Source organism: Salinisphaera japonica YTM-1, from assembly GCF_003788585.1.
GTDB classification, from domain to species: domain Bacteria; phylum Pseudomonadota; class Gammaproteobacteria; order Nevskiales; family Salinisphaeraceae; genus Salinisphaera; species Salinisphaera japonica.
Window position 1 is genome coordinate 57,672 of record NZ_AYKG01000056.1, and the last position, 56,406, is coordinate 114,077.

The 56,406-nt window shown below is 62.9% G+C and carries 58 protein-coding genes and 1 pseudogene (2 of these 59 running past the window's edge); 37 read left to right on the plus strand and 22 right to left on the minus strand.

All coding sequences use genetic code 11. The features are described from left to right. On the minus strand, positions 1-167 hold the beginning of the coding sequence (locus SAJA_RS13300; RefSeq protein WP_221180248.1) for a hypothetical protein. Its footprint begins 355 nt before the window's first position; only the first 167 of its 522 coding nucleotides appear in the window; its start codon is at positions 165-167; its stop codon lies beyond the left edge, outside the window. 122 nt (positions 168-289) lie between these two features. Here SAJA_RS13300 and SAJA_RS13305 point away from each other — a divergent pair, with 122 nt between their 5' ends. Both SAJA_RS13305 and SAJA_RS13310 read left to right on the plus strand, forming a co-directional pair. Then, a complete protein-coding gene (locus SAJA_RS13305) occupies positions 290-703 on the plus strand; it encodes a CoA-binding protein (RefSeq protein WP_184999892.1) in 414 nt (137 codons plus the stop codon). A gap of 110 nt (positions 704-813) precedes the next feature. Further along, positions 814-1,263 (plus strand): Z-ring associated ZapG family protein, encoded by a 450-nt coding sequence (locus SAJA_RS13310; protein ID WP_123659156.1) that lies wholly within the window; start codon positions 814-816, stop codon positions 1,261-1,263. A gap of 443 nt (positions 1,264-1,706) precedes the next feature. Here SAJA_RS13310 and SAJA_RS13315 read toward each other — a convergent pair whose 3' ends face one another. Beyond that, complete coding sequence (locus SAJA_RS13315; protein ID WP_123659157.1) at positions 1,707-2,132, minus strand: SufE family protein; 426 nt, start codon at positions 2,130-2,132, stop codon at positions 1,707-1,709. Between the two features lie 152 nt (positions 2,133-2,284). Here SAJA_RS13315 and yidD point away from each other — a divergent pair, with 152 nt between their 5' ends. The 4 genes and pseudogenes from yidD to SAJA_RS13340 all read left to right on the plus strand — a co-directional run. Beyond that, on the plus strand, positions 2,285-2,536 hold the full coding sequence (gene yidD / locus SAJA_RS13320) for a membrane protein insertion efficiency factor YidD (protein ID WP_221180249.1): 252 nt from the start codon (positions 2,285-2,287) through the stop codon (positions 2,534-2,536). Between the two features lie 96 nt (positions 2,537-2,632). Next, a complete protein-coding gene (gene ileS / locus SAJA_RS13325) occupies positions 2,633-5,818 on the plus strand; it encodes an isoleucine--tRNA ligase (RefSeq protein ID WP_123659158.1) in 3,186 nt (1,061 codons plus the stop codon). A gap of 72 nt (positions 5,819-5,890) precedes the next feature. Next, positions 5,891-6,151, plus strand: coding sequence for a type B 50S ribosomal protein L31 (locus tag SAJA_RS13330; protein WP_123659159.1), 261 nt, complete (start codon positions 5,891-5,893; stop codon positions 6,149-6,151). A gap of 188 nt (positions 6,152-6,339) precedes the next feature. Further along, a pseudogene (locus tag SAJA_RS13340) lies at positions 6,340-7,472 on the plus strand (5-methyltetrahydropteroyltriglutamate--homocysteine S-methyltransferase); the annotation flags it as partial. Positions 7,473-7,478: 6 nt separating this feature from the next. Here SAJA_RS13340 and SAJA_RS13345 read toward each other — a convergent pair. Beyond that, positions 7,479-8,210, minus strand: a complete 732-nt coding sequence (locus SAJA_RS13345) for a siderophore-interacting protein (protein WP_123659162.1) — start codon at positions 8,208-8,210, stop codon at positions 7,479-7,481. Positions 8,211-8,952: 742 nt separating this feature from the next. Between SAJA_RS13345 and SAJA_RS13350 the strand changes: the two genes are divergently transcribed. The 7 genes from SAJA_RS13350 (at position 8,953) to SAJA_RS13380 (ending at position 16,384) form a co-directional block, all read left to right on the plus strand. Then, the gene (locus tag SAJA_RS13350; RefSeq protein ID WP_184999893.1) at positions 8,953-9,429 is read left to right on the plus strand and encodes a Csu type fimbrial protein; all 477 of its coding nucleotides are present in this window, start codon (positions 8,953-8,955) and stop codon (positions 9,427-9,429) included. Between the two features lie 34 nt (positions 9,430-9,463). Next, positions 9,464-10,207, plus strand: a complete 744-nt coding sequence (locus SAJA_RS13355) for a fimbrial biogenesis chaperone (protein WP_221180250.1) — start codon at positions 9,464-9,466, stop codon at positions 10,205-10,207. Between the two features lie 200 nt (positions 10,208-10,407). Beyond that, entirely contained in the window at positions 10,408-12,771 is a 2,364-nt protein-coding gene (locus SAJA_RS13360; RefSeq protein WP_123659165.1) for a fimbria/pilus outer membrane usher protein, read from the plus strand. Positions 12,772-12,953: 182 nt separating this feature from the next. After that, positions 12,954-13,445 carry a Csu type fimbrial protein gene (locus SAJA_RS13365; RefSeq protein ID WP_184999895.1) on the plus strand — a complete coding sequence of 164 codons (492 nt, stop codon included), beginning with the start codon at positions 12,954-12,956 and terminating at the stop codon, positions 13,443-13,445. A 104-nt stretch (positions 13,446-13,549) separates the two neighbouring features. Further along, complete coding sequence (gene gltX, locus SAJA_RS13370) at positions 13,550-14,971, plus strand: glutamate--tRNA ligase (RefSeq protein WP_123659167.1); 1,422 nt, start codon at positions 13,550-13,552, stop codon at positions 14,969-14,971. Positions 14,972-15,077: 106 nt separating this feature from the next. Further along, entirely contained in the window at positions 15,078-15,398 is a 321-nt protein-coding gene (locus SAJA_RS13375; protein WP_123659168.1) for an ArsR/SmtB family transcription factor, read from the plus strand. Next, the gene (locus tag SAJA_RS13380; protein WP_123659169.1) at positions 15,395-16,384 is read left to right on the plus strand and encodes a cation diffusion facilitator family transporter; all 990 of its coding nucleotides are present in this window, start codon (positions 15,395-15,397) and stop codon (positions 16,382-16,384) included. Before SAJA_RS13375 ends, SAJA_RS13380 begins: the two co-directional genes overlap by 4 nt. Before the next feature lie 6 nt (positions 16,385-16,390). Here SAJA_RS13380 and SAJA_RS13385 read toward each other — a convergent pair whose 3' ends face one another. The 10 genes from SAJA_RS13385 to SAJA_RS13430 form a co-directional block, all read right to left on the minus strand. Next, positions 16,391-16,885, minus strand: coding sequence for an HPP family protein (locus SAJA_RS13385; protein WP_184999896.1), 495 nt, complete (start codon positions 16,883-16,885; stop codon positions 16,391-16,393). Between the two features lie 48 nt (positions 16,886-16,933). Further along, positions 16,934-17,137: a hypothetical protein gene (locus tag SAJA_RS13390; RefSeq protein WP_123659171.1), complete on the minus strand. Its 204-nt coding sequence runs from the start codon at positions 17,135-17,137 to the stop codon at positions 16,934-16,936. Continuing rightward, positions 17,124-17,396: a BrnT family toxin gene (locus SAJA_RS13395; RefSeq protein ID WP_123659172.1), complete on the minus strand. Its 273-nt coding sequence runs from the start codon at positions 17,394-17,396 to the stop codon at positions 17,124-17,126. The genes SAJA_RS13390 and SAJA_RS13395 overlap by 14 nt, the downstream gene beginning before the upstream one ends. Before the next feature lie 109 nt (positions 17,397-17,505). After that, the gene (gene sat, locus SAJA_RS13400) at positions 17,506-18,690 is read right to left on the minus strand and encodes a sulfate adenylyltransferase (protein ID WP_123659173.1); all 1,185 of its coding nucleotides are present in this window, start codon (positions 18,688-18,690) and stop codon (positions 17,506-17,508) included. Positions 18,691-18,819: 129 nt separating this feature from the next. After that, on the minus strand, positions 18,820-19,260 hold the full coding sequence (gene fur / locus SAJA_RS13405; protein ID WP_123659174.1) for a ferric iron uptake transcriptional regulator: 441 nt from the start codon (positions 19,258-19,260) through the stop codon (positions 18,820-18,822). Between the two features lie 104 nt (positions 19,261-19,364). Beyond that, on the minus strand, positions 19,365-20,699 hold the full coding sequence (locus SAJA_RS13410) for a dihydroorotase (protein ID WP_123659175.1): 1,335 nt from the start codon (positions 20,697-20,699) through the stop codon (positions 19,365-19,367). Between the two features lie 77 nt (positions 20,700-20,776). After that, positions 20,777-21,637: a 6-pyruvoyl trahydropterin synthase family protein gene (locus SAJA_RS13415; protein ID WP_123659176.1), complete on the minus strand. Its 861-nt coding sequence runs from the start codon at positions 21,635-21,637 to the stop codon at positions 20,777-20,779. Further along, positions 21,634-21,888, minus strand: coding sequence for a Trm112 family protein (locus tag SAJA_RS13420; protein WP_123659177.1), 255 nt, complete (start codon positions 21,886-21,888; stop codon positions 21,634-21,636). The genes SAJA_RS13415 and SAJA_RS13420 overlap by 4 nt, the downstream gene beginning before the upstream one ends. Positions 21,889-21,928: 40 nt before the next feature. After that, on the minus strand, positions 21,929-22,243 hold the full coding sequence (locus tag SAJA_RS13425) for a DMT family transporter (protein WP_123659178.1): 315 nt from the start codon (positions 22,241-22,243) through the stop codon (positions 21,929-21,931). A gap of 1 nt (position 22,244) precedes the next feature. After that, positions 22,245-22,562 (minus strand): DMT family transporter, encoded by a 318-nt coding sequence (locus tag SAJA_RS13430; RefSeq protein WP_123659179.1) that lies wholly within the window; start codon positions 22,560-22,562, stop codon positions 22,245-22,247. Between the two features lie 92 nt (positions 22,563-22,654). Between SAJA_RS13430 and SAJA_RS13435 the strand changes: the two genes are divergently transcribed. The 4 genes from SAJA_RS13435 to SAJA_RS13450 all read left to right on the plus strand — a co-directional run bounded on the left by SAJA_RS13435 (position 22,655) and on the right by SAJA_RS13450 (position 28,130). After that, on the plus strand, positions 22,655-23,251 hold the full coding sequence (locus SAJA_RS13435; RefSeq protein WP_123659180.1) for a TetR/AcrR family transcriptional regulator: 597 nt from the start codon (positions 22,655-22,657) through the stop codon (positions 23,249-23,251). A gap of 203 nt (positions 23,252-23,454) precedes the next feature. Next, a complete protein-coding gene (locus SAJA_RS13440) occupies positions 23,455-25,569 on the plus strand; it encodes a TonB-dependent receptor (protein WP_245963334.1) in 2,115 nt (704 codons plus the stop codon). 65 nt (positions 25,570-25,634) lie between these two features. After that, complete coding sequence (locus SAJA_RS13445) at positions 25,635-27,005, plus strand: N-acetylmuramoyl-L-alanine amidase (RefSeq protein WP_184999897.1); 1,371 nt, start codon at positions 25,635-25,637, stop codon at positions 27,003-27,005. A gap of 57 nt (positions 27,006-27,062) precedes the next feature. Then, positions 27,063-28,130: a methyltransferase domain-containing protein gene (locus tag SAJA_RS13450; RefSeq protein WP_123659183.1), complete on the plus strand. Its 1,068-nt coding sequence runs from the start codon at positions 27,063-27,065 to the stop codon at positions 28,128-28,130. A gap of 683 nt (positions 28,131-28,813) precedes the next feature. Here SAJA_RS13450 and SAJA_RS13455 read toward each other — a convergent pair. The 3 genes from SAJA_RS13455 to SAJA_RS13465 all read right to left on the minus strand — a co-directional run bounded on the left by SAJA_RS13455 (position 28,814) and on the right by SAJA_RS13465 (position 31,164). Further along, positions 28,814-30,025 carry a GTP-binding protein gene (locus tag SAJA_RS13455; protein WP_123659184.1) on the minus strand — a complete coding sequence of 404 codons (1,212 nt, stop codon included), beginning with the start codon at positions 30,023-30,025 and terminating at the stop codon, positions 28,814-28,816. A 115-nt stretch (positions 30,026-30,140) separates the two neighbouring features. Beyond that, positions 30,141-30,641: a Fur family transcriptional regulator gene (locus SAJA_RS13460; protein WP_123659185.1), complete on the minus strand. Its 501-nt coding sequence runs from the start codon at positions 30,639-30,641 to the stop codon at positions 30,141-30,143. Positions 30,642-30,675: 34 nt separating this feature from the next. Further along, entirely contained in the window at positions 30,676-31,164 is a 489-nt protein-coding gene (locus SAJA_RS13465) for a MerC domain-containing protein (RefSeq protein WP_184999898.1), read from the minus strand. A gap of 60 nt (positions 31,165-31,224) precedes the next feature. Here SAJA_RS13465 and SAJA_RS13470 point away from each other — a divergent pair, with 60 nt between their 5' ends. The 13 genes from SAJA_RS13470 (at position 31,225) to SAJA_RS13530 (ending at position 42,455) form a co-directional block, all read left to right on the plus strand. Beyond that, on the plus strand, positions 31,225-31,824 hold the full coding sequence (locus tag SAJA_RS13470) for a copper chaperone PCu(A)C (protein WP_123659187.1): 600 nt from the start codon (positions 31,225-31,227) through the stop codon (positions 31,822-31,824). 4 nt (positions 31,825-31,828) lie between these two features. Further along, positions 31,829-32,668 carry a diaminopimelate epimerase gene (gene dapF / locus SAJA_RS13475; protein WP_123659188.1) on the plus strand — a complete coding sequence of 280 codons (840 nt, stop codon included), beginning with the start codon at positions 31,829-31,831 and terminating at the stop codon, positions 32,666-32,668. A 69-nt stretch (positions 32,669-32,737) separates the two neighbouring features. After that, positions 32,738-33,457: a DUF484 family protein gene (locus tag SAJA_RS13480; RefSeq protein ID WP_123659189.1), complete on the plus strand. Its 720-nt coding sequence runs from the start codon at positions 32,738-32,740 to the stop codon at positions 33,455-33,457. A 3-nt stretch (positions 33,458-33,460) separates the two neighbouring features. Next, entirely contained in the window at positions 33,461-34,408 is a 948-nt protein-coding gene (gene xerC / locus SAJA_RS13485) for a tyrosine recombinase XerC (protein WP_221180251.1), read from the plus strand. 109 nt (positions 34,409-34,517) lie between these two features. Then, entirely contained in the window at positions 34,518-35,060 is a 543-nt protein-coding gene (gene hslV, locus SAJA_RS13490) for an ATP-dependent protease subunit HslV (RefSeq protein ID WP_123659190.1), read from the plus strand. Next, on the plus strand, positions 35,053-36,453 hold the full coding sequence (gene hslU, locus SAJA_RS13495) for an ATP-dependent protease ATPase subunit HslU (RefSeq protein ID WP_245963335.1): 1,401 nt from the start codon (positions 35,053-35,055) through the stop codon (positions 36,451-36,453). The genes hslV and hslU overlap by 8 nt, the downstream gene beginning before the upstream one ends. A 130-nt stretch (positions 36,454-36,583) precedes the next feature. After that, the gene (locus SAJA_RS13500; protein ID WP_123659191.1) at positions 36,584-36,946 is read left to right on the plus strand and encodes a gamma-butyrobetaine hydroxylase family protein; all 363 of its coding nucleotides are present in this window, start codon (positions 36,584-36,586) and stop codon (positions 36,944-36,946) included. An 82-nt stretch (positions 36,947-37,028) separates the two neighbouring features. Next, a complete protein-coding gene (locus SAJA_RS13505; protein ID WP_123659192.1) occupies positions 37,029-37,301 on the plus strand; it encodes a YlcI/YnfO family protein in 273 nt (90 codons plus the stop codon). Beyond that, positions 37,298-37,600, plus strand: coding sequence for a type II toxin-antitoxin system RelE/ParE family toxin (locus SAJA_RS13510; protein WP_123659193.1), 303 nt, complete (start codon positions 37,298-37,300; stop codon positions 37,598-37,600). The genes SAJA_RS13505 and SAJA_RS13510 overlap by 4 nt, the downstream gene beginning before the upstream one ends. Positions 37,601-38,016: 416 nt before the next feature. Further along, entirely contained in the window at positions 38,017-38,682 is a 666-nt protein-coding gene (locus tag SAJA_RS13515; RefSeq protein WP_123659194.1) for a hypothetical protein, read from the plus strand. A gap of 12 nt (positions 38,683-38,694) precedes the next feature. Beyond that, complete coding sequence (locus SAJA_RS13520; RefSeq protein WP_123659195.1) at positions 38,695-39,810, plus strand: helix-turn-helix domain-containing protein; 1,116 nt, start codon at positions 38,695-38,697, stop codon at positions 39,808-39,810. Positions 39,811-40,179: 369 nt separating this feature from the next. Continuing rightward, entirely contained in the window at positions 40,180-41,478 is a 1,299-nt protein-coding gene (locus SAJA_RS13525) for an NTP/NDP exchange transporter (protein WP_123659196.1), read from the plus strand. After that, positions 41,475-42,455 (plus strand): aldo/keto reductase, encoded by a 981-nt coding sequence (locus SAJA_RS13530; protein WP_123659197.1) that lies wholly within the window; start codon positions 41,475-41,477, stop codon positions 42,453-42,455. Before SAJA_RS13525 ends, SAJA_RS13530 begins: the two co-directional genes overlap by 4 nt. Before the next feature lie 48 nt (positions 42,456-42,503). Here SAJA_RS13530 and SAJA_RS13535 read toward each other — a convergent pair whose 3' ends face one another. Next, positions 42,504-43,874, minus strand: coding sequence for a GntP family permease (locus SAJA_RS13535; RefSeq protein ID WP_123659198.1), 1,371 nt, complete (start codon positions 43,872-43,874; stop codon positions 42,504-42,506). A gap of 301 nt (positions 43,875-44,175) precedes the next feature. Here SAJA_RS13535 and SAJA_RS13540 point away from each other — a divergent pair, with 301 nt between their 5' ends. Both SAJA_RS13540 and SAJA_RS13545 read left to right on the plus strand, forming a co-directional pair. Then, positions 44,176-44,658: a DUF3015 domain-containing protein gene (locus tag SAJA_RS13540; RefSeq protein WP_123659199.1), complete on the plus strand. Its 483-nt coding sequence runs from the start codon at positions 44,176-44,178 to the stop codon at positions 44,656-44,658. Positions 44,659-44,731: 73 nt separating this feature from the next. Further along, on the plus strand, positions 44,732-46,609 hold the full coding sequence (locus tag SAJA_RS13545) for an Lnb N-terminal periplasmic domain-containing protein (RefSeq protein WP_123659200.1): 1,878 nt from the start codon (positions 44,732-44,734) through the stop codon (positions 46,607-46,609). On the opposite strand, the gene SAJA_RS13550 is transcribed toward SAJA_RS13545, so the two are convergent. Then, on the minus strand, positions 46,606-47,754 hold the full coding sequence (locus tag SAJA_RS13550; protein ID WP_123659201.1) for a porin: 1,149 nt from the start codon (positions 47,752-47,754) through the stop codon (positions 46,606-46,608). The two genes, SAJA_RS13545 and SAJA_RS13550, sit on opposite strands and share 4 nt — an antisense overlap. Then, positions 47,751-48,062: an EF-hand domain-containing protein gene (locus SAJA_RS13555; protein WP_123659202.1), complete on the minus strand. Its 312-nt coding sequence runs from the start codon at positions 48,060-48,062 to the stop codon at positions 47,751-47,753. Before SAJA_RS13555 ends, SAJA_RS13550 begins: the two co-directional genes overlap by 4 nt. A 184-nt stretch (positions 48,063-48,246) precedes the next feature. On the opposite strand from SAJA_RS13555, the gene SAJA_RS13560 reads away from it, so the two are divergent. The 4 genes from SAJA_RS13560 (at position 48,247) to SAJA_RS13575 (ending at position 52,028) form a co-directional block, all read left to right on the plus strand. Then, entirely contained in the window at positions 48,247-48,474 is a 228-nt protein-coding gene (locus SAJA_RS13560; RefSeq protein WP_123659203.1) for a hypothetical protein, read from the plus strand. After that, positions 48,471-49,916 carry an MFS transporter gene (locus SAJA_RS13565; RefSeq protein WP_123659204.1) on the plus strand — a complete coding sequence of 482 codons (1,446 nt, stop codon included), beginning with the start codon at positions 48,471-48,473 and terminating at the stop codon, positions 49,914-49,916. Before SAJA_RS13560 ends, SAJA_RS13565 begins: the two co-directional genes overlap by 4 nt. 106 nt (positions 49,917-50,022) lie before the next feature. Further along, the gene (locus SAJA_RS13570) at positions 50,023-50,361 is read left to right on the plus strand and encodes a hypothetical protein (RefSeq protein WP_123659205.1); all 339 of its coding nucleotides are present in this window, start codon (positions 50,023-50,025) and stop codon (positions 50,359-50,361) included. A gap of 146 nt (positions 50,362-50,507) precedes the next feature. Continuing rightward, the gene (locus SAJA_RS13575; protein WP_281272411.1) at positions 50,508-52,028 is read left to right on the plus strand and encodes an alkaline phosphatase D family protein; all 1,521 of its coding nucleotides are present in this window, start codon (positions 50,508-50,510) and stop codon (positions 52,026-52,028) included. 176 nt (positions 52,029-52,204) lie between these two features. On the opposite strand, the gene SAJA_RS13580 is transcribed toward SAJA_RS13575, so the two are convergent. From SAJA_RS13580 to SAJA_RS13590, 3 genes are read right to left on the minus strand one after another with little or no spacing between them, the layout of a single operon-like run. Next, positions 52,205-52,606 carry an ectoine synthase gene (locus tag SAJA_RS13580; protein WP_123659207.1) on the minus strand — a complete coding sequence of 134 codons (402 nt, stop codon included), beginning with the start codon at positions 52,604-52,606 and terminating at the stop codon, positions 52,205-52,207. A gap of 58 nt (positions 52,607-52,664) precedes the next feature. Continuing rightward, positions 52,665-53,861, minus strand: a complete 1,197-nt coding sequence (locus SAJA_RS13585) for a phosphatidylserine decarboxylase (RefSeq protein ID WP_221180252.1) — start codon at positions 53,859-53,861, stop codon at positions 52,665-52,667. 34 nt (positions 53,862-53,895) lie between these two features. Further along, on the minus strand, positions 53,896-55,311 hold the full coding sequence (locus SAJA_RS13590; RefSeq protein ID WP_123659208.1) for an amidase: 1,416 nt from the start codon (positions 55,309-55,311) through the stop codon (positions 53,896-53,898). 177 nt (positions 55,312-55,488) lie between these two features. Here SAJA_RS13590 and SAJA_RS13595 point away from each other — a divergent pair, with 177 nt between their 5' ends. Beyond that, on the plus strand, positions 55,489-56,406 hold the 5' portion of the coding sequence (locus SAJA_RS13595) for a dicarboxylate/amino acid:cation symporter (RefSeq protein ID WP_123659209.1). 357 nt of this gene lie beyond the right edge of the window; 918 of the gene's 1,275 nt are visible here — the first part of the coding sequence; the start codon lies at positions 55,489-55,491; the stop codon falls past the right edge of the window.

Sequence of the window (56,406 nt, forward strand, 5' to 3'; positions counted from 1 at the left end):
AGCCCGGCCTCGGCGTCGCCCCAGAAACTGCCGGGAATCGGCTGATCCAGGCCGATCGGCTCGACCCGTAGCGAAAACTCGGCCAGCAGTGCCTGCAGGCGATCGATACCGACGGCCGAGACCGACGTTACATCTTCGATACGGGGCTCGGCAGTGGTTTCGCTCATGATGTCGGGTGCCGGGTGATCACACATGGCGCGCAGCATAGCTAAGCCCGGGTAGCGTTCAAAGCCCGGGCGATAAGAGGCTGCATGTTAAACTCAGTGCATTCTGCAGACTTGGAATTGTTATGACGCTTGTTGATGATGACGCAACCATTCGCGATATTCTGGCGCAGGTTCGGCGGATCGCCGTGATCGGCCTGTCGCCTGACCCGGAGCGGCCATCGCACGGCGTTGCCAAGGGCATGATCGAGGCCGGTTACGACATCATTCCGGTGAACCCGTTCGAGAGCAAGATTCTTGGGCGCAAGACGTTTGCCGACCTGAAATACGTCAGCGATGCCGTCAATATGGTGGCCGTGTTTCGTGAGCCCAAGCACGTTCCGGAAATCGTCGAGATGTGTATCGAGAAGAAAGTGCGCAACCTGTGGCTTCAGGAGGGCGTCATTCATAACGAAGCTGCCAAATATGCTGCTGAGCACGGTATGCATGTGGTCATGGATCGTTGCATGTTCAAGGAATACAGCCGACTGCTGGGGTGATTACTGCGATATGCCGGTGTTCTTGGGCTTGTTCCGCGGATTGGGTAGACTCGGTGCCCAGCCGAAACACACAGCGGCGCATCTATCGCCGGTCTGCCTAGGAGAATGATATGACCCCGGTCATTTGGATCATCATCGCTGCCGTGAGCGCGGTCATCGCGCTACTGGCCGGTTATTTCATCGGCAACAAGACGGGTGGCGGCGTCGATCGCTCCGATGAAATCGCCAAGCAGAAACAAGAAAACGACGACTTCCGCGGCGATGTGCGCGAGCATTTCCAACAGACAGCCGCTATCATGTCGCGCATGGCTGAAGACTATCGCGACATGCACCAGCACATGTCACAAGGTGCAGAGCGCCTGGCCGACATGGATCGTGAAAAGCTGGCCGCCCCGTCCAACCCGCAGAGCTTGGGCAACACCGACGAGTCGAAAAAAGAACAAACCAGCCCGAGCCAGCTGGGTAGCGCCATGGATGCCAAGGTCAACGGCGGCAAGCCCAGCGAAACCCCGAGCCAGCAGCCCTCGGACGCCGCGGTAAAAAGCCAGCCGAAGAAATAACGCGCATCAAACCGCGTGAATCGAAAAAGCCGGGCATGTCCCGGCTTTTTTGTGCCTGTGTTCTTTCAAGGCTATCCACAGATTGCCTGGCTGGGCCGTTAGGCGCCGAGCCCAATTCTTTTTTTTTCCGCAGATTAATGCAGATGAACGTAGATGAAATAGAACGAAACGCTGCCAATTCTGGCCTGAGAGGCGTTGAAAACGCTTGACTGATTAGCAACAAGCGCGGCTTAGATACCCGGCAAATCGCCTGAAAGAACGAAGCCGGAAAACACATCGCCATGAGAAAACGAGCAGGTCTCGACAGCTCAAAACATCGCATCTCAGAAGGTTAGAGGGTCTGGGAAGCTATTATTTAGCCGTCAAATCGTCTGCCACGCCAAGCCCCCATCTGCGCAATCTGCGTCCATCTGCGGATAGCCTTCAAAGAACGAGGCCCCGAATCAGGAGGATGCGTTCAGGCGAGCCGCGGCGTGGCGCTGGATGGTTTCGACCATCGAATACAGCCCGTTGCGGCGGTTCATGGTGATGTGCTGCTCGAGGTTGAGATCGGCAAATACCTGTTGAATATCGGTATCGGCGATCTGGCGCGGTGTCTTGTCGGAATAGATCATCAACAACACGCCGATCAACCCGCGCACGATATGCGCATCGGAGTCGCCGCGAAAATGCAGCTTGTTGTCGGCATCCTCGTCGTCAGCCACGAGCCAGACCTGGCTCATACAACCGCGTACCAGGGTGGCCTCGTTGCGCTCGGCGTCATCCAGCGGCTCGAGTTTGCGGCCCAAGTCGATGATATAGCGATAGCGCTCTTCCCAGTCGGGCAGCAGTTCGAAGGTGGTCTTGAGCTTGTCGATGTTTTGATCCATGACCGGCCTGCACTCGGATTTATGACTGAAGAAGTTGGGTCGATACGGCGCTGAGTCAAGCCGGTGAAGCGCTGGGCACGCAGCCGTTATAGACTGCGGCCATGATGCGATCGAGCATAGGGCAGAGGCTGTACCGGTGGTTCCGTAAGGGCATGATCGCTGTGTTGCGCGCGCCGATCCTGTTCTATCGGCGCGTGATTTCACCGTTGCTGGGGCCGCGGTGTCGTTTTTATCCGACCTGCTCGGCGTATGCCCTACAAGCGCTGTCGCGCCATGGCCCGGTCAAGGGTCTGGGCCTGGCTATCTGGCGAATCATGCGTTGCCACCCGCTGAATTCCGGCGGGCATGACCCGGTGCCGCCCAGGCGTTGTGGCCACCACCACGACGACGACTCGTGCGGATGATGCATACGAGCCAGCGCAGGGTTTATAGTGCGCGGCTTGCATGATAGGGCGCCTGCCCGATCATCTTCACGCGATTCACGCCAGCCCAGGGACGCCATGAGCGGTTTTTCCGAGCACAAAGCCTTGAACCTGCCGGCCATCGAGGCCGATGTCCGTGCCTGGTGGGACGAGGCCGGCGTGTTCGAGGCCTCGACCGCCGCCCGGGCCGACGGTCCGAATTTTGCTTTTTATGAAGGCCCGCCCACGGCCAACGGCCGCCCCGGCATTCATCATGTGCTTGGGCGTACGATCAAGGACGCCTTCTGTCGTTACAAGACGATGCAGGGCTATCGCGTGGATCGTAAGGCCGGCTGGGACACCCACGGCCTGCCGGTGGAGATCGAGGTCGAGAAAGAGCTGGGTCTGAAATCGCGCGAAGATATCGAGGCCTATGGCATCGCCGAATACAACGCGGCCTGTCGCGATTCGGTGCTGCGCTACAAGCATCAATGGGATGAGCTCACCCGGCGTATCGGCTATTGGGTGGATCTCGACGCGCCCTATGTGACGTTCTCCAACGAGTACATCGAATCGGTCTGGTGGCTGCTGGCCCAGCTCCATAAGCAGGGCCTGCTCTACAAGGGCCACAAGATCCATTGGTATTCGCCGGGCTCGGGCACCGTGCTGTCCTCGCACGAGGTCAGCCTGGGCTACAAGGAAGTCCAGGATCCGTCGATCACGGTCAAGTTTTTTGTCGAAGACGAGCCGGATGTCGCGATCCTGGCCTGGACCACCACGCCTTGGACGGTGCCCTCCAATGCCGGGCTGGCCGTGGCGCCGGATATTGATTATGTCCGGGCGGTCCATGAAGACACGACTTATATCCTGGCCGCCGACTGTGTCGCGGCGACCCTGGGTGAGGGGGCCGAGATCGTCTCGACCTTCAAGGGCTCGGAATTGATTGGCACGCGCTATCGCCCGCCGTTCGATTTCATGCATGAGCTCGACGGCGCGGCCGATGCCTGGCGCGTCATCGCAGGTGATTTCATCTCCACCGAGGACGGCACGGGCATCGTGCACATGGCCCCGGCATTCGGCGGCGACGATTATCGCGTCTCGGTCGCAGCCGGCCTGCCGGTCTTCAACCCGGTCGAAAACGACGGGCATTTCCGAGCCGATTTTCCGCTCGTGGGCGGCCAGTGGTTCAAGGATGCCGACAAGACACTGGCGCGTGATCTCAAAGAGCGTGGCCAGCTCTTTGCGCAAGACGTGACGGTTCATAACTACCCGCACGACTGGCGCAAGGGCACGCCGCTCATGAATTACCCGGTCGAGTCCTGGTTCGTGGCCACCCAGCAGAACAAGGACCGGCTGGTCGCCTATAACGACCAGATCGACTGGCACCCGCCGCACGTCGGCACCGGGCGTTTTGGCGACTGGCTGGCCAACAACGTGGACTGGGCGCTCTCGCGCCATCGCTACTGGGGCACGCCGCTACCGATCTGGGTCAACGACGCCGACCCGGACGATATCGTGGTCATCGGCTCGATCGCCGAGCTGCGCGAGTACGCCGGCGATCAAGTGGCCGGCGATGACACGCTGGATCTGCACAAGCCCCAGGTCGATGCCATCACCTGGCAGGCCGCCAACGGCGGCACCATGCGACGCGTGCCCGAGATCATCGACGTGTGGTTCGACTCGGGCGCCATGCCGTTTGCCCAGTGGCATTACCCGTTCGAGAACAAGGAACTGTTCGAGGCCAATTTCCCCGCGGATTTCATCTGCGAAGGCGTGGATCAGACCCGCGGCTGGTTCTATTCGCTGCATGCCATCGGCACGCTGATCAAAGACTCGCCGGCCTATAAGAACGTGATCGTCAACGGCCTGCTGCTGGACGCGAACGGCGAGAAGATGTCCAAGTCCAAGGGCAACACCGTCGATCCGTTCGAGGCCCTGGACACCCACGGCGCGGACGTCATCCGCTGGTACATGCTGACCAGCTCCCAGCCCTGGGATAACACCAAGTATGCCGACCGGGCCCTGCGCGAAACCCGCACCAAGGTCTTCGGCACGCTGGAAAACGTCTATTCGTTCTTTGCCACCTACGCTAATATCGACGGCTTCACCGCCGATACGCCGGCACCCGCCGTCAATGAGCGCCCCGAGCTGGATCGCTGGATTCTCTCGCGCCTGCAGTCCACGGCCGCAGAAGCTGCTGCCGCGCTGGATGCTTACAACCCGACGCGGGCCACCCGCGCTGTCGAGCGCTTTATCGACGCGCTGTCCAACTGGTATATCCGGCGCTCGCGGGCACGTTTCTGGGCCGGGGCGCGCGCGGATGCCGGCGGGGATGCGAGCGCGGCCGAGGTCGCCGACAAGCGTGCGGCGTATCACACCACGCTGACCTGCCTGCGTGACGTAGCCGCCATGATGGCGCCCATCGCCCCATTTTTCGCCGACTGGCTCTATGGCCAGGTCGTGGCCTCGAGCGGCGCGCGCGCCTCGGTGCACTTGGCTGACTTTCCGGTGGCCGATGACACGATCACCGACGCCGATCTGGAACGCCGTATGGGCCTTGCCCGGGCGATCGTGGCCAATACGCTGGCTCTTCGTAACGAGGCCGGCATCAATGTGCGCCAGCCTGTGGCACGGATTCTGGTCGTCGAGGAACCGGGCGTGGCGCGGGCCGATGTCGAGGCGGTGGCGCCGATCGTGCGCGACGAAGTCAACGTCGATGCCATCGAGTTCGTGGCCGGCGAGGGCGATCTGGTCAAACGAAGCGTCAAGGCCAACTTCAAGACGCTGGGCAAACGTCTGGGCAAGCAGATGAAGCCGGCCGCCGCCGCGATCGCGGCCTTGGATGATGCCGCGATCGCCACCTTCATGCGCGACGGTGCGCTCACCGTGGACGTCGAGGGCACGCCGATAGCGCTCGACGGAAACGATCTGATCGTTTCGGCCGAAGGCGTCGAGGGGTGGCTCGTTGGTCGCGAGGATAGCGTCACGGTGGCACTTGATAGTACACTTGACGATTCGCTGATCCAGCGCGGGCTGGCACGCGAGGTCATCAACCGTATTCAGAGGCTGCGCAAACAGGCCGAATTTCATGTGGCTGATCGTATCCAGGTGGTTTATGCCGCGGATACGACGCTGGCCCAGGCCATCGACACGCACGCCGAGCTGATTGCGCGAGAGACACTCGCACGCCATGTGTCCGTGAGTGCATCGCCGGCCGGCGATGTCGTGGCCGATTTCACAATCGGTGACGAAGCGCTGTCGCTAGCGCTCACGCGCGAGGCATAAGACAGGCGCCGGGCTCGGATACAGCACGGGTTTTTTTAAAAACGATTCGCATACGCGTAACGGTCTTCGATCATGAAACAGGATATTCATCCCAACTATCGCCCCGTCGTCTTCAAGGACATGGGCAGCGACTTCGCCTTCCTGACGCGCTCGACCATCGAGTCCAAGGAAACGATCGAGTGGGAAGACGGCAACGAATACCCGCTGATCAAGCTGGAAGTGACCAGTGACACGCACCCGTTCTACACGGGCAAGCAGAACATCATGGACACCACCGGCAAGGTCGAGCGCTTCAACCGTCGCTTCGGCATGATGCGCGGCGCCAAGAAATAAGACTGCGGTGTCGGCGGCCGTGGGCATGCCCGCGGCCGTTGGCCATGACCGTTTCGTAAAGCGCGCCGGTGAGCTATCGCCGGCGCGCTTTCGCGTGTCTAAAATTTGGCCTGTGGCTGTGTTTGTGCAAGAGCAACGAAGCCGGCCAGCGGCGGGTGGGTGATGTCGTCGCGGCGACAGCCGAGATGGATCTGCTTGGTAATGCCATGCATGCCCAGGCGACACGTAGCCAGCGCCAGGCGATCGCTGTATTCAAGCGCCAGCCAGCGCGGCAGAGCCGCCACACCTCGTCCAGCGCCGGCTCGCCGGGCTGACGGCCAGCGACTACGCGCGTCGCAGCGCTTATTCCGAGCGCGCCCGCCGGCAGCGTGACAAGCTGGCGTTGCCGTCGTTTCCAACCACCACGATCGGCTCGTTCCCGCAGACACAGGCCGTGCGCCGGGCCCGCGCCGGTTACAAGGCCGGTCGGCTGAGCGCGCCGGATTACGAGACGTTTCTGGCCGGCCAGATCGATGATGCGGTCGCGCTCCAGGCGGATATTGGTCTGGATACGCTCGTGCACGGCGAGTTCGAGCGTAACGATATGGTCGAGTATTTCGGCGAGCAACTGGCCGGCTATGCCTTCACCAAGCTGGGCTGGGTGCAGTCTTACGGCACGCGCCACGTCAAGCCGCCGATTATCTACGGCGATGTCTCACGCCCGGCGCCCACGACCGTCAAATGGTCAAGATATGCCCAGTCGCGCACGAGTCGGCCCATGAAGGGCATGCTCACCGGCTCGGTCACCCTGGTGCAGTGGGTCTTTGTGCGCGACGACCAGCCCCGGGCCGAGACCATGCGCCAAGTGGCGCTCGCGATTCGTGAAGGGTTGCCGCTGCGTCGCAGCGACCGGGCAGATTATCTGGCCGCGGCCACTGCCGCGTTTCGTCTGGCAACCGCGGGTGTGGCGGATACGACCCAGATTCATACCCATATGTGCTACTCGCAGTGCAACGACATCATCGAGGCGATCGCCGCGATGGACGCCGACTGTATTTCAATCGAGACAGCGCGCTCTCAGATGGCACTGCTCGATGCGTTCGCCGTGTTCGATTACCCCAATGAAATCGGGCCCGGGGTCTATGACATTCACAGCCCGCGCGTGCCGGATGCCGCTGACATGGGCGCGCTGCTGAAAAAAGCCACCCAGGTTCTGGCCCCCGAAAAGCTCTGGGTCAACCCGGACTACGGCCTGAAAACCCGCGGCTGGGCCGAGGTCGAGCCGGCCTTGCGGCGTATGGTTGATGCCGCCCGGCAACTGCGCCAGGCGCACGCGCATTAAACAGCGTCAGCCGTCGACCTGCTTGCTCTTGCGATGCCCTGCCTCGTTCTGGCCAAGCTGCCAGTAGCTGGATATATAGAGCCGGGCTCGCTCGACTTCGCGCTCGTCGCGTAAATGCGTGCGCAGCGCCTGCATGGCGCGGAACTCACAGGCCGCCCAGACCGACGGTCTGCCCGGTTGCCAGATCATCTCGCGCACGGCCTCGGCCAGCAGCTCAGCGCGCTCGCCGGGGCTTGGGTTGATCAACCAATCGATGGCAAGCCCGCGCGGGGCCGATAGCGCCTGGCGATCCCGTGTATCGATCACCTCGATGATCGCCCGGCCGCTGGCTCCGGCAGGCAATGCCTCGATGTTGGCCCCGATAGCCGGCAGCGCTGTCATGTCCCCGGTCAAGAGAAACCAATCGGCGTCGTGATCCAGACGTTTGACAGGCCCCGGGCCGCTGGCCTCGATCGTGTCGCCGGGGCTCGTGTCCTCCGCCCAGCGAGCCGCCGGGCCGCCATGCGCATGGCGCACCACATCGACATCGATCGCCTCGGCGTGTTGCTGGCGCACGGTATAGGTGCGGAGCAAGGGGCGGCTGCTGCCCGGCTGGGCAAATCGCAGCTTGATATACGCCGTTTCCTGATCCGGTGGGAAATCGGCCATGCCCGCGCCACCCAGTGTGAGGCGCCACATATTGGGTGTGACCAATCGTTTGGCCAGCACGGTGAATTGCCGTGGTGCCGGCCGGCTCATGGGGCCGCCACGGGCGTGTCGCCACCTGCGCGCGTGGGGCCAGACGTCATTGCAGGCAATAGAAGACGTGTCTGGCCACGCCGGCCGCGTGACTGTTCAATCCGCGCACACGAGTACGGCGAGAAGTGCCCCTAACAATGCTTGGGAGCACTTCGTTGGACCACAGGTTTTGTCGATACGTCGCGGCCAGTGGTTTGTTTGAGACATCAGCGCTTGGTGGCATGCGTGGGTAGAAGTCCGGCATTCAGCCTAGTGAATGATCCGCACGATGCCTGGTGCGGTCAACCAGAGCCGGAGCTCGCTGCGATCTTTAAAGGCTAACGATCGGTTGTAAATGCACGACTGGCAAATCGAGAGCACTAGATCACAAGTTGCCTGGTCGTTTTCTTAAGGCATCGTTCATTTTTAAAGGTTTGAGCGCGTACTTTTTATTGCTTCGATTAAAAAATATTTTGCGATATAGCCGGTAATTAATCCAAAAAGCCTTTAATAAGTAAGCTATTTATTTGTATCGATGACTGATAGTCGCTTTTTTATAAAAAACACTATAAGATAGCGTTAATGACGACGCTCTTGGTCGTCGTCCGCTGGCTGTCTCATATACCGCCCTGCACGCCAGCCGGCGCGCGGGGCGGGTGAGCCGCATGGCGCTCATTCATCGGCATAACAACAGGCAAAGGCCATTCTTATGTACAAGTCACAGCGATCCATTTGTGTTTCTTCGATGGGTGTTGCCCTGCTCATGTTGGCAGCGGCGCCGGCGTTTGCCGCCACGAAGACAAGCTCTTTCCAGGTCAGTGCGACCGTGCTGGCGAACTGCACGATTGACTCGACCAATCTGGCGTTTGGTAACTACGACCCGCTTGCGACCGGCCCGGTCAACCAGACCAGTACCGTCAACGTGCGCTGTACGTTGGCCACGCCGTACACGGTGGGCCTGAACACGGGCGCGAACGCCGGTAGCAGCGGCACGGCGTTCGCTAATCGCAGCATGGTGGGGCCGGCGGGCAATCTGCTGAAGTACCAGCTCTATACCGATGCCGGCCGTACGGCGATCTGGGGTGACGGTACGAACGGCACGCAGACGATCAGCGGCACCGGCACCGGCGTGTTGATCGCCAGCCCGCAGGCCAGAACAGTCTATGGCCAGATTCCGGGTGGCCAGGATGTTCAGCCGGGCGCTTATTCTGACACCGTCGTCGCAACGATCACTTATTGATTGCTGGATACGAATTCCCGGGGCAGGAGAGGCTATGACGGTTGTCGGTCGACTGATGTGTTTGTGTGGCGGTCTGGTATTGCTTGGGCTGTCCGTGAGTGCCACTGCCGCCACGCTCAATGTTGCGCCGGTGCGTGTGGCGCTGGCGCCGGGCGAGACGAGCGCCACCGTTCAGGTGCACAACTCGGGTGATCGCATCGCGATCATGCAGGCCCGGGTGTTCAAGTGGTCTCAGGCGCAGGGCGCGGCCGACCAGTACGACCCGACGCGATCTCTGGTCGTCACGCCGGCCGTATTCTCTATCGGGCCGGGCCAGATGCAGGTGCTGCGGGTGGGGGTTCGCGCTGCGGCCGATGACAACGCCGTGGAACAGGCGTATCGGCTGTTGCTCAAGGAGGTGCCACCCACGAAGCTCGGCGAAGGCTCCGGGCTGCGCGTGGCATTGCAGATCGATATGCCGATATTCGTGTTGCCGGCCTCGGCCCCCACGGTCGATGCCGAATGGCATGCCGAGCGCACCGGATCGAACGCGTTGCAGCTGACGGTTGAAAACCACGGCAATGCCCATCTGCAGATCACTCAGCTCAATCTGTCGGCCGGGGGCGAGGCCCTGGGTCTGACCGATTCGGCACCTTCTTTGATGTATGTATTGCCGGGCCAGAGCCAAACTTGGTCGCTGACCACGCAAAAGCCGTTGCCGGCGACCGGCCAGACGATCGATATCGCTGCCGAAACGGATCGCGGCAGTCGTCAAGAACAGATCATGCTTGGCTCCTGATTCGCGCCGATCACCCCGCGAGACGACGTTGCTATCGCGTTGCAGTCGAGGTGGCGTAAAGCGGTCGTGCGTGCCGTGCCGTGCTCGGCCGGCTATCGTTCATCGCGCTTGGCGCGCCTGGCGCGCTTGCGCGTTGATCCCCGAGACGTCCTGAAAGCGCGGTCGCTGCTGTGAGTATTTTGCGCTTGCCGCGGATCCGCATGAAACGGCAACAGGCCCTAGGAAAGAGCACGCGTCGTACCACCTGCGCGCTGATCCTGGGCGCCTGCCTGGCCAGCGGTAGCGCGTTGGCCAATCTGCCGGGTAACGATCTGTTCGAGCCGTCAGGCAGTCAGGATCGCGTCGAGCTCATGGCGCTGACGCTCAACGGCGTGCCCCGTGACGATGCTTTCTTTCTTGTCGGGCCCGACGAGGGCGTCTATGCCAGCCAGGCGCTGATCGATGAATACGGCCTGGACATCACCGGCGACACACAGAAGATAGCCGATGGCGAGGTGTTTCGACCGTTATCGGCGGTGGCCGGCGCGCACTGGCAGATCGTGGCGAGCGAGTCGCGATTGATACTCGACGTGCCGGCGGCCTCGATCCGCACCGTCAGCGAGATCAATATCGTCTCAAGCCCGTCGGCTGCGCCGCCCTCACGCAGCATGGGAGCGTTTCTGAACTATGATCTGCTGGCGTTCGGCGAGACACCGGGCGATGATTACTCCATGGCCTTCGAAACCGGCACGTTCGGCGCCTGGGGTGTGGCCACCAATGATTTCATCGTGCGCAACGCCTCGTTTGGCGACAACGTGTTGCGCCTGGAATCCACCCTGCAGTACGACAGGCCGGCAAGCGGCAATAGTCTTCGCCTTGGCGATACCATTTCGCGCCCTGATGCCATCGGCAACGCCGTGCGCTTTGCCGGCGTGCAGTACGGCACCAACTTCGCCACTCAGCCGTATTTTCTGACCTTCCCGCAGCCGACGCTTACCGGGCGGACCAGCCTGCCGTCGACGGTCGATGTCTATATCGACAACGTGCTGCGCGGCAGTCAGGACGTGCCGGCCGGCGGGTTTTCGACCCAGGCATTGCCGATTAGCGCCGGACGCGGGCAGGTGCGTCTCCAGGTGCGCGATGCGCTGGGGCGTCAGACGGTGATCACGCGGCCGTTTTTCATCACCAACCAGTTGCTAAAGCCCGGACTGAGCGATTTTTCACTGTCGGCCGGGGTGCTGCGTGAAAACTTTGCCCTGGAAAGCAACAACTACGGCCAGGCGCTGGTCAATGGCCTCTGGCGTCACGGGTTCACGGATCGACTGACGTTTGCCGTGTTCTCATCTGCCCAGCCGCGGGTACAGACCGCGGGCACTTCGGCCACGGTCAAGCTGGCCGAGTCGATTGTGGCCCAGGGCGCCATCGCCGGTAGCTACAGCGATAATGGTGGCGGCGCGAAGGCCCGCCTTGGTATCAACCAGCAACTCGGACGGTTGTCGTACGGGGCGGCCATCGAACAGGGCAGCCAGGCGTATCGCCCGGTGGGGGCAGAGGACGAGCTGTTCTTCGAAGCACGCCAGACCGTCAGTGCCAATCTGGGCCTGTCGCTGGGCGGTTTGGGCAGCCTGACGGGCAACTATATACGCCGGGAGTTTCGCCAGCAGGGCGAGATCACGATTCTCAATGTGAACTTCACCCGCCCGCTTGGTCCGGCTTTTTTATCCGCAGGCGTGTTTCAGACCCGCGCGATCGATGAACGCGGCTATGCCGGCCAGGTCTTGCTTACCCTGCCGCTGGGCGCGCGCACGACCGCCAGCACGGGCGCCGCGCTGGATGATTCGGGTGTCGGTGGGTTTGCCCAGCTGCAACGGGCGTTGCCGATCGGCCCGGGGTATGGTTATCGACTACAGGCCGGTTCCGGTGATACGTCGAACTCGCTGGCCGAAGTGGCGGCCCGCTCGAATTACGGCAGCTACCGGCTTGCCGCGGCGCAATTCGAGGGGCGCACCAGCTATCAGGCAGAGATCAGCGGCGGTATAGCGGCCATCGGCGGCGGGCTGTATGCCTCTCGGCGCCTGGACGACAGCTTCGCGCTGGTGGATGTGCCTGATTTCGACAACGTCCGGATTTATGACCAGAACCAGCTGGTCGGACGGACCAACGGCAAGGGCCGTCTGCTCGTGCCGCGGCTGTTGCCATACCAAGCCAACACGATTCGCGTCGACCCGGCCGATCTGCCGCTGGATGCACGGATTCCTGATCTATCGCGTGAGGCCGTGCCGTATTTTCGTAGTGGCACGGTCACGCGCTTTGATATTCAGCGCGCCAAGGCCGCCACGTTCGTGGCTGTGGATCCCGACGGCGAGCCGCTTATGCCCGGCATCGAACTCGTCGCCGAGGCAGGCGGGGCTCATTATCCGATCGGCTATGAAGGGTTTGCTTATGTCAGCGATCTGCACGTGGGCCGCAATGTATTTCTGACCGACGGGCCGGACGATGTGTGCCGTTTCGTGATCAACTATCCCCAGGATGCCGAGATCCAGCCCGACCTCGGCATCGTTCGCTGTGAGAGGCCGGCGCCATGACGCGCATGCACTGTTGTCGTTTTTCAGAGTCTGTTGAACACGCAGGTGAGCGGCCGCCTCGAGCGCCCGCCACGTGTATGGCAGGGCGTGCGCCAAAGCCCCGGGGCGCGCCACGATCACGACCCGCGATATCGCGGGATTCGACGTGCGGCGGCCCGGCCCACCGTTTGGCCAGCACGCGTATGAAACATCGATCGGCCCGGGGCCGATGGGCCGCCGGGCTGGGCGCAGCCCTTGCACTGACCAGCGCCTCGGCGATGGCTGACTGTACGACGGTGACCAGTCAGTCGATCGCTTTCGGGACTTACAGCGCGCTCAGTGGTACGCCGATCGACAGCACCGGCTCGGTACGTATCACCTGTACGGGCAGTGGACTGCTTGGCGCCGATAACGGGGTTGTAAGCATCAGTGCCGGTAGCAGTACAAGCTTTACCAACCGAACGCTCGTCAACGGCGGCCAGCGGCTGTTCTACAACCTGTACACGGATGCCGCTCGCAGCCGTGTATTCGGCGACGGCACCGGCAATACGGGCACGGTGGGTTTTACGGCTGGCGGTGGTTTGCTCGGCGGCCCGAGCACGGCCACCGTGCCGGTCTATGGTCGTATGCCGGCACGCCAGGATGTCGCGCCGGGCCAGTATATCGACACGCTGATCGTCACCGTCACGTATTGACCGGCCGGCCGTGGCCCTCTTTGCCGGCGACAAGGACGCTAACCGCGGCCAGCATTGTTAAACTGCGTGCCCACAAACGCTTCGTTTATACAGGGTTGGTCTGCATGCCCGTCGTCACTCGTTTTGCCCCCAGCCCGACCGGGTATCTGCATATCGGCGGCGCCCGAACCGCGCTTTATTCCTGGCTGTATGCCCAGAAGACCGGCGGGTCGTTCGTGCTGCGCATCGAAGACACCGATCGGGAACGCTCGACCGACGAAGCCGTGGCCGCGATTGTCGATGCCATGGACTGGCTGGACCTGCCCGCCGAGGGGCCGGCCACCTACCAGACCCAACGCTTTGATCGCTACGGCCAGGTGATCGAGCAGCTCTTGGCCGAGGGCAAGGCCTATCGCTGTTATTCCACGGCCGAAGAGGTCGAGGCGATGCGCGAGGCCGCGCGGGCGGCCGGGGAGAAACCCAAGTACGACGGTACCTGGCGACCCATGCCGGGCAAGACCTTGCCTGAAATACCGGCCGGCCGTGATCCGGTCATCCGGTTTGCCACCCCGCTGGACGGCCACACCGTGATCCCGGATCTGGTCAAGGGCGATATCACCATCGCCAACAGCGAGCTGGACGATCTGATCATCGCCCGCGCCGACGGCACGCCGACCTACAACTTCTGTGTGGTGGTCGATGACATGGACATGGGCATCACCCACGTCATTCGCGGCGATGATCATGTCAACAACACGCCCCGCCAGATCAATATCCTGAAAGCACTGGTGGGCGACGAGGGCGATCTGCCGGTCTATGCCCACGTGCCGATGATTCTGGGCGCTGACGGCAAGCGGCTGTCCAAGCGCCACGGCGCGGTCGGCGTGATGACGTTCCGCGAGCAGGGCTTCTTGCCGAGTGCGCTGCTCAATTACCTGGTGCGGCTCGGCTGGGCCCACGGTGATCAAGAGATCTTCACCCGCGCCGAGATGATCGAGCACTTCGATATCGAGAACGTGCAGGGCGGGGCCTCGACGTTCGACCCGGAAAAACTGACCTGGGTGAACCAGGAACACATCAAGATGGCCGCGCCGGATACGCTGGCCGGGGAGCTGGCCTGGCATCTGGCCCGTCACGATATCCACGACGTGCCGGCCCCGCGCCTGGCGCAGATCGCGGCGGTGCAGCAGGGCCGCTGCAAGCTGATGACTGAAATGGCCGAGGGCAGTCTGTTTCTGTTCGCCGCCCCCGACGAGTACGCGGCCAAGGCGGTGAAGAAACATATCAAGGCCGATACACCGGCCGTGCTGGCCGATGTGCACGATCGTCTGGCCGCGCTGGACACATGGGACGCCGAGACGCTGGGGGACGCGGTTCGCGGCGTGGCCGAGACCAGAGAGATCGGCATGGGCAAAGTCGCCCAGCCGATCCGTATCGCGCTGACCGGCGGGCCGGTCTCCCCCTCGATCGACGACACGCTCGTACTGCTGGGCCGCGAGGCAACGCTGGCCCGGCTGAACACGGCCGTGGACGTGTTCTCGGCCTGATCGGGCACGAGCACCGCTGGCGACTCATTGCCCGCCCGTTGTCGACAGGGCAATACCATAACGCGTGCCTGATCGATACAATATTCGTTCAATTGTAGAGGTCTGCATGCGTCCGACGCTCGACATCACGGCCCTAGAGATCGACCGCGCGACGCGTCTGGCAGAGATGTTTCGTCTGCTGGGCGAGCCGAACCGGCTGTCGTTGGTGGTCTGTTGTCTCGAAGCGCCCCAGAGCGTGGCCACGCTGGCCGAGCAGATCGATATATCCATGTCGCTGGCCAGCCATCATCTACGGCTGTTGCGCGGGGCACGGCTGCTGCGCGCCGAGCGGCGGGGCAAGCAGGTCTTTTATGTCGCCGCCGATGCGCATGTGCAACGCGTGTTGCGCGACATGATCGCCCACGGCGATGAAGAGGATCGACCATGAGTTCGAACCACGCCCATCATCACGCTGACCACGACCACGACCACGACCACGACCACGGTGGGCACTGCGGCCACGATCATGGCGGTCTGGGTGGGCATCATCATCACGGCAGCGGCAAGACGCTGGTGTTCTCGTTGTGCTTCACGCTCGCTTTCGCGGTCGTCGAACTGTTCGGCGGCTGGTTTTCCGGGTCGTTGGCGCTGATATCCGATGCCGGGCATATGTTCACCGACAGCTCGTCACTGGCTATCGGCGCGGTCGCTGCCTGGCTGGCCCAGCGCCCGGCATCGCGGGTCCATTCGTTCGGGCTGCAACGCGCTGAAGTGCTGGGCGCGCTGATCAATGCGGTTCTGATGATCGTGGTGGTCATCGCGATCGCGGCATCGGCGATTCAGCGGTTGTTTAACCCCGCGCCGGTGACGGGCGGCGTGGTGCTCGTCATCGCCGGCCTGGGCCTGCTCGTCAATCTCGTGATCGGCTTCATTCTGCTGCGCGGCGAGCAGACCATGAACGTGCGCGGTGCCCTGCTGCACGTGCTGGGTGATCTGGCCGGCTCGGTCGCGGCCATGGTGGCCGGCATCGTGATCATGATCACCGGCTGGACGCCGATCGACCCGATCCTGTCGTTGTTCGTCAGCGGCCTGATCGCGCTATCGGCCTGGCCGCTGTTGCGTGACGTGCTGCACGTGCTCATGGAAGGTGTGCCGCGCGATGTCAACGCCGGTGAAGTCAGTCGCGCGCTTTCGGCGATCGAGGGCGTGCGCTCGGTGCACGATCTGCATATCTGGACGCTGTCCTCAAGTCAGCGTGCCCTGGCTGCCCACGTCGAGATCGGGCAGCTCGCCGAATGGACCGCGATTCTGCCCAAGCTGGAAGCCGTACTGGCCGAGCGTTTCTCGATCTCGCACACCACGTTGCAGCCGGAAAACCGGGCAACGGCCCGGGCCTGTGTCGCCGACGGCGACTGCGGGGCAACCACGGCCTGACATGTCTCAGCCGGCCCGCCAGAGCGGGGCCGGCTGGCCAAGCGCCCGGTTATAGAGGCTCATGACCAGGGTGGCGACGGCAATGGCCGCCCACATCAGCACCAGATCAAACAACGTGGGCAACAGGCCCAGGCTGACGATCAGCGTGGTCGCCCCGGCCGGCGGATGCGCCGTGCGCAAGCCGCGCGTGGCGGCCACCGTCGCCGCGACCGAGACGGCCGCTGTGGCAACGTGTGCCGGTGTGATGCCCGCCACCAGTACGGACGGAGCGTGTCGCAATCCGAAGAGCCACAGACTCACCCAGCCCGCGACAAGCGCAGCGCCGTGGGCCAGCATGACGGTGCGGGGTGCCGTGCCATGCTGGCCCGGATGCTGGGCCAGCATCATGACCGTGGGGCCCAGGCTGGGAAACAGCATCGGCTGAGCCAGCCACCAGGCGACGGCGCCGGTGATGCCCATGGCCAGGGCACAACCGACAATCACACGCAGCGCCGTTGTCATGGGCTCAGGCATGTTGCGCGGCATCGGGCGCTCAGTCGCGGCGAGCGGTTAGGCGTCGGTTCTTTGAGCCAGCCGCAACAAACCACGAAGTGCTTCGTTCACGGATTGGGAGTTGGGAAACGCCGCCGCGATATCTTCGTCGAGAACGATAACGTTCGAGTGTTCTTGAAAACGCGTCAAATACTTGCCGCGAACGCCTTCACCCAGATCTTCTTGGCGGTACTCAGCTCGCATTTCCTTATGTTTGCTCATAAATAGTCCGCTCGGATGGCGTCATGGCTCTGGCACTGATTATGCGCTCGTTCGTATTTCTAGGAGTGTGCGAAATCACGATGAATTTGCCGTTACCCGATACGCCGAAGGTGAGAAAGCGCTCCTCAGCGCTGGAATGATCGGGATCAACAAACGTCAGGGCCAGCGGATCGCCGAACACCGTCGCCGCTTCGTCGAATGTGACCCTATGTTTTCTGGCGTTTGCTTTCGCCTTTCGGCTATCCCATTCAAACTGCATGCATGAGATTCAAGTGAGAGGACATATCAGGCGTCGATGTCGGCCGAGACTGTCATCGCCTTAGCCAGCACGCGGGCTGCTGCAAACTGATTGCCCTGACCTGCGCGCCTTACTTGCTCTGGTAATAATCCATCAGGATCTCGGCGACTTCCGGGCGCGAGAATTCCGGCGGCGGGGCGATACCGTTACCCAGCATCTCGCGCACCTTGGTGCCGGAGAGGATCACGAAATCGTCCTTGGTGTGATCGGGGGCGTCGGACATCATCACCACGCGGCCGAGCTTTTTGGAAAACGCGGTGTGGTCGGCCTTGAAGATCTCGATCTCCAGGGCATCGGCGGGTACTTTCTCGTCGAAGATGGTCTGGGCTTCGAAAGCGCCGTAGAAATCGCCGACGCCGGCGTGGTCACGGCCGACGATGAGATAGGCACAGCCGGCGTTCTGGCGAAACACGGCGTGCAGCACGGCCTCGCGAGGCCCGGCGTACATCATGTCGAAGCCATAACCGGTGATCATCACCGAGTTTTCGGGGAAGTAGTTGTCCACCATCGTACGGATGGCGTCGTTGCGTACCCGTGCCGGAATATCGCCGGGCTTCAATTTACCCAGCAGCATATGGATGAGGATACCGTCGGCGCCGGTGCCTTCCAACGCCATCTTGCATAGCTCTTCGTGGGCGCGGTGCATGGGGTTGCGTGTCTGGAAGGCCACGACCTTGTCCCAGCCGCGTTCGGCGAACTCGTCACGAATGGATTGTGCCGTGCGAAATGTGCCACGGAAGTCGGTCTCGAAGTACGAGAAATTCAGCACCTGGATGGGCCCGTGCACGAGATATCGCCCCAGGCCCTTGAAGGTCGCCACGCCCGGATGTTCTTCGTCGTCGGTGCCGAAGATATGCGTGACCATGTCGCGCATTTCCTCGTCGCTGATCTCTTCGATGCCTTCGACGTCCTGCACCGCGATGACCGGCTCGCCCTCGACGTTCGGGTCCTTGAGCGCGATACGTGCGGCACCGCGGATCGATTCGGGGTCGGCCACAATGTTGACGACGGGAATCGGCCAGAACAGGCCGGATGCCGTGCGCATGTCGCGCGCTACAGACAACGCATCGGCCTTGGTCATGTAGCCGGTCAACGGGTTGAAGTAACCCGCACCCAGCATCACCGCATTGGCTGCTGCGGCCGAGCTGACGGTGATCGCCGGAAGCTCTGCGGCCTCCTGGACGAGCTGGCCGTGGGCGGCCTCGTCGGCGACATACAACGGGTTCAAGGTATCCGAGCCGTGGGGTTTGATCATGACGTCCGCGCTTTGTATCGATCGGCCGGCGCGATGAGCGCGCCTGTTTTAATGCCGAGAGATTATTAAATTCGCGGAAAGTCTAACCGTGGGGCGTAAGACCGGACAACCCGACAAGCCGGTCTATCGTTATGACGGGTCTTTCTTTGTGTCGGTATCGTTTTCGCAGTTCGCGGTCTGGCAATCGCCGTAGAGCACCAGGGTGTGCTTGGACAGGTCGAAGCCGGATTTCTGCGCCAGGTCACGCTGGCGCTGTTGCATTTCGTTATCGAAGAATTCCTCGATCTTGCCGCACTTCACACAGATCAGATGATCGTGCGGGCCCTGTTCCAGCTCGAACAGGGCATGGCCGTCCTCGAAGTGATGACGGATAACCAAGCCAGCGTCCTCGAACTGGGACAGCACACGATAGATCGTGGCCAGGCCGATGTCTTCTTCGTTGTCCAGCAGCTTGCGATAGACATCCTCTGCCGAGAGATGATCCTGCTTGTTCTGCTGGAGCACTTCCAGAATCTTCAGCCGGGGCAGGGTGGCCTTGAGCCCGGCCTTGCGTAGATCGCTGGTTTGCATACGCGATACCTCAAACACGCTTGCCTGTCGGCAACAACCGCAACTGATGCGAATGATTCACAATCAGGCCATTTCGTCGGATTTCAACGCCGAACAGCCGGTCGTCAGCGGTCGTAGGCCAGCGCTTCGCCAATACAGCCTTGGCTAAGTTTACCGTCATGATACGCCAGTTGGCCAGATACCACCGTGGTCTTCACGCGAGCATTGAAGCTGTGGCCGGCAAATGGCGTCCAGCCACATTTGGCCAGCACGGGCTCGTCGTCGACCACGGTGCGCCCGCGCGGATCCACCAGCACCAGATCCGCCCAGTAGCCCTCGCGCAGATAGCCACGATCGACGATATCAAAACGATCCGCCACGTTATGGGCCATCTTGGTCACGAGCTGCTCGATCGTGAAATACCCGACGCTGACCTGATCGACCAGGCTGGGTACGGCATGCTGAACCAGCGGCAGGCCGGCCGGCGCCGAGAAATAAGGGTTGTCCTTGTCAGCGCGGGCATGCGGGGCATGATCGGTGGCCAGCACGTCGATCACGTCATCGGCCACGGCTTTGAGGATCGCCTGTCGGTCGGCCTCTGTTTTGATCGCCGGGTTGCATTTGATCAGCGCGCCGAGACGATCATAGTCGTCTTCGGAAAAGAACAGGTGATGAATACAGGCCTCGGCCGTGATGTTCTTGTCAGCCATGGGCCCGGCTGCAAACAGCGCCAGTTCTTCGGCGGTGGTGATATGCAGGATATGCAGACGCGCGGCGTGGCGCGTGGCCAGATCCATGGCTTTCTTCGAGGAGGCGATACAGGCCTCGCGCGAGCGGATCACCGGATGCTGGCGTATCGGGACGTCTTCGCCATAGGCCGCGCGCGCCTTGTCTGCGTTGGCCTCGATCATGGGCGTGTCCTCACAGTGGGTGAGGATCGGCAGTGGCGAATGCTCGAAGATGGCCTCAAGGGCGGCGTCGTCATCCACCAGCATCTTGCCGGTGGAAGCGCCCATGAAGATCTTCACGCCGGCCGCGCGCGTGCCGTCCACGCGTTTGATGGCCTCGATGTTGTCGTTGGTAGCGCCCAGATGAAAGCCGTAATTGGCCGCACACCGCCCGCGTGCCATGTCCAGTTTGGCCACCAGCGCTTCGTGGTCGATGGTGGGCGGCTTGACGTTGGGCATGTCCATGAAGCTGGTAATGCCGCCGGCCACCGCGGCGCGTGATTCGCTGGCCATATCGGCCTTGTCGGTCAGCCCCGGCTCACGAAAATGCACCTGGTCATCGATCATGCCCGGCATGAGCCAGCAGCCCGCGCCGTCGATGACGGTCTCGCCGGCCATGGCGGCGATATCGGCGCCGATCTGATCGATACGGCCCGCGCGCACCCGCAGATCGGCCTCGAAGGTGTCGTTATCGTTGACGAGCGTGGCGTTTTTGATCAAAAGGTCGGTCATGGCACGAGAGCGGTCGAAGACACGAGAGGCAGTGTAAGGATTGCGCGGTCATGGCCCAAGCACGGACCCGCCACGCGTTATAGGGCGTGGGTGACGATCGCGCCCTTGCCCACGCCTTCATAAGCCTGGACCGTCACGGCCTGGCCGGCGTGCTCGTCGGCCAGCGCGCGGGCGATGGCGTCGGCGATGTTCTCGACCGTGGCCGGGCCGTCGATCAGCGCACAGCGCTCGCGGGCCAGCTCGATGGCAAAGTGGCCTTGCGGGGCGTCATAGGCAAAGCCAAGACGCGTGGCATCGTCGGGTGTCGTGAGATCAGCCCGGCTGCCGATGAAGATACCCTGCCAGCGCTCGGCCCAGGCGTGGGCGATATCCGGGCGCGGCGTATCGTCCAGCCATACGGCCAGCCGACAACGATGCCCGTGGGCCAGGCGTTGGCAGTTGCCATCGTGGGCTGACAGGCCGTGGGTATAGTCATATACCGGGCCGTCGATGGCCTCGGCGCGCAGGGTCAGCGCTACGTGATCCACGTTATCCGGCATCTGCGCGGCCACGCGCGCGCCAAGCCAGTCGGCCAGAAACTCGGGCGTGATGCGATCACAGTCGAGATAGGCCAGCGCACTTGCCGGGCCGGTATAGACATATCGATCGCCGGATCCGGTGACGAGCTTGATGGTCTCACCGTGCCAAGAGATGCCCTCGGCGGCCGTCGGTACGAGCAGACGATGATCGACCAGCGCATCGATTTCGGCCTTCAACAGCTTCTTGGCCGGGCCGAAATCGAAGAGCATGCCCTGATCGTCGCGGGTGCCGGTGAGCGCGACATCCACCAGCCAGGTTGCACCGCACAGGCCGCGCGCGCTGTCGAGTACGCCGCAGTCGACGTGCGTGACGTGATCGACAAACAGCGTAAGGCTGTCCGAGCGTTGTGCTGGGTTCACGGCGCCGCGGGCAGGGCGATGCCGCGTTCGGGCAGCATGATCGGAATACCGTCGTCGATGCGATAGCCGGTCAAGCCGTCGCGGGTGATCAGAAGCGCCTGAATACGCTGATCGACATGGCTGTCATCGGCATAGGTGGCACGGCCCTGGTCAATCTCGGCGTTCACCGCGGCCAGCGTGCCTGCGTCGGCCATGGACAGGCTGGCCCCGCTGACCGGGCAGACCAGAATATCGAGAAGCTGCTTGTCCATGAGCACATACCGTCGGGGTCGGAAACACCCCGATTTTAACCTAAATAGTGATTTTCAGCCCGATGACGGCCACGATCAGGCCGGCAATCCACGCCAGGCGTGCCGGCCGGGCCGAGTCGCCCCAGAACAGGATGCCGATGGCCGTGCTGCCCAGCGTGCCAAAGGCCGTGAACACGCTGTAGGCCACGGCCATCGGAATCGTGGCCATGGCCGCGTGCAGACACGTCAGGCCGGCGGTGAAGCCGCCGACAGCCAGCACAAGGCCCGACGCACGCTGGCCGTGGCTCGTGCGTGCAAACCCCACCACGCCGATGATTTCACAGATGCCGGCCACGGCCAGCCAGAGCCAGGCCATGTCAGGCGTGCCCGCCGGTGCGCTTCAAGCCGATCACGCACACGATGAGAAATACCATGAAGCCATAAGCCGCAGGCGATAGCGCCGTGTCGAGGAATGCCACCTGCAGCGCCATCGCGCCAAACGCCCCCAGGCCCACGAACAGGGTATAAACCGTGGTCGCCGGCAGATCGCGCGTGGCACCCAGCGCCAGACCGACGCTGGCGGCCGCCGCTATGACGGTCGCGGCCCATTCGATCGCGGTGGTGGAAAACCTAAGGCCGGCGATCCAGCCAACCTCGGCCGCCGCACCGGCCATCAACCAAAGCCATGCACGCATTTTGAACGATCTATTCGCAAACGAACGACTGTTAGTCTAGCAGAGATATATCGAAAATAGCCGAAAAACAAACAAATCGTTATAATTAGCGGATGTCTGATAATAACGCCCCGACCACCGCGCAGCGTATCCATGATTCTGCGCTCACGCTTTTTGCAAGTTACGGCTATGAAGGCACGTCCCTGTCGCAACTGGCTGAGGCCGTGGGAATACGTAAACCTTCGCTGTATAACCATATCGACAGCAAGGAAGGGCTGTTCATGGATCTCGTGGAAGAGGTCGAGCGGGCCTTCTTTGACGAGCTGGATCGCAGCGTGGAAAGCCACGCCGATGCCCCGGTAGAAACGCGCGTCCTGGCGCTGGTGTCAGATCTGTCACGGTTCATGTTGCAGGCCGACAAGGGCACGTTTCACAAGCGATATCTGTTATTCCCGCCGCGCCCACTATTGGCAGAGGTAAGACAAATTACCGCGCGCAGTGAAGCACGTATCGATGTGGCACTGCGCTGTTTCTATGCCCAAGGCATTGAAGAGCAGCTATGGCACACGCTGACCGAGCGCGAGTTCCTTGATGCGTTCTATGTGTTGGTCGATGGTCTGTTTACCGAGCGTTTTCTCTACTCGGTGGATGAATACGATCGTCGCGTGGCCTCGGTGTGGCCGATCTTCTGGGCCGGCCTGCAACGCTAGGCCCTAGATGAGCGCGCGCGGCATCTTGCGCGCCTCGTTGTTACAAGGTAACGTTTTGCTGCTGGCGCGCCGAGCGGCGGCGCATCGTATTTTGTCTAGCCTGCGGGGGAAGCATGGATCCGACCGAGCGGCAGCGCGCTGTCTTGTGTTTCTTGTTTGTTACGTTATCACTTACGTCTTTCGGTTCGGCACAGGCCGCGCCCGTGCCTGCCGCACCGGCACCCGCCGGCGAGAGCGCGGCGCTGCCGGCCAAGCCCGGCCGGACACAGACGCCGGCAGCGCCGCGTCAGCTGGAAACGATCTCGGTCACGGGCGTGGCTATTCCGGGTAGCCCGCTCAGCCAGGCTGCCAACGTCGATGTCGTGGACGCCAATGCCATGCAGGCCGACGGTGTGGCCAATCTGGGTGAGGGGTTGGATCAGCTGGCCGGTGTCAATTCCATCGGCACGGGCAACGTCTCGGGCAAGCCGGTCATCCGCGGGCTGTCCGGGCTGCGGGTCAAGATTCTTTCGGATGATGTCGGTATTGCCAGCCAGGCGTTTGGTGTGCGGCACATGCCGGTGATCGATCCGTTTCTGCTCGACCGGGCCGAGGTCGTGCGCGGGGCTTCGAGCGTGCTTTATGGCTCAAGCGCGTTGGGCGGGGCGGTCAATCTCATCCCCATGGCCATTCAGTATGATCATCTGGCGACCGGTGAAGTGCTGGGGCGCTACAACAGTAACAATCGCCAATGGGACACCGGCGTGAAGGCCACCGGCGGCAACGGGCATTTCGGCTACGCAGCCGGCTTCATTCGGCGCGACGGCGGCGATATCCGCACGCCCGACGAGCCCACTTATTTCCCGGGCCCAGAGGCCGCGGCCAACAGCGATGCCCCGGCCTATACCGGCCGGCTGCCGTATACCGATTTCAACCAGCTCAACGGCAGCTTTGCCGTGGGCATGGACGACGACACCCTGGGGGAATGGCAGCTGCGCTATACCCGCTGGGACGATGAGCATAATTACCTGCTGCCACCGCCGAGCGGGATCAAGCCGCCCGCGGCAGGCGCGGAAGGCGTGGGCCAGTACATCGACGACAATCAGGTCCAGCTGACCGGCCATGTCAACGCCGCCGGTATTCGCTGGAAGCCGAATTTCCTCTGGCAGAACAATCAGCGGCGTTCCAACGCCGGCGGTTTTCCGCTGGTGGCTGGTTTCGATGACACGATCGACCTGGAGTTCAACCAGTACACCGCGCGCTTGACCGGCCAGCACGGCCCGGTGCTGGGCTTGTCCGGGGGCACTTTCGGCGTGGAATATCTCAACAAGCAACAAGAGTCTCGTGGGCGGGTACAGCTCTCTCCCGGTGGCGAGGTCAACAACGCCGCCATCTTCGCCTTCGAGGAAAAAGATATCGGGGCGCTCACGCTCCAGGCCGGGCTGCGCTACGACTATCACGACGTGAAAGCCAGTGCCGCGGATACGGCCAACCCCTCGGCCGCCGTGCGTGATGCCGATAAACAAACCTTCAACGTGGTCACCGGCTCGCTGGGCGGCATTTATGCCCTGACCGATCATCTATCGTTTGCCGCCAACGTCGGCCGTGGGTTTCGCGCGCCGAGCCTGTTCGAGCTGTATGTCGCTGGCCAGCACGGCGGGGTGGCCGCCTTCCAGCGCGGTAACGCCGATCTCGACGATGAAACCTCGCTGGATACGTCGATCTCACTGCGCTGGGCCTCCGAGCGTGTGACCGCGAAAATTTCGGGGTACCGCAACGCGATCGATGACTATATCTATCTGCAGGACACGGGCCAGACCCGTAACGGTTTGCCGATTTTCGATCATGATCAGGCCGATGCCGAATTGTTGGGCGCCGAGGCCAGCATCGAGGCCGAGCTGACGGCCTGGATGTCGGTGCATGCCCAGGGCGAGATCATTCGCGGCGAGCGTACCGAGTCCAATGACGATCTGCCGCTCATTCCGGCCAACAATGTCGGCGTTGGCGCACGTTTCACGCCGCAGGGCCGAAGCTGGCCGCGTGGTGCCTACGGGCTGGTGGATCTGACATATCACGCCAGCCAGAACGCCGCCCCCGGTGAGCCGTTTTCACAGTTCGACAACGCCCCGTTCGGCAGTGCCTCCACCTCGGGGTACGGGCTGGTCGATCTGGGGGCGGGTGTGGCGCCTAAAATCGCCGGCCACGAGGTCCAGCTCGATCTGCGCGTGCACAATCTCTTCGACAAGCCTTATCGCGGGTTTCTCGATACGTATAAAGGCTATGCGCTCTCGCCCGGCCGGGATATTCGTCTGACCACGCGTGTGCCGTTCGATCTGTAGGCAAACAAGACGCGGGCGTGATTTACCCTGTACGGACTCGATCCCCAGCCAGTGACCCGCGTTCCGTGACTCTATCTGCTCGTCTTGTATCCGTGTTGGTTGGTGCCGTGCTTTGTCTGCCCACGGCCAGCGCCTGGGCCGCCCAGCTGGGCGGCGTGTCGGTAACCACCGAGGGCACCACCAGCACGGTACGTTTCGCCCTGGACGCCGCACCCAAGTTTCATTATTTCTCGCTGGATGATCCGGCGCGGGCCGTGATCGATCTGGAAGCCACCCATATCGGCGACGTCGCGCCGGTCGGCCGGCACCCGGGCCTGACCGGCGTGCGCCTGGCTCGCCACGGCGATGGCAGTACGCGCGCGGTGATCGATCTGGCGGGCGGGGCCCATCTTGCGGGGGTGTCGGCGGCCGGCCACGATCTCGTGGCCCGTATCGACACGGGTCAAGCGGCTGCAAAAAACGATGCGCCGTCTCGGCCGAGCGCGCCCACCCCCGCACCTGCCGACGACTCGACCGACACGCCGGTACGCCAGAACAAGGAGCCCGAGGCGCTGTATACCGCGGCCCGCGTGAACGGGCCGGTCGTGGTGGTCATCGACCCTGGCCACGGCGGGCACGACTCGGGCACACGCGGGGCCAACGGGCTGATGGAGAAGACCGTGGCGCTTTCCATCGCCAAGAAGCTCTATGCCAAGTTGAAAACTACGGCCAGTGTGCATCCGGTGCTCACCCGCACCGACGATCGTTTCATCGGCCTGCGCGAGCGCGTGCATATCGCCCAGGAGAATCACGCCAATCTGTTCGTTTCGATTCACCAGAACGCTTATCCCGATGATCATCGCGTGGACGGCGGCACCTGCTACGTGCTTTCTCAGCATGGGGCGTCGGATTCGAAAGCGGCCCAGCTGGCGCAGTTCGAGAACTCGGCCGATCGGCGCGTGGCCGGGGTGGAATTCTCCGATACGGATCCAACACTCAACGCCGTGCTCACCGATCTGTATCAGAATGCCTCGATCGACGACGCCGACAGCCTGGCCCACGACATCATCGGCCAGTTCAGCCGTGTGGGCCCGATCTATCGGCGCACGCCGCCCCGGGCCAACTTCGCCGTGCTGCGTGACCCCATGATTCCGTCGGTGCTGTGTGAAACCGCGTTTCTGTCCAACCCCGCCCAGGCCCGCCGGCTCAAAAGCGATGCCTTTCGCGACCAGCTGGCCACGGCGATGTTCAACGGCATCATGGCCTATTTCAAGGAACACCCGCCCGAGCGCATGGCCCCGACGGGCGGATCGCTATACACGGTAAAGTCTGGCGATACGCTATCCCAGATCGCCGCGCGCCAGAACATCAGCGTCGACACGCTGATGAGCATCAACCACCTGCACGATCGCACGCTGGTTGCCGGGCAGAAACTGGAGTTGCCGCACGGGCGCTGATCGACACACCGGCCGGGTTGATACGATAACGCCATTGCCCGCCCCAAGGCCCTGACCATGCGCGAATCCGTACAGACCTATTACGGCCAGACCCTGCAATCCTCGGCCGATCTGGCCACCAACGCCTGTTGCGACCAGACCCCGCCCGAGCATCTCAAGCCGCTGCTGGGCAATATTCACGACGACGTGCTGGCCCGCTACTACGGCTGTGGCCTGGTCGTGCCCGACGAGCTGGCCGGCGCGCGCGTGCTGGATCTGGGCTGCGGCGCCGGCCGCGATGTCTACCTGCTGGCCCAGCTCGTCGGCGAGACCGGTGAGGTCGTCGGTGTGGACATGACCGACGAGCAGCTGGCCGTGGCGCGCGAGCACACGGAATATCACCGCCAGGCCTTCGGCTACGCGGCCTCGAACGTGCGTTTTGAGAAAGGCTATCTCGAAGCACTCGACACGCTGGACCTGGCGCCGGGCAGTTTCGATGTCGTCATTTCCAACTGCGTGATCAATCTATGCACCGACAAGCCCAAGGTGCTGGCAGATGTGGCACGCCTGTTAAAACCCGGCGGCGAGTTCTATTTCTCTGACGTCTATGCCGATCGCCGGCTGCCCGAAGCCGTGGCCACCGACCCCGTGCTTTACGGCGAATGCCTGGGCGGGGCGCTCTACTGGAACGACTTCGAGCACATGGCGGCTCGTGTGGGCTTTGGCGACCCACGCCTGGTCGAATCTCGTCGGTTGACGGTCGATAACAAAACGCTGGAAGCCAAGCTCGGCAATGCGCGGTTCTATTCCGCCACCTACCGGCTGTTCAATATCGACGCGCTGGAACCGGCCTGTGAAGACTACGGCCAGGCCGTGATCTATCGCGGCACGATCAGCACCGCGCCGCACAGCTTCACGCTCGATGGCCACCATGTGATCGAGGCCGGGCGCGTGTTCCCCGTATGCGGCAACACCTGGCGCATGCTCGCCGAATCGCGATTCGCGCCGCATTTCGATTTCATCGGTGATTTTTCAACGCATTACGGCGTGTTTTCGGGGTGTGGGGTTTCCTTGCCGTTCGATGAGGGGCGTGGTGAGGCCGACCGTGGGGCGGTTTTGGCTCAGGCTTCGGGCGGGTGTTGTTGACGCATCGAGTTGGAAAACTCTAGAGGCGAATTGAGCCCCGGTTTCGCGCCGCAGCGCGAGTCACTTTCGTTTGCTTGTCCAAACGAAAGTAACCAAAGGAAAGGACCCCCTACACATCCGCCCGCTACGCGGGTCCGCGCAGCCGCACAGGTTGCCTGGGACACGGCCAGAACTCGCATCGCTTTGGCGATGCTCAGACAACTGGCCGCGCTGGCGCGGTGCGCCAGACACCCAGGCAACCTGCACGTCTGCGCCGGCTCTGAAGGGATTTTGAATACAGACACGGCTCGGATAGCGCGGAGCTGAGTCAAACCATCAGGTGCTCACCGTTGGCTCCGGCTCAACTCCCAAGCCCTGGTCGCCCGTGCTGTATTCGGTCCGTTGCTGAAGGCGACAGAGACGCGGAGCGGCGACGGGTGTCCGGCGCATTGCGCCGGCGCGCAAAGATGTTTAAGCATCGCGAAAGCGATGTGAGTTTTTTGCGCGTCCCGTCGACGTGAGCATCGGAGTGCACCCGCGAAGCGGGCGCCGAGGACGGGGTCTTTTTCTTGGTTCCTTCTTTTGGACAAGCAAAAGAAGGGACTCGCACAGCAGTGCGAAAACGCCCGGCTAAAGCAGCACGTGAGCAACTACAACCTCGATATCAGAACGTCCCTGCGCGCGCCCGGGCTGCGATAGCATTCTCAACTCTCAATCCCAACCTGCCAATCCGGAAACGGATCCAGCAACAACTGCCAGGCCTGCCAACCGGCCGCCAGCTCATCGTCGGTCAACAAACACGCATCCAGACGAGCAGTCAGTCCGGCCGTATCCATATCGATGCCGATGACGACGATTTCCTGGCGGCGATCGCCGTAGTCGTTGTCCCACGCAGCCTGCACGCTGTCGCGCGCTTGATTATCCACGGGCAGGCGCTGGCCGGCGGGTTCGCTGGCCCACCAGAAGCCGGCGGCCTGATGGGTCAGGGCGCCGCCGGCCTGTGAGATTTCGCCCACCCAGTCGGGCCGCGAGGCCAGCCAGAACCAGCCTTTCGAGCGCAGCACGCCCGGCCAGTCGTGGTGCAGCAGATCGAACAGGCGCTGCGGGTGAAAAGGCAGGCGGCGCTGATAGACGAAGCTCGTGATGCCGTATTCCTCGCTTTCCGGCGGGTGCGGGGTGCCGGCCAGTTCTCGCGCCCAGCCGGGCATCTGTGCGGCGGCTTCGAAGTCGAAGCGGTCTGTGCCCAGCACGGAAGTGGCCGGCACGCGGGCCTGACAGGCCTCGATGATCTCGGCCTGGGGGTTGAGTGCCTTGAGAATAGCGATCGTCTGCGAGCGCTGGTCAGCGGCCAGCCGGTCGCATTTATTGAGTACGAGTACGTTGGCAAACTCGATCTGCTCGACCATGAGATCGACCACCGTGCGCTCGTCGTCTGCCTCGGCGGCTTCGCCGCGATCGGCCAGCTGTTCCACGGACTGGTAGTTGGCGATGAACGCCCCGGCATCGACCACGGTGACCAGCGTGTCCAGATGGGCGATGTCCGCTAACGCAAAGCCGGTGTCATCGCGCATGGCAAAGGTGGCGGCCACGGGCAGTGGCTCGGAGATGCCGGTGGATTCGATCAGCAGATAATCGAAGCGCTGGCTTTCGGCCAGGCGGCGGACCTCGCCCAGCAGATCCTCGCGCAGCGTGCAGCAGATACAGCCGTTGGAGAACTCGACCAGTGTTTCATCGATCCGCGACAGGCCGCCGTGCTCGGCCAGTTGCCGGGCGTCGATATTGATCTCGCTCATGTCGTTGACGATGACCGCGACTTTTAGACCGCAGCGATTGGCCAGCAGATGGTTGAGCAGCGTGGTCTTGCCGGCGCCCAGAAAGCCTGACAAGACCGTGACCGGCAGTTTTCGTAAAGACATTGGCGCTCGATATGTAACGATATAAAATAACAGTAAAACAGCCTAAAAAAAGCACCGTATTTGAAACGATGCCTTTCAACCGATCTGGTCAGCCGACCTGGCCAGTCTGGGTTGTTCAGCTTTTCGTGCTGGCCGCGCAGGCCGCACAAAGGCCGTCGACCTCGATTGTCTGATGATCGACCACAAAGCCGGCTTCCTCGGCCTCGCTGGCGATCACGTCATCGATCTGGCTGCTCTGGATCTCCGCGGCACGCCCACAGGTGCGGCAAATGAAGAACTTAGGCTGGTTGCGTTCGTGATCCACGGCACAGCCGATGAACGCGTTCTGGGATTCGATCTTGTGAATCAGCCCGGCTTCGAGCAGAAAATCCAGCGCGCGATAGACCGTCGGCGGGGCCGCGTTGCCGCGCTCGGCGTTGATTTGGGCCAGCAGATCATACGCCTTGGTGGGCTGATGGTTGGCCCAGATCAGCTCCAGCACCCGCCGGCGGATGGCCGTCAGGCGCAGGCCCTGCTGGCGGCACAGGGCGTCGGCTCGGCTCAGTGCATCGGCAATACAGGCGTCGTGGTCGTGTGCCGAATGGCTCAGCGCGACGTTCGTGGCAGGCTGGACCATGGTCTTTATCCCTCGTAAAGCGCTTTTAGATCACCTATTGTGGCTCGATCGAGCCAGCAGCGCGAACATCGGTATCCGCTGGCGCCGCCGCCGGCGCATGCAGGCACCGGCGATGCGCGTGGCGTTTATAGCGCATGGCACGGGCATTGATGGTGTGCGCGCCCGCCAGAATCAACGCGCCGGCAACCGTGATCCAGCGCTCGGCCGCCTCTCCGGTAACGGTAGGCCCGATATGGGCATGCGGGTGAACCAGCAGGGCAGCCGCGGCCAGCAGGGCGACGCCCAGCACACCAAGAAACGGCACGCGGGCCCGTCGATGCACGGTATAGCCACGCCCGAGTGACATCACGGCGATGGGCACGACCCCAAACAGCATGAGCTGATGAAAGAACACGTGCGCATGCTCGGTCAGCCCGAGCACCGGCACCACGGCGATCAACAGAGGCAGTGCCAGGCAGTGCAACAGACACAGCCCGGAAAGCTGGACTGCGATTCGGTCGAGTTTGGCGGTACGATGATGCATTGAATCGCTCGATACTGAGCAAGACGCGATGGCGTTATCATATAACATTAAGGAGCTGGGATGCGATCCTTTTCGAACATCGCGTATATCGCGCTAGGCACGGCGGTGCTGGTGTCCGGCCTGGCAGGCTGTGGCCCGTCCGGCCCGGCCAGCGATTGCGGCGCGCTGGCGGCCTCGGGCGCCTGGGTCACGCCCGCGCATGCCGGCTCGCGCGAGATGCTGGGCTATATGACGCTTGAAAACACCGGCGATCGCGATGTCGTCATCCGCGGCGTGGCCAGCGAGCAATTCAACAAGGCCCTGTTCCAGGACAAGGCCGCGGCCGCGACGGCCGGCGACGATGAAAACGGCGGGGCCCAGCCGCTGGCGCCGTTCACCGTGGCCGCCGACAGCCAGATCACGCTACGCCCCAACGAGCGCGAAATCGCGTTGTTCTCGCCGACCCGTGCCTATGAAAACGGCGACGAAATCCAGCTCGTGCTGGCATGTGGCGCCAACGAGGCCGAGCTTGACGTGACGGCCACCGTACGCAGCGGCCAGCCGGCCAATATGGATCTGCCGCCCACGGATGCCGAAACCACCCAGACTGAAAAAGCACTCAGTGATGGCCAGTCCCCCACGGGCGTATCGGCCACCGACGACTCCAAGACCGCCGGCTAGCCCCATGCCGCTGTCGTTTACCAAGATGCACGGGCTGGGCAACGATTTCGTCGTGCTCGAGGCCATCAACGCGCCCATCGAGCTTACGCCGGCCCAGGCACGGCGCATCGCCGACCGGCGTTTTGGCGTGGGCTGTGACCAGATACTGATCGTGGGCCCGCCGCGGGCCGGCAACGCCGATTTCAGCTATCGCATCCTCAATGCCGACGGCAGCGAATCCGGCCAGTGCGGCAACGGTGCGCGCTGTTTCGTGCGTTACGTGCGCGAAACCGGGCTGACCGACAAGAAAGCGGTCGTGGTGGATATCCGCGACGGCCAGATGACGCTTGAAGCACTCGATGACGATACGTTTTCCGTCGCCCTCGGCGTGCCGGCCTTTGCCCCGGCCGATGTGCCCCTGGCCGGTTTTGCCGCGGCCCGGCGCTACACGCTTGACGATGTGCCCGGCGGCCCGGTGATGTTCGCCGCCGTATCGTTTGGCAACCCGCACGCGGTGCTGGATGTCGCCGATATCGACACCGCCCCGGTGGCCACGCTGGGCCCGGCGCTGGAAAGCCATCGCGTGTTTCCCGAACGTGTGAACGTGGGCTTTCGCCAGATCGTGGCGCGCGATCATATCCGCCTGCGGGTTTTCGAGCGCGGCGCCGGGGAAACCCTGGCCTGTGGCAGCGGGGCCGCGGCTGCCGTGGTTACGGCCATTGCCGCGGGCACGCTGGACCGGGATGTGCGGGTGGATCTGGCCGGCGGCACGGCACGGGTCGTCTGGGACGGGCCCGGCACGCCGGCTTATCTCATCGGCCCCGCCGAGCGCGTGTTCGATGGCCGGCTGGCGGTTGCCGGCTGATTGCCGGGTCGGTAGGGCCATGCTGGTAATCTAAGGACTGGCCTGAATAGTCATCGTCTGCGAGCCGTCATGAGCGATACCCAACCCGAGCCCTCGTCGTCTGTTCCCGAGCTGGATGAAGACCAGGTCGCGGCCTGGCTGGTCGCGCACCCGGATTTCGTCGCGCGTCATCCCGAGGCCTTCGAGGCCCAGGCCATCGGCCATGACGCCCAGGGGGCGGCCTCGCTCATCGAGCGCCAGGTGGCCCGGCTGCGCCAGACCAATCGCGAACTGGCCGCCCGTTTTGAAGAACTGGTGGGCACCGCGCGGGCCAACGAAGACCGCGTGGTTCAGCTCAACCGCGTGGCCCGCATCATGGTGGGCGCGACCGAGGTCGATGCCCTGATCGCAGCATTGACCGATTCGTTGCAACAGCATTTCGGGGTGGACGCCACCGGTGTGTTCCTGGAGGGCCCGGCACGGGCTGATATCAACCGGATCCTCTGGCTGGACGATGCCTCGGCCGCCCACGAGGCGCTGACCCATGTCCGTCGGCGCGGCAAGCCGATCTGCGGCGAGCTGACAGCGGCCCAGGCCAAGGCGCTGTTCGCCGACGGCGACGATGATGCGATGTTCACCAGTGCGGCGTTCATCCCGCTGGGCCGCAGCGAGGTGCGCGGGGCGATCGTGCTGGCCAGCCGTGACCCGCAGCGCTTCACCCCCGACATGGGCACGCTGTTCGTCGAGCTGTTCGGCGCGCTGCTGACAGCCACGCTGGCCCGCCTGATCGGCGACGACGCCGTGGCCTAGCGCGTGGCCCCGGTAGACGCCGACGCCGTTGCCCAGGCGCATCGCGCGTCATTGGACAACGCGCTGCAAGGTTATCTGGATCATCTCGTGCAGATCCGTCGGGCCTCGGCGCATACCGTGGCCGCCTACCGCCGGGATCTGGGGGCCGCCGCCGACTGGCTGGCCGAGCGCGGGCATGCGGGCTGGGGTCATATCGCCACGGCCGACCTGCGCGATTATCTGGCCCATCGCCACCGTGCGGGTGCCAAACCCGCCAGCCTGTCGCGCCTGGCCTCGGCCCTGCGCAGCTTCTATACCTGGCAGATGCGCCAGGGCTTTGCCGATACCAATCCGGCCACCGATCTTCGCGCGCCGAAAAAACCGGCCAAACTGCCCGAAACCATCGACGTCGACGATCTGGCGCGCGTGCTGGACGCCGCGCCGGACGACACGCTGGAAACACGCGATCTGGCCCTGCTGGAGTTGTTCTACAGCGCCGGGGCACGGCTGGCCGAGGTCGCCGAACTGGATTTGGCCGATATCGATCTGGCCGAGGGCGAGGCACGCGTCATTGGCAAGGGCAACAAGGAGCGCCGTGTGCCGATTGGTGCCAAGGCCGCGGCCGCGCTGGACCGCTGGCTGACCGTGCGAAACACCCTGGCCGCGCCGGCCGTCACTGCGCTGTTTGTCTCCCAGCGCGGCACCCGCCTGTCACGCCGCTCGATCGCCGCGCGCATGGCGCGCTGGGCGCTCACCCACGGCCTGCCCGTGCACCTGCATCCGCACAAGCTGCGGCATTCCTTTGCCACGCATCTGCTGGAATCCTCGGCCGACCTGCGCGCGGTGCAGGAACTGCTGGGCCACGCCCATATCAGCACCACGCAGATCTATACCCATCTTGATTTCGCGCATCTGTCACGGGTCTACGACGCCGCCCACCCGCGTGCCCACGTGGGTACTGACGACGACTGAGGGCTGCGCGCGGCCGGCTTGCGCCATGTTCGGCGCCAACCCCCTGTCTTGAATCGCTTGTCGCGTGGCCCCACAACGTCTCGAACACGAAACGCAACGAGTGTTAGCTGTGAAGCAATTCGACGGTACGACCATCCTTTCCGTACGCCGCGATGGCCAGGTCGCCATCGCCGGCGACGGGCAGGTGTCCATGGGCGACACGATGTTCAAGGGCAACGCCCGCAAGGTGCGTCGGCTGTATGACGAAAAAGTGCTGGCCGGGTTCGCCGGTGGCACGGCCGATGCCTTCACGCTGTTCGAGCGTTTCGAGGGCAAGCTGTCGCAGCACAACGGCCAGCTCGTGAAATCCGCGGTCGACATGGCCAAGGACTGGCGTACCGACCGCGCGCTGCGCCGCCTGGAAGCGCTGCTGCTGGTGGCCGATTCCACCGCCACGCTCATGCTCTCGGGCAACGGCGACGTCATGGAGCCCGAGTTCGGCTGCATGGCCATCGGCTCGGGCGGCTCCTATGCCCAGGCCGCGGCCCGCGCGCTGATCGAAAACACCGATATGACAGCCGCCGAGATCGCCGAAAAAGCCATGCATATCGCGGCTGACACCTGTATCTACACCAACCATTACATCACCGTCGAGGTGCTCGACCATGAGTGAGACCGCCACCGAACAGCTGGGCACCGACAACGCGCAGACTGCACTGCCCCGTGCCCAGATGACGCCCCGTGAAATCGTCGCCGAGCTGGATCGCCATATCGTCGGTCAGGCCGAGGCCAAGCGCTCGGTCGCCATCGCCCTGCGTAACCGCTGGCGGCGCATGCAGCTGGATGAAACCATCCGCGGCGAAATCACGCCCAAGAACATCCTCATGATCGGCCCGACCGGTGTCGGCAAGACCGAGATCGCGCGCCGGCTGGCCAAGCTGGCCAAGGCGCCGTTCACCAAGGTCGAGGCCACCAAGTTCACCGAAGTGGGCTATGTGGGTAAAGAAGTCGACTCGATCATCAAGGATCTGGTCGAAACCGGCATGAAGATGACGCGCGAGGAGGCCAAGAAGCGCGTCCATAACGACGCCGAGCTGGCCGCCGAAGAACGCATCCTCGACTCCCTCCTGCCCAAACCCAAGCACGACGATTGGGATGATTCCGGCAAGGCCACCGAATCCACGGCCACCCGCGAGGTCTTTCGCAAGCGCCTGCGCGAAGGCAAGCTCGACGACAAGGAAGTCGAGCTGGAGCTGTCGCAGAGCCAGAGCATGGAAATCACGGCCCCGCCCGGCATGGAGGAGATGACCAACCAGCTCCAGTCCATGTTCCAGAACATGGGCAACAACCAGAAATCCAAGCGGGCCAAGATCAAGATTCGCGATGCCTATCGTCAGCTCGTGGATGAAGAAGCCGCCAAGCTGGTCGACGAAGAACAGATCAAGACCCAGGCCATCCACGAAGTCGAGAACAACGGCATCGTCTTCCTCGACGAGATCGACAAGGTCTGCAAACGCTCGGACGCCGGCGGCGGCTCGGGCGGCGACGTCTCGCGTGAAGGCGTGCAGCGAGACCTGTTGCCCCTGGTCGAAGGCTCCACGATCTCGACCAAGTACGGCATGGTTCGGACCGATCACATCCTGTTCATCGCCTCCGGCGCCTTCCACGTGGCCAAGCCCTCGGATCTGATCCCGGAACTCCAGGGCCGTCTGCCGATTCGTGTCGAGCTTAACGCGCTCAAGGCCGAGGACTTCGTGCGGATTCTCACCGAGCCGCACTGCTCGCTGACAGAGCAATACGTCGAGCTCATGAACGTCGAAGGTGTGACCATCGATTTCACCGAAGACGGCGTGCATCGCATCGCCGAAATGGCCTTCAACGTCAACGAAGGCACCGAAAACATCGGCGCCCGTCGGCTGCACACCATCATGGAACGCCTGATGGAGGAAATCTCTTTCGAAGGCCCCGATAAATCCGGCGAAACGCTGACGATCGATGCCGCCTATGTTGACGGCAAGCTCAAGGATCTGGCCGCCGACGAAGACCTGTCGCGCTATATCCTGTAACGCACGCGCGCTATAGTCATAGCTGACAGGCCGGAAAATCGAGCTGTTGAACCAAGATCAAGGGCTCGAATCAGCCGGGGCGGGCCATTCCGCTCCGGCTTTTTCATGCCCACGACCCAGGAGATTCATCATGGCCGACGCCCCCACCGACATCACCCTCCACCAGAAATCCAAAGTGCTGGAAGTCGTCTTCGAAGACGGCGCCACCTACAACCTCCCGCTGGAATATCTGCGCGTCTACTCCCCGTCAGCCGAAGTCCGCGGCCACGGCGGCCCCATGCAGTTGGTGACGGGCAAAAAAGACGTCGGCGTCGACAAGATCGAACCCGTCGGCAACTACGCCGTCCAACTCCACTTCGACGACGGCCACAACACCGGCATCTTCTCCTGGCAAACCCTGCGCGACATGGGCGAGCAGTACGAGGCCAACTGGAACGACTACATCAAGCGCTTGGAAGACGCGGGCGCGAGCCGTGACAAGCTCTGGCATTGAAACGGGCCAGAACCGATCGGGCGCAGCAGCGCATGGCGTTCTCTAGTCGATGCATCGCAAACGCAACGCATGAACCGCTGCCATGAAAACGGCCTCAATCCCCTCGCTTCGCGTCGCCCCCGAACTGCGTGAATCCGCCGAGCGCGTCCTGCGCGACGGCGAAACCCTGTCCAGCTTCGTCGAAACCGCCATCCGCGACGAAATCCATCATCGTGACAGCCAGGCTGAATTCATACGCCGCGGCCTCGCAGCCCGCGACGAAGCCGACCGCACTGGCGAATACTTCTCCGCCGACCAAGTTCTGGCCGAGCTCGACGACATCGCCCAGCAAAACGCCAAACGCCGCGAGACATGACCTACCGCGTCGTCCTCACACCGGGCGCGCGACAAGACCTGCTGCGGCTGTATCAATGCCTCGACGATAAAGATCTGGTGGCCGGCGCCAAAGCCCGACAAGCCCTGCGCCGCTCATTCGAATACCTAGCCGACTTTCCGTTCAACAGCCGCAAGGCTGCCGACAACGATCCAACGCTGCGCGAGATCATCGTGCCATTTGGAAAGGCTGGCTACGTCGCGCTCTTCGAGGTTAGAGACGAAGAAACGATTGTCATTTTGGCTGTTCGGCATCAGCGCGAAGCGGATTACTTCGACTGAAGACGTGGTTGAAGGAAGACAACTAAACTCTCGCCGAATATCGGTGCGGCAAGCAACTCAGAAGAGTAGAACGGGGTCAGGTTGCATTGCTACATTCAGCCGGAACAATTCACCGCGTCGGTTAACTTAGGCGATCGATTCGAGTCTCGTTTGTTGTCGGTAGTCGACCTATCAGAAAATTGTGGCAATGCAATACCTGACCCCGTCGCCCGACCCGAAAGCTGGTGCACCTGTTCTATGGCGTGATCAAGTCAGGCCAGCCGTTCCGGGCCGAAGTACCGATGAAGAGGCTTGAAATTTAAGAGGGTATTTGACCCCGTCGTCCTTGCTTGCCGAGGGCAAGCGTAGAACGCAGATGGCGGATGTTAAATTTTTTGCGCTACAATGTAGTCGCGATAAATTAACACGAGTACCTCATGGAGTTAGCCGAAATATTTACTGAGCAGCAAGCGGATGCTGGCGACCGCATTCTCGAAAGACTAGGAATCTCCCGATCCGACGCCAAGCAAATAGCGGCGTATTCCAGGCAGGCTCACGTCAACACCCACCCTTACATGCCCCTCGTAGCGCCTGGCACCAACGCCTACTTTTACGGCGTTGAAGCACTGCGTAGTATTCTAATCGAACGCGGTGAGTGGCGACTCGACAGGCAAAACGGCATCGAGTCGGTTGTGAACGATACAACTCGGGTGCAGCTCCTATACCAAAACGTGGACTCGGCCTGTACAGTTCACGATCCTCAACCGATTTCGCGAAGGGGGCCAGTCTCTCGCGAGCTGATTAACAGCGCGCAAGGCGACATGTTCGACCCTCCCGAAAATGGCGATTCGCGGCCGAAGGGTCTCGCGTACGCCGTATGGATCGTCTGCGTGTGTCACCGTAGCGACAACGTATGTGTGGAAGTGTCGCGACCGCGCAATTTCAGTGGCGGTTGGTATGAAGACTTCTACCAACGTGTCTTTATTGCAGACTCTCCGCTGGATGACCTCGGTGCGCCGTTCGAATCGAGCGCCGACGATAACGCGTCGCAGAAAGATAGCGCGGATCTCGACGTCCCCGTTACGCGCAAGAAAGCAGAGTGAGCGTGAGCCCTTATGTTCAATCCAGCCAGGCTGACCATCGCGCGTGAGCGTCGTCAGGTGACCAAAAAAGCCCTTGCCCAAGGGGCTGGTATCAGCAATGTGACGCTGACCCGGATTGAGACGGGAGAAACTGCCCAACCGGAACAGGAGACGATCGCGGCTCTGGCGACCACGCTGAATTACCCGAAAGCCTTCTTTTTCGGTGACGACCTCGAGACGCTACAGACCAAATCGGTCAGCTTCCGTAGCTTGTCATCAATGACTGCGAAGCAGCGTAAGGCGGCGCTGGCCGCTGGAGCGCTCGCCTATTCGATAGACGACTGGGTACAGCGTAAATTCGATCTCCCGCAATCCGAAGTGCTAGGTTTACGTGGCGAAGACCCGGCCACAGCCGCGATCACGGTTCGCAGCGCCTGGGGCGTCGGATATCAACCGGTTCGTCACATGATCAAGCTCTTGGAGTCCAAGGGCGTTCGACTGTTCTCACTCGAGGAAAGCAACCACAACGTGGACGCGTTCTCTGTGTGGCGGGGAGACAAGCCGTACGTGTTCTTGAATACGCTCAAGTCCGCTGAAAGAAGTCGTTTCGATGCGGCGCACGAACTCGGCCACCTCGTACTTCATCAGCACGGGCTACTTGATGATTTAGGCGAAAACGAGAAACGGGATCGAGAACGCGAAGCTGATCAGTTTGCCTCCGCGTTCCTTATGCCCAAAGAAGATCTGCATGCGCGCCTACCTAAATTCCCCTCTTTGCAGCAAATTGTAAAAGCTAAGACTCGATGGGGCGTCTCTGTGGCCGCTTTGGCTCGCTCGTCTTACGACGCCGGAGTCATTTCGAACTGGCAATATCGAGCCTTGTGCCGACAACTGAGCACTCTCGGGTACCGGCGTAAGGAGCCAAACAGCCAGAATCGCGAATACTCCATCGCTTGGGATAAAGTCCTGCGCGAACTATGGCTTGAGGGTTTCACCAAGGACGACTTAGCTGCTGAGCTGAATCTCCCTGTCGACGAAGTTGAATCGCTTCTACAGACCGCGCCGCCCTCGAAGCAGGACGAAGTGGCCCAATCCCGAAGCACGAGATATAGCAGACCGGGGCTTCGATTGGTACGCGATAACGCCTAACTCATAGCAACGAAAAAGGGCGCCAAGGGGCAGATGGGGTCAGTTTGAGCATTGCCACATTTACGCCCCCCTCCGTTTGATTTTGTGGCACTGCAAGCCATGACCACGAACCTCATGCTCTCGCCGGACACCTTCTTTTATCAAGGCAGGGCGTACGGATCGTGTGGTTGCCAGAGCAGTCGATCTGGCATGCGTCACGCGCCGACGTGATGCGTAGTCGGTCGAATCGAATGGCGTCAGCGAGCTGGCGTTCGCTGCGCCGGGCATCGATGCAATATGTTCGTAGAAAGATCGAACAAGTGATTTCGATGATGAACCTGCCCGGTCGCTTAGTGATTTGTCGCGGAATTCCACGCCGAGTGGCCTCTGATGCCTAGCCGCTTGTACCGCTGGCTGCGATTGGCGCCCGGCGAGGCTGGGCCTGTCGTCGGGTCGTTCTTTTATTTCTTTTTCTTGTTGGCCGGTTATTTCGTGTTGCGGCCGGTGCGGGATGAGATGGGGATCCAAGGCGGCGTTGATCAGTTGGCCTGGGTGTTCACGGCGACGTTCGTGACGATGTTGGCGATTGTGCCGGCGTTTGGTTGGGCAGTGCGGCGCTTCGCGCGACGGGCGTTGGTGATGGTGTGTTACGGCGCCTCGATCGGTGTGATCGCGCTGTTTTTTGTGTTGATGCAGGCGGATGTGGCGCCGGCGTGGACGGCGCGGGCGTTTTTCGTCTGGACGAGTGTGTTCAATCTGTTCGTCATCTCGCTGTTCTGGAGCGTGATGAACGATGTGTTCGACAAGCACCAGTCGCTGCGCTTGTTCGGTGTGATTTCGGCCGGGGGTAGTGCGGGGGCCATCGTGGGCCCGGCCTTGACGGCTGCACTGGCGGAGCGGTTGGGGACGGTCGATCTGTTGTTGATTTCGATCGGGCTGTTAATCGCTGCCACGGGCTGTGCGCTGGCGGTGATGTCGTCGGCGGCGGGCTCGGCCAGTCGGGCGCGGCCGGGCCGGGCCGAGCGTACGGGCTCGATCTGGGCGGGGGCGGTGCATGTGTTTCGCTCGCCTTATCTGTTGGCGATCTGTGTCTTCATCATGGCCTACGCCTCATTGTCGACGTTTTTGTATTTCGAGCAGGCCCATATCGTGGCGGCCGCTTTTGATGACTCGGCCACGCGCACGCGGGTGTTTGCCGGCATGGATCTGGCCACCAACACGCTGACACTGGGCTTGCAGTTCTTTGCCACCGCGCGTCTGGTGGCCTGGCTGGGGTTGCCAATCGCGCTGGCGATGATTCCTGTGGCGGTCGCAGCCGGTTTCGGTGCTTTGGGGCTCGCGCCCACGTTGGTGGTTCTGGTGGTTTTCCAGGTGGTTCGCCGGGCGGGGAACTATGCGCTGACCAAGCCGGCGCGCGAGATGCTTTTCGGCGTTGTACCGCGAGAAGACAAATACAAGGCCAAGAATTTCATCGATACGGTGGTGTATCGCTTTGGCGATGCCGTGAGTGGCTGGGTCTATACCGGTCTTGGCGTGCTGGGCCTTGGCCTGGCCGGCCTGGCGCTGGTCGCAGCCCCCTTGGCGCTGGCCTGGGCCGCGCTGGGTTTCATGCTGGGCCAAACACGCGAGCGCCGTGCGCGTGCAGATACGGCCGGCGACACAACTATAGAACAGGAGCGTGCGAGATGAGCCGATACCGAGATACCGATCCCACGTCGACAATGCGTCGTCGCCTGCTGGCCGCGGGTGCGGCGGCCGGGGCGAGTACGTTCTTGCCAAGCGCGCTGTGGGCGGCGACGACTAAGAACGATGCGGCCAAAGACGCGCCCTCCGCCGCCACCTCGGCCATGCGAACGCGGGCCATTCCGTCCACCGGCGAGCAGCTGGCGGTGATGGGGCTCGGCTCGTCGGGCACTTTTTCCTACGCCAACGGCCAGCGCGCTGCGCTTCGTCAGGTACTTGAAGCGTTCGTGGCCCACGGCGGCGAGATGGTCGACACCTCGCCGACCTACGGCAATGCCGAAACCGTGATCGGCGAGCTGGCACGCGATACGGGCCTGCGCGACGCGCTGTTCATGGCCACGAAGGTGCATATCCGCGGCCAGGCCGAAGGCAAGCAACAGATGGATACCTCGGCCGAGCGGCTGGGAAAACCCATCGATCTGATGCAGATCCACAACTTCGTGGACCTGGAAACCCAATGGGCCACGCTCAAGGCGCGCAAGGCTACGGGTCAGTATCGCTATATCGGCATCACGCATTATTTGACCCGGGCCTTCGAGCGCCTGGAGCGCGAGATGCGCGACAAGAACATGGATTTTGTCCAGTTCAATTACTCGATCATGACGCCCGAGGCCGAGGAGCGCCTGTTGCCGTTGGCGGCTGATCGGGGCATTGCGGTGATCGTGAACCGTGCGTTCAACGACGGCCAGTTCTTCCGCGCGGTCAAGGGCCAGACGTTGCCGGGCTATGCCAAGGAGATCGGCATTGAGAGCTGGGCCCAGTTCGCCCTGAAATACGTGCTGGCCGAGCCGGCCGTGAACGTGGTGATCCCGGCCACGGGCGACCCAAAACACTTGATCGACAACATGGGTGCCGGCACCGGGCCCTTGCCGGATAAGGCGATGCGCCAGCGTATGCGCCGTACCGTGGCCGAGCTGGCCTGACCCCCGCGGCGGAGCGGATCGTACGCCGCCCCTCAGCGGGCGGCAGCCCTAGAGCAACACAAGCGACATCAGCCACACGGTGACGATGCCGGTGATGCCCTGAATTAGCGTTGCAATCGTCATCGAGCGATACGCCAGCGCGACCGGCATGCGGCTGAACTGGGAGACGACCCAGAAGAAGCTGTCGTTGGCGTGGGACACGGTCATGGCACCCGCGCCGATGGCCAGCACGCACAGCGCGAGGCCCATGTCGCTGTCCAGGCCGATATCGCCAAGGAGCGGGGCGACGAGGGCCGAGGTGGCCACGAGTGCGACGGTCGACGAGCCCTGGGCGGTCTTCAGCGCGGCGGCCACGATGAACGGCATGAAGATGCCGATGCCGAGCGCAGACAGCGTGTCGCCAATGAAATCAGCCAGCGGCGTGGCCTTGAGCACGGCCCCGAAAGCACCGCCGGCACCGGTGATCATGAGTATGGGAGCTGCGGCCTCAATGCCTTGGGTCACGCGGTCCTGTAGGGCGTCGCGGCGGTTGGTGCGGGGCAGCAGCGGAAATGCAGCGACCAGGCCCAGGGCCAGGGCGACCAGCGGGTCGCCCATAAATTGCAGTGTGGCACTCAGGCTGCCACTGCCCAGCGGCTGTGACGGAAACGCGGCGAGCGAGCCCAAGCAGATGAGAGCAATCGGCAGGCCGATCGGTGCAAAGGCGGCCAACGGGCCGGGCAGGGCGCCATGTTTTTCACGAAAGGCTGCAAAAGCATCGCCGGCGCCGATATGGTCGGCATCTTCGGTCAGCAGGCCGGCCTCGGCATCATCCCGGCCCAGAAAACGATTGGCCCAGAGCATGCCGGCCAGGGCCGTGACCAGGGCCACGATGGCGCCCAAGAGAATCACCAATCCAAGATTGCTGCCGATGCCCAGGTTGCCGGCCGCGGCGATGGGCCCAGGCGTGGGCGGCACGAACGTGTGGGTGGCATACAGCCCGGTGGCCAGGGCCACGCTCATGGCGGTCACCGAAACCTGCATGCGTGCGGCGACGGCGTTCTTGAGCGAGTTGAGAATCACGTAGGCCGAGTCGCAGAACACGGGAATCGAGACCAGATAGCCAATAAGCGACATGGTGAGCGTCGGGAAACGCTGGCCCAGCAGGCGGATGAGCGTATCGGCCATGGTCAGTGCCGCACCGCTTTTTTCCAGTATCACGCCGATGATCGTGCCGAAGACGATGACCAGGCCGATGCTGCCCAGGATATTGCCAAAACCCTGCCCGATGGCCGCTACCACCTCGGCCGCCGGCACGCCGTAGGCCAGCCCGCCGACAAGGGCGGCGAACAACAACACCAGAAACGGGTGAAGCCGAAGCCCGGAGGTGGCGACGACGATGAACGCGACGAGCGCGACAAGTATCAGGGTATAGAGCACGAGAAGGCGTCGGGCAGATGCGTGGCTGTCAGCGATCCTGCCCGAATCGGTGCGTCGGAAGAAAGCACCGGTGTGCACGCCCGCTGCTTACTTTTGTTTTCAGTGGGTTACTACGATTCGCTCGATGGCTGGCGCAGTTTTACAAGGCGCTATGGCCTCATTTACGCCGCCAGACGGTGAGGGCCGTTTCAGGTTCTACTAAATAACGTGTTGTCGCCGGAACTGGCCCGCGCTAGTGTCAGCTATAAGGCGCATGATGATCATGGCCTTTGGGGTTATTAATCGAAATGAAGAGGGAGTTATGAAAAAGATTCTTCTAGGCGCTGCCTTGCTGGGCGTGAGCGTGTCGGCCAGCGCGGTGTCTCCGGGCGGTGATGGTTGTGGTTGGGGCAACCTGGTGTTCGAGGGCAAAAGCGGGTTGCCGGTGCATTTGCTGGCCACAACGGTGAACGGGACATCGGGTAACAAGACGTTCGGTATGACCAGCGGCACCAACGGCTGCGACACGAGCGGCGCGTTGACGTATGACGGCAAGAGCCTGTTGGCCATGAACGGCATGCTGGAAGAGGTGGCCCAGGACATGGCGGTTGGCCACGGTGAGGCATTGACGGCGCTGTCGGTTTCCATGGGGATCGAGCCCGGCGACCGTGCGTATTTTGATCAGGTCATGCATCAGCATTTCGCCGATGTGTTCCCGAGCCAGGATGTCGACGCCGGCCAGGTGATGACACATATCGACTCGGTCATGCAGCAGGACGCCCGTCTGAAGGTTTATACCTCGTAATACGGCATTGGCCGCGCATGCCCTGCCAAGCCTGCGCTTTGGCAGGGTTTTTTATGTCTGACAGCCGGTGACGATGCGTTTTTTTCTTTTGTTTGTGCTGTGTCTGGCCGGCCTCGGTTTGAGCGCGCCCGGGCCTGCCCGCGCCGCGACGGCGCCGGCCGGCAGCGCGTCGACACTGGCCGATGCGGCAACGATTGCGCGCCTGGCTGATGCCCCGCGCTGGCAAGCGTTGTTGCACTACAACCCGGGGGCCACACTTCGTGGGGTGGGCGAAAGCTACGTCGACGATAAAGATTTCTTTCTGGCCCCCGACGGGGCGAGCGATGCCGCCCATGAGCTTGCTGCCAGTATCCAGGCGTTGGCCGCGCCGGACAGTGCTGCCCGGTGCCGATACCCCGCACGCTACAAGTTCATTGCCAAACACCTGGGTTGGGACACCCGCGATGCGCTCGCGCACTGCACGGCATACCAAGACTGGCGCTCGCGGATGCCGATCGGCCGGCTGGTCATGGTGTTCCCGGCGGCGTATCTGAACAGTCCCTCGTCGATGTTCGGGCACACGCTGCTGCGTCTGGATGCCTCGGCCGAACCCGAGTCGGCTTATTTATCGCGGGCGATCAATTTCGCGGCCCAGTCGACCACGGCGGACGGCTCGGTACTTTATGCCTGGCGTGGCCTGGCCGGCGGGTATCCGGGGCGGTTTTCGGTGAACTCGTATGTCGAGACGATCCATCGCTATGGGTTCATCGAGAACCGCGATATCTGGGAATACCCGCTCAATCTCGACCACGACGAGCTGGATTGGCTGGTACGCCATCTGTGGGAGTTGCGGGGCGTCAATTTCGATTATTACTTCTTCGACGAAAACTGTTCGTTTCGACTGCTGGAGTTGATCCACACGGCGCGTCCGGCGGCTGATCTGCTCTCCGGCCAGCGTATTGCCGAACTCCCGGTACACACCATTCGGACATTAAAACGTGCCGGGCTGGTCAGTGGGCGTGATTACCGGCCCTCAAAGATTCATGCCTTGCAGCATCGCGCCGATCGGCTTGATGCCAATCAACGCCGGCTGGCCCAGCGGCTCGTGAACCACACCGAGCTGCTTGATACGCCGGCCTTTCAGCGTCTGTCGCCGGCCGATCGGCACCGTGTTGCCCAGGTGGCGTATCAGGCACTTCGTGTGAAGGGGCGCAAGAACACGCGCCGCGATGAGACGGCCCGCGACAGCCTGGCTCTGCTGCGGGCCGTGCAGGCTAATCCGGCGCCGGACGTGCCGCCGGTCGAGCCGCCGGCGCCGCCGGAAGACGGCCACGGCACGCATCTCGTATCGCTGGCGGGCGGCCGTCTGGACGGCGCGGCCTACGGTGAGTTCGGTTTTCGCATGACGTATCACGACGTGCTCGACCGGCCGCAGGGTTTTCCGACCGGCGCCGGGATCGAGGGGTTTGATCTGGCGGTGCGGGCCTATGACAACGGTGAAATAAAACTCGAACGCCTGGGCCTGGTCAATATTCGCTCGATCGTGCCGCGCGGTACGTTCTTCAAGCCGGTGTCCTGGTTCGTGGACGGTGGGCTCGAGCAGACGCCGGTTCGCGACACCCGGCAGCTGGGGCTGTATCTGCACGGCGGGCCGGGCGTGTCCTGGCGGGTGGGCGATGTGATGCCGTATGTGTTTGCCGCCGGTCGTGTCGAGACCGTGGCCACGCAGGAGCCCACGGTGGCCACCGGGGTCGGGGCCAATGCCGGGGCGCTGTGGATCACGCCTCACGTGCAATGGGGGCTCAGCGTCGAACAGCTCTATTTCGCCCAGCATTTCGATCGAAAACAGGCCAGGGTGAGTGCGAACGTGCCGGTATCGCGCAATAACGCGATCCGGGCCCAGTGCAACTACGAAGCCTGGCGCTCGTCCGGGCGAACGGGCTGCCAGGTGGCGTTCCGGCATTATTTCTAGAAGTTATAGCGCAGCAGCACCCCGGTCTGGCCGTCGCCGGCCGGGGTTTGCCCGTCGGTATCCCGATCATCGGTTTCTGTGTGCTCGAAGGCGACGATGGCGCGGGCGTCGAAAAACACCCACCGGATGCCTTGTATGAAGGTGACGTTGCGCGCTGCACTATGGCCGTCGAACAGCGCATTGAGGCCGGTATAAAGCTGCACGCTGCCCGGGGCGATGTTTTCGAGGCGGTAAGCCGCCACGCTTTCTGTGCCGTGGGCGGTATCGAGCGCGCGATCACGCCTGTAGCCGGTGAATGACGGCGCGCGTATGAGGTTGTGGTAGGTGCCGCCGATGGCGGCCAGATACCAGTGGCCGGGCGTCCAGCGCAGGCCGAGCAGGCCGGCGGTCATATCGGCATCCACGCGCGTGCCGGGCGTCTCGTCGTAGTCGTCGATATCGCTGTGTGCGATCGCGCCGGCGATCGACAGGCTGGGCGCGAGATGCCATGCCGCGGCGGCCTGCAGGCTGCGATCGCGTTGTACGCCGCGGGTTTGTGTGCCGGCCACACCGGTTTCTTCGCGCCGCGCATTGCGCGGGGCTTGCCACATGACACCCACGTTCAGATTGCCGAACCGGTTGCGATAAGACACCGCGCGATCGGCCCGCCCGATACCCTCGAACGCCCCGGCCAGGCGGCGACCGCCGAAGGTGCCTTGAGCAGCCAGGCCGTTGATCGAGAAATAGTCGGTCCAGCTGGCCACCAGGTCGTACCACACGCTGTATTGCTTGCCGGCCAGAACGGTGCCGTAGCGCGGGTGGCTCAGGCCGGCGTACTGCTCGCGCTTGAAGCGGTTGCTGGTGGCGTTGTCTTGATAAGCGTCGAAGGCCCATTCGCTGAGCACCAGCCCCGACCAACCGTTGCCAAACACGTGTTCGGCGATGCCGCGGATACGCGAGCCATAGTCGCGTGGATCATGATCGTCCTCGGGCACGTCGTGGCGCCAGATGCTGGCAGTCGCCAGGCGGCCACTGACGATCAAGCGGTTATCGGCTGATTCATACACGATAGCCGCACTGGCCGCGCCGGAGGCGCCGCTGATGACGGCGATCACGAAGCCGCACTGATAAAGCCGGGCTAAAACACAGGCGACGAGCCGTTTCATGGCGCGCGATGGTGCAGAAACTCGGTGGCCGAGATCTGGTCGTCGCCGTCGATATCCAGCACATCGGCCCGCCCACCCAGACGGGCACGGGCCTCGCCGCGGTCGATGACACCGTTGTCATCGGCATCAGCGGTATGAAAGGCGGCCACATCGGCCGGGGCGGCAGAGCGTTCGATGGCCGTGCGATCAAAGCCGCCCGGCCCGAACCAGGGGCCGCTGCAGCCGGTCAACGCCGCCACAAGGGCCACGGCCCAGCCGCTACGGTGAGCAAAACGCTTATCAAAGAAAGAGTGATCGGGTCGGCGCATTGGGATTCGAATCGATGCCGGGTGCGTGGTGGTGTGGTGGCGATAAGAACGAACGCCGAAAACACGCGCCCACCCGGCGATTCCAGGCGTCGGCGCGTGCAGATGACATCGTTTGGATCATGCTAGGCAGGCCAGCTTTCATGAACCTGTCATAACCGATCCAATCCGCGGCGACTTTAGTCGCATGCATCTGTGGCTCGCCGAAGACGACGTGCCGGTCGCCAAGGCGATGACCACGTTGTCGACCGTGGTCGGGCATTGTCTTGATCGTTTGATCCGCGCGGTACCGTACGCACGACAACAGGCGCTTGTTCGTTTTCCAGGGCTCTATGTAACTTTGCTGATGGCAGGGTCGGCTGGGCTGGTCGACAATCCGGCCATCAACGCGGGCCCTGCAAGTGACTGCCCATGATCGATGAACAGACTGCCGTGGGCAGCCGGTTCCGTTTATCCGAGCGTTCACAGACGATTGTCCTTCTAGGCGGCGTGCTGGCACTCGACGGGGCCGATAAATCCGCGGTCGGGGCGATCGCCAGGCCGCTGAAAGACGCGCTCGATATCGGCAATTTCCAGATCGGATTGCTGGTGGCAGCCTCGACCGCGATCGGGGCGATCACCACGCTGCCGATCGGCGCGCTGGTCGATCGTGTGCATCGCGTGCGTCTGCTGGTGGCCATGATCACGGTCTGGTCGCTGGCAATGATCGTCAGCGGCTTCACGAACTCGTTTGTCTGGCTGCTGATCAGCCGGCTGGCGCTGGGCGGTGTGGCTGCCGTGGCCGCGCCCGCGGTGGCGTCGTTGACCGGCGATTTCTTTGCCTCGGTAGAGCGTGGGCGGATCTGGAGTTATCTGCTGGGTGGCGAGCTATTGGGCTCGGCCGTTGGCCTGGCACTGTGTGGCACGATCGCCGGCATCGCCTCCTGGCGCGCCGCGTTCTGGCTCTTGGGGGCGATTGGCCTGGGCTTTGCGGTCTTGATCGCTTGGGGGCTGCGCGAGCCGGCCCGCGGCGGCGCGGCGCGCTTGACTCAGGCCGATACGCAGGCCGTGCAGAACGACGAAAACGAGGTGCCGTCGGTCGCCGAGCAGGCCGAGGCCCGCGAGGACGTGACCGCCAGCCATACCGCACCGCGCCGGGTTGATCCTGGCCGCATGGCCTTCATCGACGTGCTGCGCTATATCCTGTCGATCCGCACGAACGTGATCCTGATCGTGGCCTCGGCGCTGGGCTATTTCTATTTCACCGGGCTGCGTTCGTTCGGCGTGACGCTCATCGCCGAGCGTTTCGGCCTGTCGCAATCGGTGGCCAGTCTGACCACGGTCGCCCTCGGCACGGGCTCGATCATCGGCGTGTTGATCGCCGGGCGTGTGACCGACCGGCTGATCGCGGGCGGCTGGCTCAACGCGCGTATTCTCGTGCCGGCGGCCGCGCTGTTCGGCTGCGGTGTGCTGATGGCCCCGGGCGTGCTGGCCACCACCCTATGGATCACCGGGCCATTGCTGTTTCTATCCGCGGCCTGCTTTGGCGCCAGCAACCCACCGCTGGATGCGGCCCGCTTGGATGTCATGCACTCGCACGTCTGGGGCCGGGCTGAAGGCGTGCGTACGGTCATTCGCAATGCTTTCGAGGCCGTGGCACCGCTGGCCTTCGGCGGGCTGGCTGCCCTGCTGGGCGGCGGCGGCGGGGTGTTCGCGGCCCGCGGGCAGGCCAGCTCTGACGGCGTGGCCCTGGCCTGGACGTTTCTCGCCATGGGTATCACGCTCGTGGCCGGCGGTCTGATTCTGTTGTTGGCACGCCACAGCTACGCGCGGGACGTGGCCGATGCCGCGGCCTCCGAGCGTGCCACGGGCCCATAAAGATCGCCGAACGGCCGTTATCATCGAGCTGTCATCAAGGCGTCGCGGGCAGGTCATATCCGCACGATAGCGTCGGGTCTCATCACGTGCTGGATGAGGCTTGGTCATGGATCGTCGTCGTTTTCTTTCGATGCTATCGGCCGCGGGGGCGGTCGGCTGGAGCCTGACGGCGACCGGCAGTTGGGCTCGCCCGCTGGAGGGCGTATTCGGCCGGCCGGTGCCGTTTATCGACACGGCCGCGGTCGGCGATCAGGGCGATCTATTCGATATCGACGGGGCCGCCACGGCCAACCACCAGGCCAGGCGGTATCCGCAAAGCGTGGCTGCGGGTGATCCCAAGGCCAGGGCGTGTCGTCATAAGATAAGGCGGCGCACCGGCGGCCAAGCCGCGGCAAGACAAGGCATCGCGCGTGCAGCGTGGTTATTCCACGTAAACGAGCGATAACGCCGTATTGCCGGGGCTTGGCCACCGGCCCCTTCGGGGTTGTTCGCGCCGGACGCGCCATGCGGCGTTGCGCGCCTTGACCGTGGCGGGCCACGCTCGGCGGCCCGCGCCTTGCCTGACACGCCCGGCGCGAGCAATGCGACGTCATATCTTATGACGACACGCCCTTGGGCGTGGTGCTCTGGACCCGGGTGATCGACGACGACGCGGTGAATACGGCACCCGTGGTCTGGCAGATCTCACGTGATCGCTCATTTACCGATGTCGTGCTGGCCGGGGCCGCCCGGCTTGATGCCGACGCCGATCATACGGTGAAGCTGGCGATCGCTCATCCGGCGCTGCGTGGTTTTTCGACGTATTACTATCGTTTCATCCATCGCGGCGTGGCCAGCCGTACGGGCCGGTTCAAGACCCTGCCGGCCGAGCGCCAGACCATCACGCGTCTGCGCCTGGGCTATATCACCTGCCAGGACTACGGCTTCGGGTTTTATAACGCGCTGGCCCGCCTGGCCGAGGAGGACGTCGATTACGTCGTGCATCTGGGCGACTATATTTATGAAACCGTGGACGCCGGTTTCCAGCAGGGCGCGGCCCGCCAGCTTGCCCCTTTGCCCTCGGGCCAGACCGTACCGGCCGATTTGGAAGATTATCGGCATCTGTATCGCAGCTATCGGCAAGACGCTGACTTGCAGCGTCTGCACGAGCGTTTCGCGATGATCGTGATCTGGGACGATCACGAGTTCGGCAACGATTGCCACGGCGATATCCATCCCGATAACAACACCGGCGATACCACCGCCACCACACCGCAGCCAGCGCTGCGCCAGGCCGCCAACCGTGCCTGGAGCGAGCATATTCCGGCCGACACGGCCTTCGACGCGCGCCAGCCCTGGGACGAGTCAATCCAGATCTATCGTCGTTTCAGGTTCGGCCAGCTTGCCGAACTGATCGCCACCGATGAGCGTTTGTATCGCGACGGCCCGCCCTGTGGCACGGACACGGCCGGCGAGCGCTATGCCACATTCGGGTGTGCAGCACGCCATGACCCGGGGCGCACCATGCTGGGCCGCACCCAGCGCGACTGGTTCATCGATACGGTGACCGCGTCGCCGGCGCGCTGGAAGCTCTGGGCCAACGAGGTGATGCTCATGCAGCTGAAAGTGGGCCCGGTGTTCGCCAATCTCGACCAGTGGGACGGCTATCCCGCCGAGCGCGCACATATTCTGTCCACGCTGCGCGATGCCGGCACCACGAATGTCGTGGCCTTGACCGGTGATCTGCATACCTTCACGGCCGGCTATCTGAAGCCCGATTACGACAACCTGCTGGAATGGCCGATGGGCGTGGAGTTGATGGTGGGCTCGGTCACATCCGCCAATCTGGAAGACCAGATCCGTTCGGGGTTGAACCTGCCCAGCGCGCCCATGCCAGCCGAGCGGCTGGGTGTGCCCGCCAACAAGCTGGCGCCTGCCGTGCGTCTGGCCAACCCGCATATCCACTACTGGAACTCGGCCGCCCACGGCTATGCGGTACTGGATATCGACGATACCGCACTGACCTGTCGTTACATGGCCGTGGATACCATCAGTGCCCCGGATGCCGGGGTGCGCCCACTCAAGACGATGCGGGTGCCCAGCAACCGAGTCTGGATCGAAGATATCGAGTAGGCACGGGACAGCCTCACGGCCGCGGGCCTGGCCACCGCCGCGCTCGATCTTTGTCTTTTGGAGCGATCGGCTGTTTCCTGCGCGCGCATGCAAGCACCTTTGTGCCGGCGGCTCTGCCCGCCCGGCGGGACGGCTGAGAGACGGGCCGGCCGTATCCGGCCGGCCCGGTGCGGCATTCAGCGCTGGATCACGGTGCCGTCGTCATCGAGCAGCGGGTAGCTGCCCTGCTCGTCGTGGTCTTCGGGGCCGACCAGCGACGGCGAGAAGGCACAGATCACGGTCATGCCTTTCTCGCTCGAGAGAATATGCTGCTGGTGCTTGTCCAGGGCATACAGCACGCCGGGCTTGAGCTCCCAGGTGCCGCCCTCGGTCAGATCCTCGATCTGGCCTTCACCGTCGACGCACAGCACGGTTTCCTTGTGGTTCTTGTACCACATGTGCAGGTGCTGGCCGGGCTTGATATAGGTTTCGTGCATGGAATGGCCCATGCCGTCGGCGCGCAGGGTATAGCGCCGGCTGATCCACTTGTCGTCTTCGACGGCGTCGTTCTTGGCATCTTCGTGGGTGCGAATGATCATCGCTTGGGTCCTCGTTTTGGCATGTGAATACTGAGATCATCGGACGGTCTCAGTGGGATCAACGACAGCGTGCGATCTCGCTGCCGTAGAAACGGAAACCGGTATCCGGATCGATATCTGGCGCCGCGCCGGCCTGGAACAGCAGGATCATGTCCGAGCCGCCGAACAGGAAATAACCGAACTCGGCGCCCTTGGCGGCCGGCCGATCAATCGTGGCCGTGAGGTTGATCGAGCCGACGTGCGACATGCCCACCGGCACTGCGGCCACCAGGCCAATATCGCCATCCGGCGAGTCGGCGGTGTCGATGATCACCACGCCGCGGGTCTGGGAGAATTCATAGCCGGTGGTGGCATCGTCGTGTGATTCGAAGCCGCCGTTGCCCAGGCTGACCTGTAGATAAGCCTTGCCGCTGACCGTGTAGGCCTCGGCCACACGCCCGCCCACCGGCAGATGAAACCGGTGATAGGCCGAGGGCGGCAGGGCATAGTGAACGAACGTGCCGCCGGCAAACGCATCGGCGCTGGGACCATGGCCCAACAGCTCGGCGACGTTGCCGTATTGATGGGTGCGCTTGACGCGACAACCCGGGATACTCGAATCCGCGTCAATCGTGAACTGTTGTTGATAGGCACAGTCGGCGGCCGAGGCGACCACGCGATTGTCACCGGGGGAGGCGATGGGTCGCAGACCGGTATTGAGCTCTCGGGCAAAGAACTGATTGAAGCTCAGCCAGCCGCTGGGCTGGTTCGGCCGGCCGTTGATCAGTGACTCCGCCACGCGGTACTGCGGCGCGTTGCGCACGAACTGATCCAGAATCTCGTCGCTGAAGGACTCCGGTGAGTCCAGGAACACGCCCCAGTCACGGGCCACTTCCAGCAGCCAGTCACGAAACCACTCGATGTTTTCAGCGATCTTCTGCTGGCTGTCGCCGACGTCCTGATCGATCAGCCAGAAGAAATGACACAGCCGGTCATAGACTTCCTGCTCGTACTGATCGCGCTCGGAAAGCTCGCGCCAGATCTCGTCGTCCGACTGACAGGGAATCCAGCGCATGAAATCGGCGACATAATCGGTGTATTCGTCGAACGTCTGTGGCCAGCGCAGCGCCTTGATCAGCAGCGGGTCCAGGGCATCGTCGGCCCGGGCCTTGGCTTTCTGCAGCGACTGCTCGAGCAGGGCAATGAAATCGGTATCGCAGGCTCGGGCATAACGCTGCAGGTTATGAACGACCTGATCGGGATCATGGGCAGCCATGAGACATCCTTTTTTGCCTGTTTGAGCCACCGCGTTAAATGGCCGGGTCCGCGCCGGGTACATTCGGATGGGTCGGCGGGTGGGCATCCATATAGGCCCGCGCGGCCTGCATGATCGCCACGTCCTGATAACGCTCGGCGGTAAGCTGAAAGCTGATGGGCAGGCCGTTGGTGGAAAAGCCACAGGGCACCGACACGCCGGGCTGACCGGTCAGGTTGAACGGGTAAGAGAAATTGGCCCATTCCTGCCAGTCGTGCATGTCGGAATCCGGCGGTACCTGATGATTCACGGCAAACGCCTCGAGCGGCAGGGTGGGCGTGAGCAGCATGTCGTAGCCCTGAAAGAAGCGCGCCATGTGCGCGCCCAGGCGCACGCGCCCGTCCATGGCCTGGAACAGATCGGTGGAGGCCCAGGCTTCGGCGCGCCGGGCGTTTTCGGCCAGCCCCGGATCAAGCAGTTCTCGCTGATCGGCGTCCAGGCCCTCCCAGAGCACGCGGGCCCCGGTGAACCAGATCTTGCGATAGATATCGATCGGTTCATCGATGCCGGGATCGGCCTCGATGATTTCAGCGCCCAGCGCCCGAAGCTCGGCTGCGACCCGGTCGATGGCGGCCGCGATCTGCGGGTCGACCGAGGCAAAACCCAGATCCCGCGAGTAGGCGATACGCACGCCTGCCAGCGATTCGACGGGCGCCGTGCCCCAGTCGGCGGGCTGGCCACCGCGGGAATACAGATCGTCGGGATGATGCCGGCCAATGACGTTGAGCATGCGCGCGCCGTCCTCGGCATGGCGCGTCAACGGGCCAATGCTGGCCAGCAGGGCGGACTTGGACGGCGGCCATTGTGGCACCCAGCCAAACGTGGGCTTGAACCCGAACACGCCACAAAAGCCCGCCGGAATACGGATCGAGCCGCCCGAGTCACTGCCTTGATGCAGCACGCCCATGTTGAGCGCGGCCGCGCTCGCAGCACCGCCGGATGAGCCGCCGGCGGTCTTGTCCGGGTTCCAGGGGTTGCCGGTCGCGCCGAACACGCGGTTGTCGGTCACGCCTTTCCAGCCGAATTCCGGGGTGTTGGTCTTGCCCAGAATCACGGCGCCGGCACGTTTCATGAAATCGGCCGGGGGCGAATCGTAGTCGCAGCGGGCATCACTTGTCGTCAACGAGCCGGCCCGGGCCGGCATGCCCGTGACCTCTGCGAGATCCTTGATCGACGAGGGCACACCATCGACCTCGGACAACGGCGCGCCGCGCTGCCAACGGGCCTCGGATGCTCTGGCGGCTGCCATCGCCCCGTCGGAATCGACATGAACATAGGCGTTCACGGCCGCGTTATGACGATCAATACGCGCAAGCGCGGCTCGGGTTGCCTCGATGGGGCTGGCCTGGCCGCTACGGTAGAGTCGGAGCAGCTCGCTGGCGCTGGCCAACCCCAGATCGGTTGTCGGCATCGTGTGGCCTCGGTGCGTTCGAATAGCGCCGCTACAGGAGACCACCGGCCGTTGCGTGACAAAATCCGTATCATCACTTAGTTGTAGATACCATCTACTGCCCGGTCATCCGCTTGTGTCTTGCCATGCATCTGCCAGAGTGCGCCGTGACGTGACAGCACTGACGAAAGCGCGCCCATGACCGACGACACCCTATCGACCGACGGACGCTATGCCCGGCTGTGTCGCCGATTGCCGCTATGGCAGCAGATTCTGGTCGGGCTCGTTCTGGGCACGCTTGTCGGCAGCCTGCTGGGAGAACGCGCCGCGTGGCTGGCCCCGATCGGCGATCTGTTCATCAACGCCATCAAAATGCTGATCGTGCCGTTGGTGTTTTCGACCCTGGTGGTGGGCATCACCGGCATGCGCGACCCGCAGGCGATGGGCCGTATCGGGCTGCGCACCGTGGCCATCTATTTGTTGACGACCGCGTTTGCCATCGCCCTGGGCTTGTTGTTATCGACGCTCATCCAGCCGGGCACCGGCGTGTCGATGTCACTGGGCGCAACCGACGCGCCGGCTGCCCAGGACGCGCCCGGCCTGTCGGATATCCTCGTGGGGCTGGTGCCCACCAATCCGGTGGCAGCACTCACCGATGGCAATATCCTGCAGATCATCGTCTTTGCCATCGCCCTGGCGATCGCACTGGCGATCACGGGCAAGCCGGCCGAGCCGGTGATCCGGGTGTTCGAAGGCCTGGCCGAGGCCATGATCACGCTTACGACGTTCGTGATGGCGCTGGCGCCGATCGGCGTGTTCGCGTTGATCGCCGTGGTGACCGGCCAGTACGGCGCCGACGTGCTCTGGCCGCTGGCCAAGGTTATCGGCGTGATGTATTTGGCCTGTGTATTGCAGGTGCTGCTCGTCTACTCGGGCATCGTCGCGCTCGTCATGCGGCTCAACCCGCTGCGCTATCTGCACGGTAGTCTCGATGCGCTGTTGGTGGCTTTTTCGTCGGCGTCCTCATCCGGAACGCTGCCGGTGTCGTTGCGCTGCGCCGAGAATAATCTGGGCGTGCCGCGCTCGATCGCGGCCTTCGTGCTGCCGGTCGGGGCC

Coding starts and splice junctions, on each gene's coding strand:
- SAJA_RS13395 (WP_123659172.1), bottom strand. CDS start 17,396: ATGCAGTTTGAATGGGATAGCCGAAAGGCGAAAGCAAACGCCAGAAAA.
- SAJA_RS13360 (WP_123659165.1), top strand. CDS start 10,408: ATGAAACGGCAACAGGCCCTAGGAAAGAGCACGCGTCGTACCACCTGC.
- SAJA_RS13385 (WP_184999896.1), bottom strand. CDS start 16,885: ATGACAACGGCGCTGCGTGTGATTGTCGGTTGTGCCCTGGCCATGGGC.
- SAJA_RS13410 (WP_123659175.1), bottom strand. CDS start 20,699: ATGACCGACCTTTTGATCAAAAACGCCACGCTCGTCAACGATAACGAC.
- SAJA_RS13310 (WP_123659156.1), top strand. CDS start 814: ATGACCCCGGTCATTTGGATCATCATCGCTGCCGTGAGCGCGGTCATC.
- SAJA_RS13330 (WP_123659159.1), top strand. CDS start 5,891: ATGAAACAGGATATTCATCCCAACTATCGCCCCGTCGTCTTCAAGGAC.
- SAJA_RS13560 (WP_123659203.1), top strand. CDS start 48,247: ATGCATCTGTGGCTCGCCGAAGACGACGTGCCGGTCGCCAAGGCGATG.
- SAJA_RS13515 (WP_123659194.1), top strand. CDS start 38,017: ATGGAGTTAGCCGAAATATTTACTGAGCAGCAAGCGGATGCTGGCGAC.
- SAJA_RS13590 (WP_123659208.1), bottom strand. CDS start 55,311: ATGCCGACAACCGATCTGGGGTTGGCCAGCGCCAGCGAGCTGCTCCGA.
- SAJA_RS13305 (WP_184999892.1), top strand. CDS start 290: ATGACGCTTGTTGATGATGACGCAACCATTCGCGATATTCTGGCGCAG.
- SAJA_RS13420 (WP_123659177.1), bottom strand. CDS start 21,888: ATGGACAAGCAGCTTCTCGATATTCTGGTCTGCCCGGTCAGCGGGGCC.
- SAJA_RS13585 (WP_221180252.1), bottom strand. CDS start 53,861: ATGGCTGCCCATGATCCCGATCAGGTCGTTCATAACCTGCAGCGTTAT.
- SAJA_RS13460 (WP_123659185.1), bottom strand. CDS start 30,641: ATGGTCCAGCCTGCCACGAACGTCGCGCTGAGCCATTCGGCACACGAC.
- SAJA_RS13550 (WP_123659201.1), bottom strand. CDS start 47,754: ATGAAACGGCTCGTCGCCTGTGTTTTAGCCCGGCTTTATCAGTGCGGC.
- SAJA_RS13455 (WP_123659184.1), bottom strand. CDS start 30,025: ATGTCTTTACGAAAACTGCCGGTCACGGTCTTGTCAGGCTTTCTGGGC.
- dapF (WP_123659188.1), top strand. CDS start 31,829: ATGCCGCTGTCGTTTACCAAGATGCACGGGCTGGGCAACGATTTCGTC.
- SAJA_RS13500 (WP_123659191.1), top strand. CDS start 36,584: ATGGCCGACGCCCCCACCGACATCACCCTCCACCAGAAATCCAAAGTG.
- SAJA_RS13375 (WP_123659168.1), top strand. CDS start 15,078: ATGCGTCCGACGCTCGACATCACGGCCCTAGAGATCGACCGCGCGACG.
- SAJA_RS13315 (WP_123659157.1), bottom strand. CDS start 2,132: ATGGATCAAAACATCGACAAGCTCAAGACCACCTTCGAACTGCTGCCC.
- SAJA_RS13355 (WP_221180250.1), top strand. CDS start 9,464: ATGACGGTTGTCGGTCGACTGATGTGTTTGTGTGGCGGTCTGGTATTG.
- SAJA_RS13520 (WP_123659195.1), top strand. CDS start 38,695: ATGTTCAATCCAGCCAGGCTGACCATCGCGCGTGAGCGTCGTCAGGTG.
- SAJA_RS13390 (WP_123659171.1), bottom strand. CDS start 17,137: ATGAGCAAACATAAGGAAATGCGAGCTGAGTACCGCCAAGAAGATCTG.
- ileS (WP_123659158.1), top strand. CDS start 2,633: ATGAGCGGTTTTTCCGAGCACAAAGCCTTGAACCTGCCGGCCATCGAG.
- SAJA_RS13430 (WP_123659179.1), bottom strand. CDS start 22,562: ATGCGTGCATGGCTTTGGTTGATGGCCGGTGCGGCGGCCGAGGTTGGC.
- SAJA_RS13510 (WP_123659193.1), top strand. CDS start 37,298: ATGACCTACCGCGTCGTCCTCACACCGGGCGCGCGACAAGACCTGCTG.
- SAJA_RS13450 (WP_123659183.1), top strand. CDS start 27,063: ATGCGCGAATCCGTACAGACCTATTACGGCCAGACCCTGCAATCCTCG.
- fur (WP_123659174.1), bottom strand. CDS start 19,260: ATGCAAACCAGCGATCTACGCAAGGCCGGGCTCAAGGCCACCCTGCCC.
- SAJA_RS13530 (WP_123659197.1), top strand. CDS start 41,475: ATGAGCCGATACCGAGATACCGATCCCACGTCGACAATGCGTCGTCGC.
- SAJA_RS13570 (WP_123659205.1), top strand. CDS start 50,023: ATGGATCGTCGTCGTTTTCTTTCGATGCTATCGGCCGCGGGGGCGGTC.
- SAJA_RS13480 (WP_123659189.1), top strand. CDS start 32,738: ATGAGCGATACCCAACCCGAGCCCTCGTCGTCTGTTCCCGAGCTGGAT.
- SAJA_RS13350 (WP_184999893.1), top strand. CDS start 8,953: ATGTTGGCAGCGGCGCCGGCGTTTGCCGCCACGAAGACAAGCTCTTTC.
- sat (WP_123659173.1), bottom strand. CDS start 18,690: ATGATCAAACCCCACGGCTCGGATACCTTGAACCCGTTGTATGTCGCC.
- SAJA_RS13525 (WP_123659196.1), top strand. CDS start 40,180: ATGCCTAGCCGCTTGTACCGCTGGCTGCGATTGGCGCCCGGCGAGGCT.
- SAJA_RS13365 (WP_184999895.1), top strand. CDS start 12,954: ATGAAACATCGATCGGCCCGGGGCCGATGGGCCGCCGGGCTGGGCGCA.
- SAJA_RS13545 (WP_123659200.1), top strand. CDS start 44,732: ATGCGTTTTTTTCTTTTGTTTGTGCTGTGTCTGGCCGGCCTCGGTTTG.
- hslU (WP_245963335.1), top strand. CDS start 35,053: ATGAGTGAGACCGCCACCGAACAGCTGGGCACCGACAACGCGCAGACT.
- SAJA_RS13580 (WP_123659207.1), bottom strand. CDS start 52,606: ATGATCATTCGCACCCACGAAGATGCCAAGAACGACGCCGTCGAAGAC.
- SAJA_RS13565 (WP_123659204.1), top strand. CDS start 48,471: ATGATCGATGAACAGACTGCCGTGGGCAGCCGGTTCCGTTTATCCGAG.
- SAJA_RS13380 (WP_123659169.1), top strand. CDS start 15,395: ATGAGTTCGAACCACGCCCATCATCACGCTGACCACGACCACGACCAC.
- SAJA_RS13540 (WP_123659199.1), top strand. CDS start 44,176: ATGAAAAAGATTCTTCTAGGCGCTGCCTTGCTGGGCGTGAGCGTGTCG.
- SAJA_RS13505 (WP_123659192.1), top strand. CDS start 37,029: ATGAAAACGGCCTCAATCCCCTCGCTTCGCGTCGCCCCCGAACTGCGT.
- SAJA_RS13470 (WP_123659187.1), top strand. CDS start 31,225: ATGCGATCCTTTTCGAACATCGCGTATATCGCGCTAGGCACGGCGGTG.
- SAJA_RS13555 (WP_123659202.1), bottom strand. CDS start 48,062: ATGCGCCGACCCGATCACTCTTTCTTTGATAAGCGTTTTGCTCACCGT.
- SAJA_RS13425 (WP_123659178.1), bottom strand. CDS start 22,243: ATGGCCTGGCTCTGGCTGGCCGTGGCCGGCATCTGTGAAATCATCGGC.
- SAJA_RS13465 (WP_184999898.1), bottom strand. CDS start 31,164: ATGCATCATCGTACCGCCAAACTCGACCGAATCGCAGTCCAGCTTTCC.
- gltX (WP_123659167.1), top strand. CDS start 13,550: ATGCCCGTCGTCACTCGTTTTGCCCCCAGCCCGACCGGGTATCTGCAT.
- yidD (WP_221180249.1), top strand. CDS start 2,285: ATGATCGCTGTGTTGCGCGCGCCGATCCTGTTCTATCGGCGCGTGATT.
- SAJA_RS13345 (WP_123659162.1), bottom strand. CDS start 8,210: ATGAGCCGGCCGGCACCACGGCAATTCACCGTGCTGGCCAAACGATTG.
- SAJA_RS13435 (WP_123659180.1), top strand. CDS start 22,655: ATGTCTGATAATAACGCCCCGACCACCGCGCAGCGTATCCATGATTCT.